Below are 57671 nucleotides of genomic sequence, written 5' to 3' on the forward strand. Positions count from 1 at the left end.
ATTTGACGCTCAGCCAGCTCAGGAAGGTCGATTGGGCCTTCGTTTGTCCATGCGATGTTGTGCAGTAGACCGAAGATGCCGTCCAGCACCGTACCGTGTGGTTGTACTAGGCGGTTAGAGATAAGTTGTAGCTTTAGGAAGCCTTCAGCAATTGATGCTGGCTTCTCGTCAGTAGCAAGAACAACAAGAACAAGTGGCTGTTCAGACGCTGCCGCTTTTTCTGCGAAAGATGCGTTAGCTGCATCGTCGTTTGCTGCGAATGCTTTCGCCAGTTCTGCGCTTTGTGCAGCAGAGATTTCGATAGCTTGGTTGCCTTCAGAGTAACCTGATACTTCTGCCACAGCCGCTACAAGAGTGTCGCTTGGGTTTAGAAGTGGGTTAGGGAAGAACGCTTCAATGATTTTATTGTCGCGATTTTTGGTTGCCGTACCGAAGGCTAGTGAAAAGTAAGCCATGTTGAATCTCCATGTGTTGAGTCTTGATTTTGCTATTCCAAAACAACGACTCGAATAACAAGCGCTGCCGTTAGCAAAGTTAATTTAATTGCGTTCATCATAAAGAGAGCGCCCTCGTTATGAAAGGGCGCATTGGGATAAAGTCTGTAAAATGATATTGCTTGTCTTTTGGGAGATAGTTTTCATTATCCGGATACTATACCTCGCTTTTAAATATGGGCGTGCTTACTGAAGTAACGCGGTGCCATTTCATTTCCACACCTGACACTTATCTCTAGCCCACCCTCTTGTTAGCAGTATCAATAGAGCGAGTCACACTTTCTTTATAAATTCATGTTTATTATCAGAATTGTTCGACTTCTGTTGATTAATCGTTTGTGCCTACAGTTAGGGTAAATACTCAATTTTTCAGACGTGTAATTAAGATAACGATCACTAAAACCCTGCAAGATGTCAGTATATTGCCTGCCATAACGACATTAAAACGATTAATAAAGGATCTTCTATGAATTTTACTAAGTCTTTACTGGTGCTCTCTATCGGTGTAGCGATGGTTGGTTGTGGCTCGGACAGTGACGATATCGCAGTGACATGTGACACTGCCGCTTCTTGTACCAAGTTTACTGTTTTACATACCAACGATAACCATGGTCGCTTCTGGGAAAATAGTAAGGGTGAGTATGGAATGGCGGCTCGTAAGACGTTGATTGATAGTATTCGTGTGGAAGTGACTCAAAACGGTGGTGAGACGATCCTACTGTCCGGTGGTGACATTAATACTGGTGTTCCAGAGTCTGATATGCAGGATGCGGTACCAGATTTTGTTGGCATGAACCTTCTTGGTTACGACGCGATGGCATTAGGTAACCATGAATTCGACAACACTTTGGATGTGCTTGAGATGCAATCTGAGCTAGCTGACTTTCCGATGCTAGCGGCGAATATTTATATCAAAGATGGAGACACAGTTACTGATGAACGCCTTTTCTCTCCATATAAAGTATTCACCATCAACGGCTTAAAAGTTGCTGTTATTGGCCTGACAACCAAAGATACGGCGAAATTAGTTAACCCTGACAACGTCGCGACGATTCACTTTGCCGACCCACAAGTCGAAATCAAAAAAGCCATAAAAGAGATCGAGGCTAATGAAACGGTTGACCTGATTTTTGCTACCACTCATATGGGGCATTACGCTAATGGTCAACACGGCAGTGAAGCGCCTGGTGATGTGCTACTAGCACGCTCTCTGGAAGAAGGTCAGCTAGATGCAATTATTGGCGGGCACTCTCAAAATCCGGTTTGTATGGAAGGCAACGAATATGCTGATTTCAACCCAGGAGATGATTGCAAGCCGGATCAACAAAATGGTACTTATATCATGCAAGCTCATGAGTGGGGCAAGTATGTCGGTAGAGCTGATTTTGAGTTTTATGACGGAAAGCTGCATTTAGCGAAGTACGACCTGATACCTGTGAACTTAAAAGAAAAAGATGAAAATGGTGATTACCAATTTATCCAATCTGAAATTGAACCTAATTCAACAGTAATTGCTACTCTTTCCGCCTATCAGCAACAAGGTCAAGAGTTGTTGGATGTCATCATATCGAAAACCGATGCGAAGCTTGAAGGTGACCGTGATGTTGTACGCGCAGAGCAAACCAACCTTGGTCATTTATTAGGTCACGCTTACCGTACTTACGATTTAGTGGACGCTGACTTCGGTGTGATGAATTCCGGTGGTGTTCGTGACTCAATTGCGGCAGGTGACATCGCTTATCGTGATGTACTTACAGTCCAACCTTTTGGCAATTTTGTAACCAAAGCAACAATGACGGGTGCTGAAGTAAAAGCGTATTTAGACGTTGTTGCGACTAAGACTGCAGGATCAGGTGCTTATGCCCAACTCGACAATATTAGCTTAACGGTTGACTGCGATTTGAATGATGTGACCATTCGAGACATCAACGGCAAAGGCTTTGACTTGGCAGACACCTACACTTTCTCCGTGATCAGTTTCAGTGCTGCTGGTGGTGATGACTACCCAGTAATTGACGTTGAATCTACACAGTTAACGGATGCCTCGGTACTGCGTGAATTCTTTGTTAAGAACCCTGATGTCACTGCAGCGAATTACGCACCAGCGGATGGTGATCTAATCTACATGAGTAAAGGTTTAGAAGTAAAAGGCTGCCCTGCGAACTAATTTATAATTCGTAAACTAAAGCGCCAGAGAAAATAGCCAGCGAATCGCTGGCTATTTTTGTATCAGAATTTCGTGGTTTGGGCGCTAAACGAACAGTGCCTTATGAGCTTGTTCAATACCTTCAATCAGCATCTGCATACCGATAACGGCGAGTATCAAACCCATCATTCGGGTAATTACATTCAATGCACTTGGTCCAACGGCTTTAACGAAGCGCTCGCCGAATACAAACAATACGTAGGTTAAGGCACACAATAGGCCGAAGGCGACGATGGTGATGATGGTTTCGTAGATGCCTTCGGTGCTGGCAAAGTTCATCGCGGTGGCAATGGTGCCCGGTCCGGCTAATATTGGCATTGCCAGTGGCGAGACGGCGATACTGAGCGCCGCATCTTGTTGGGCGTCTGAGTTGACCTTCTCTTTCGCTTTAGAGTGCGTTGAGTCACCTTGCAGCATATGAAAGCCAATCAAGAACACGAGGATCCCGCCAGTGATGCGAAGTGCGTAAAGCGTGATACCAAAGAGGTCGAAGATGAGCTTCCCCGACACAGCAAAGGTACTGACGATGATGAAGGCGATGAACACCGAGCGGAAAGCGATAGATTTGACCGTCTCCCTATCATTGTCACCCGTTAATCCAAGAAAGATTGGTGTGTTGGCGATAGGGTTCATGATGGCAAAAAAGCCCATGAACACGGTAATGGTATGAATGATGAGCTCTTTCATATTATTCCTTTGAAAATATGCAGTTAAATACGACAGCAGAATGTATTTAATCTTAGATACAAATAATTATTAGAAATAGATAGTAGAGCAAGTGTGAATAAAAAACAGCCAGCATAAGGCTGGCTGTTTGGTTTTAGTGATAGGTGTAGAGTTTTAGTCGTTCGTTATTGCTTGATTCTCAACTAACAGGCAGGTTGTGGGGCTCATTTTGCCGTTATGCGTTTTGAGATTCACTCACTGCCACAGCCAATGCAACCGTCGCCCCGACCATTGGGTTGTTGCCCATGCCGATGAAGCCCATCATCGCTACGTGAGCAGGAACAGAAGAGCTACCTGCGAACTGCGCGTCAGCGTGCATTCTGCCCATGGTATCGGTCATGCCGTAAGACGCTGGACCTGCTGCTACGTTATCTGGGTGCAATGTTCGACCTGTACCGCCGCCTGAAGCAACTGAGAAGTATGGCAAACCTTGGCGAGTACGTTCTGCTTTGTAGATACCCGCGACTGGGTGTTGGAAGCGAGTTGGGTTGGTTGAGTTACCCGTAATACTGACATCCACTTCTTCTCTGTGCATGATAGCCACACCTTCACGCACATCATCAGCGCCGTAACACAAGATGTCGCCGCGAGGGCCTTGTGAGAAACGGCGACGTTCAGTTTCAACAAGTTCACCGGTTTGGTAATCGTATTGAGTGCGCACGTAAGTGAAGCCGTTGATGCGCGAGATAAGATAAGCCGCATCTTTGCCTAGGCCATTTAAGATCACTTTCAATGGGTTTTTGCGTGATTTGTTGACGTTTAGCGCAATTTTAATCGCACCTTCTGCTGCAGCAAAAGACTCGTGACCCGCTAGGAAGGCGAAGCAGTGGCTCTCTTCATTGAGAAGACGAGCGGCTAGCGCGCCATGTCCAATACCAACTTGGCGTTGTTCCGCAACACTGCCGGGTTTGGTGAATGCTTGAAGACCTTCACCAATAATATTTGCCGCTTGTTCTGCGCTGGTGGCTTTACGAAATAGCGCCAGTGCTGAGCCAAGGATATAGGCATCGGCAGCGCTTTCAAAAGCGATAGGTTGAGTGTCCATCACTAATGCTTTTGGGTCGACATTATGTGATAAACAGTATTGGTTTGCTTGCTCCAAAGAGTCGAAGTTCATTTCTGCCAATACGCGAGTTACTGATTCATTAAATTGAGTGTTCATCATATCTTTCCTCTAAATTGGCAAAATTACTGTTGGCGTGGGTTAATAGTGGTCACGGCTTCATCGAAGCGGCCATAGGTCCCTGTCGCAAGGTCGGCCGCTTCATTGGCTGACACGCCTTGGTTAATCGCCTTCATCATTTTGCCGAGGTTGAGATATTCGTAGCCAATCACTTCGCTGTGATCATCAAGTGCAAGCTTGGTCACGTAACCTTCTGCAAGCTCTAGGTAACGTACGCCTTTTGCAGCGGTTGAGTAACTGGTACCCACTTGGCTGCGCTGTGTTTGACCTAAGTCTTCTAATGCAGCGCCAATTTCTAGACCGCCTTCAGAGAAAGCTGATTGAGTTCGACCGTAAACAAATTGCAGGAAGATTTCACGCATGGCTACGTTAATAGCGTCACACACTAAGTCAGTATTTAGGGCTTCAAGAATGGTTCTTCCGGTGAGGATTTCTGCTGCCATCGCGGCTGATTGAGTCATGCCTGAACAGCCAATTGTTTCGATTAGTGCTTCTTCGATGATGCCGTTTTTTACGTTCAGCGTTAGTTTTGCTGCACCTTGTTGTGGTGCACAAGTGCCGACGCCATGGCTTAAGCCAGAAATAGCGATGACATCTTTTGGACTAACCATAGCGCCTTCAACTGGAATTGGTGCTGAAGTGTGTAGATCACCCCTTTGAATAGGGCACATTGATTGAATTTCTGAAGAGTAGTGCATAATGTTTTCTCACAGTTAGAGTCGTTGAAGACCTAGGGCGTTGAGAAAACAGGACGTGTTGGAAGAGGTGCGGCTAATTCACTACAGATCTTGAGTATCGATAATCCAAAGGCGTCATGGAGCTTGGTCTTAATAGACTAAGTCCATTTCAAAATGGAGGAATAGCGATACATCCAACAGTATTACCTGTTTTCGATTCTGTAGGAGTCATTAGCACGGTTCAAAAGAACGGGCGGTTGAAGCAAAAGCTTAGGTGGAACCCCATCACCTGATGGCTATAGATTAGATCTTTATCACACTTTCATGCAAGCGAATGTTTAGAGCAATTTCGACTATAAACAAGCTTCATTATATTTCGATAAGTATAAAAAAACGCCAATAACGAACTCTGATTAGAGGCGTCATTGACGTTTTTTAGAAAGCGAGCAGCTAGTTACGCTGCATCTTCTTCTGCGTCTTCAACAGCTTCAAGCTTCTTAGCTTTTTTCGGAGCTGGTTTACGCTTAGCACCTAATGCGTAAAGAACTTCTTCTTTGTTCTTCGCTAGGTACATTGCAAGTTCTTCTTGCTTGCCTTCATCTTCAACTAAATCGCTTTTGCCTAAAAGTTCAAAAAGCTCATCAGCCATATCCAGCATTTTGTCGTATGCGTCGGCTTCGGCTTTAGAGGTAAAAGTCATTTTCTCTTCTCCGTTGCGTTCCACCACGTACTTGACGATAACAGCCATGGTTAATCCTCTAAGTTTGATAAATTTTACTGGCTTTTTATACAGTTTTTGATGCTAAAAGTCCAGTTGGAGCCCTAACTATGCGGCCTCAATCTTGATGTGTAGCCCAGTCTTCACAATAACTCATGAAAGATTTCAGCAGCGGGCTCTGGTATTTGTCTTTGTGTACCAGCATCCAGAAACGTCGTTTCATGTCGAGTGGCACATCAAGCGCTTTTACTCGGCCTGAATCAATCGCTCGTTGTGCTGCCAATCGTGATAAACACGCGAATCCAAGATTGGCGGAAACTGAATTGATGATCGCCTCTGTGGTATTGAGTTCAAAAGATTCATACCAATGTTCGATGCGCGGTGCGACGGCTCGTAGGAAAAACTCACGAGTCCCTGAGCCTGATTCACGTAAAATCCAATGGCTGTCTTCTAAATCGCTTAAAGTTACTTTTTCTTTTGAAACGAGAGGATGTTGATTACTAACAATAATACACATTTCATCGCTGCTAAACTGACTCGAAATGAGTTCTGGGTGTAATGTTTTTCCTTCAATTAGCGCGATATCAAGTTCATAATCCACCAACTTTTGGCAGATTAACGCACTGTTTGAAATGAACAAGCTTTGATCCTGATGTTGAGTTCGTTCGCGAAAGCCTGACAAAATAAACGGTGCGACCTGATTACCAATCGTGTCACTCGCGCCGACCTTTAGATTGCCACTTAAAGGTTGGTCATCACGGAACAAAACATCAATACCAGCAGCACGGTGTAATATCTCATCCGCCAATGGAAGTAACTTATGTCCCTCTTGGTTGAGAATTAATCGGTTGTTGACCCGGTCAAATAGAGAGTGGCCGAGTTGTTTCTCCATTTCGCCTAGTGCCATGCTGACAGCGGCCTTAGACAGAAACAGAGCCTCAGAGGCTGCGGTCAATGTCGAGTGCTGGGTAATAGTGACGAACACTTTGAGTTGTTTAATTGAAATATTAGCCATCAGATTCCTAGTTTTACTCTGCTGGTGAAAATGGATTCTGTTCAGTATTGATGAACACTTGTTATATATAATTGGATATTGTTTAACGAAGCGCAAGCGTATTATGGCTTCAACAAGCTGATGAGTTCACAAGTTTAGTGAATTAAGTTTAAGAGAGGCTGACATGATTCAACGTATTAAATATAGATTAACAGGAGCTCCAACACCCATGGCAGGGTTAGCACTAGCAATCGCAAGCTTAGGCTGGTGCTGGGATGGTGTATTAGTATCACAAGATATCTTACATACACCGGGTTTGGTTCAATGGGTAAGCGCAGCGATTGCTGGATGTTTGCTTCTTGTTTTGGCTGTGAAGTTTTTGATTCACGGACATTTATTGCGTGCAGATCTTGCTCACCCAGTCGTGGGAAGTGTTGTACCAACGTTTGCGATGGGTTGTATGGTTGTTTCTGCTTCTTTGGCACCAATTTCGACCTTCCTCAGCGAAAGTGTTTGGTTGGCATCTGTGGCATTGCACGTGGTGTTCTTGGTGAGCTTCCTATACCACAGAGCAAAACAGTTTGAGATCCACCACATGGTGCCAAGCTGGTTTGTGCCACCAATCGGTATTATTGTTGCGGATGTTTCCTTCTCTGGTAACCCGACTCTAGAGCCTGTGGCAAACGCTGTTTTGGTCTTTGGTCTGTTGATTTATGCGGTAATGTTACCTGTGATGATCTACCGTTTGATCTTCTCTCATGAAGTGCCTGACGCAGCGAAACCTACCATTGCGATTATGGCTGCACCTGCAAGTCTATCTCTAGCAGGATACCTAACGGTTTCAGCAGATCCTTCGCCAGTTATCATCGGTCTATTGTTTGGTATTGCAGTGTTGATGACGTTCATCATTTACGCAGCGTTCTTCAAACTACTTCGTTTACCGTTTAGCCCAGGTTATGCCGCATTTACCTTCCCAATTGTGATTGGTGCAACGGCGTTATTCAAATTGGCAGCTTGGATGCAAACTGTTGGTGTGGAAGCTCACTATGTGGATCAAGTGTTCAACCTAGCGTATCTAGAATTGATTGTGGCAACGTTTGTAGTGGGCTATGTGGCGGTTCGTTATTACATGAATTACAAACCTCATCGTGTTCTAAGCGCGGTAGGCAGTAGATTATAAGAAGCAATAGTTCAAAAGATAAACGGACCTTAAGTTTTCAGTATTTCATAAGCTTATATTCCTAATCCAAACTCGGCACTTATGCTAATCTGGCTTTATATTGTGGCAAGATTAGCGTGAGTGCACTTTGTTTACTGTTTACCATTCCAATAAAGTTGATACTTTAAAAATCCTTCTCGTTCACTTAATCAAAAGTGACCCTTTAGCCAATCCCTTCGAAAAAGAGCAGATCTTGGTTCAGAGCCCAGGTATGTCTCAATGGCTTAAGATGGAACTCGCCAAAGAGTTTGGCGTAGCAGCAAATATCGATTTCCCACTTCCTGCAACCTTCATTTGGGATATGTTTACCCAAGTGCTTCCTGATGTACCAAAACGCAGTGCTTTTAATAAAGAAGCGATGACGTGGAAGCTGATGAGTTTGCTACCCGCTAAGCTTGATCACCCTGATTTTCTTCCTTTACAGCGCTATCTTGAAAACGACGAAGATGATTCGAAGTTGTACCAATTGGCAGAGAAAATTGCCGATATCTTCGATGGGTACTTGGTGTATAGACCTGAGTGGATGGCGATGTGGGAAGCGGGAGAGCCCGTTACAGAATTGATAGATAGTGAAGGGCAGCAAGAGCACCCTTGGCAGCCGACTTTGTGGCAAGCTCTCTATGACCAGACCCTGTCTCAAGGCCAATCTAAATATCACCGTGGCAACTTGTATCACGACTTCATTGAAGCGCTAGCTAATCAACAAGGCCAGTTGCAACATCTGCCTAAGCGCTTATTTGTGTTTGGTATTTCTTCGTTACCTCCTCGCTATATGGATGCGTTGAAAGCTCTTGGTGAGCAGATTGATGTGCACTTGATGTTTACCAACCCTTGTCAGCATTACTGGGGCGATATTCGAGACCGTAAATACTTGGCGAGAGTCGAAGCACAGCGCCGCAAGCAGTTTGCTCTGGTTGATGGTTTACCTCATCTTGAAGGCGAAGCCTCACCATTGAAAGATGGCATTGAAGCCAATATTGAAGACGAACTGCATACCAGCCAAGCGGTCGGTAATAGCTTGCTGGCGTCTATGGGTAAATTAGGCAGAGATAACCTGTTCTTGCTATCTCAATCAGACAGTGAAGAGCACGAATTCTTTATTGATGTTGAGAGAGATAATCTACTTCATCAACTACAAGCCGATATTCTCCAGCTCGAAGAACATCAAGACGACCACATCTTAGATTCCAGCCACCATAAGCAGGTGGTTGAACTGGGTGATCGCTCGTTGACGGTACATGCTTGTCATAGCCCAATGCGTGAGGTTGAAGTCCTTCATGATCAGCTGTTGGCCATGTTTGATGTCGACCCGACACTGAAACCACGCGATATCATCGTGATGGTGTCTGACATTAATGCTTATAGCCCAGCGATTCAGGCGGTATTTGGTAATGCCCCGGGTGAGCGCTATATCCCTTACTCGATCTCAGATAGAACCGCCGACCAAGAAAGTCCAATACTGACCGCCTTTATGCAGCTGGTCGCGCTACCGAGTGCGCGTTGTTTAGCGTCTGAGTTGCTAGAGCTATTAGAAATCCCAGCGATGATGGCACGCTTTGGTATTGACGAGTTTCAATTCGAGCAAGCCAAGCAATGGGTTGAAGAAGCGGGTATCCGTTGGGGTGTTGATGCTTCAACTGCGACAGAATTTGATCTACCTGCGACCGAGCAAAATACCTGGCTATTTGGTATTCAGCGCATGTTACTGGGCTATGCGATGTCGGACTCTGCGGGCTTGTTTGAAACCGAACACTCTCCAATTGCCGCTTACAATGAAGTTCAGGGTATTAACGCTGAACTTGCTGGTAAATTAGCGCACTTTATCGATCGTATTGCCCATTACCGCCAACGCTTAACTGAAACACAATCTATCGATATGTGGCGTGAAAACTTGCTGCAAATGATTGATGACTTCTTTGCAGTGGAGCTAGAAGGTGAGGTGGTGCTTAAGTCGATTCGTGATGCACTTTCGCAACTGAACGAACAGCTTGATGATGCCTTGTACGAACAAGAACTGTCGCCAAGCATTATCTACCAGTACCTCAATAATAAGTTATCTGGCGCCCGTATCAGTCAGCGTTTCTTAGCGGGACAAGTTAACTTTTGTACCTTGATGCCGATGCGTTCTATTCCGTTCAAAACCGTCTGTTTGTTAGGTATGAATGATGGTGTTTACCCTCGTTCAATGCCGCCAGAAGGTTTTGACCTGATGAACGGGCGCACTCGTCCCGGTGACCGTTCTCGTCGTGATGATGACCGCTATCTATTCTTAGAGGCGATGCTGTCGGCGCAAGAATGTTTGTACATCAGCTATGTCGGCCGCTCTATTCAAGATAATACCGAGCGAGTGCCGTCGGTGTTGGTGTCTGAATTGATTGAATACTGCCAGCAGAACTACTGCCTAAGTGAAGACCAAGCACTACCAAGTGACGATTCTGGTATTAATCTGACTCAAGCGATCAGCTTTGAGCACACCATGACACCGTTCAGCCCCGCTGCGTTTACTCAAGGTGACGCGAGCCATGTATTGAGTTATGCCAAAGAGTGGTTACCTGCGGCTAACCGTTCCGGTGAACGTAGTGGTGAATTCAATCGTGCGTTGGATGACTATTTGCTTGGTGCGACTTATCCATTGGAGCTAGATCTGGTTGAGCTGCAGCGTTTCTGGCGCTTACCAGTGCAATACTTCTTTAATCGTCGCCTAAAGGTGGTATTTGAGCCCCCGCTTCCGGTAATGGAAGACGATGAACCGTTCGTGCTTAATGGTTTAGAAAGTTTCCTACTAAAAGACGCTTTGCTTCAAGTATTACTCGATCATCCTGAAGGGGCGGATGAAGCGGTTCGCTTGTTTGTCTCTGAGCAAAAAGCTCAAGGTCGATTACCGGTTGGCGCTTTTGGTGATATCGAATTTGAAACCAACCGCGTTCAAGCAGAAGACTTAGCCAAAGAGATTCGATTTGTGAGCGGCTCGCCGCAGCAAGATCTCGAAGTGAATATCGAGTTTGACGTGTTAGGCGAAGGTAAGCCTGTTCGCTTGATGGGGTGGTTAACTCAAAACTATCAATCAGGTCTGGTGCGTTTCCGTAGCGGAAAAATACGCTCTCAAGATTACTTGGCTGCGTGGATTGATCATCTATCCTGCGCTGTTATGGGGCACGGAAAAACGACCCATATTATTGGTTATGACAGAAAAGAGGGCGTGGTTCACCAAACGCTACAACCTATCGGCGATGCGCAGCAAGCGAAGAGTATATTAGCTGAGTTAGTGCGACTGTTCTATCAAGGTATGACTGCACCACTGCCGTATTTCCCGAAAACCGCCTTGGCCGGCGTTGAAGCGGGCTTTAGCCGTGGTAAATGGGTCGATGACGAAGAAAAGTCGCTCAAGAAAATGGCTGATACCTTTAATGACAGCTTCGCTTTTACGGGCGAGGGCAGAGATACTTACATCTCACGTATTTGGCCTAAGTGGGATGATGAACTGGCTGCTCAATCACGTATGTACTCGACACTTGTGTTGCAGGCGGCAAGGTTTGCAGCAGCCGATATGGAAGATCAGGAGTAGGTGGCTGTGATCGACAAGATCAATAGCGAGTGCGCTGAATTAATGAAAGATAAAAGAGAGTCGCTGCTAAGCATTTTGGATGCTTACTTTCCAGGTGAAGGGAATCAAGGTGAGGGTAAGCAAGGTACAGGAAATAAAGTGGCCGCCAGTAAATCATTATTAGTGTAGGGCGTTCGCTGTACGGCCACAGGTCAGAGGGACCATTATTCTGTGGTTCAAAGTAACGTCGTAAAGTACAAAACTCGTACGCGCTTCTGAACTCGTGGGCGCATAGTAGCGAGGCGATCCGAATTGATCCGTGAGAGAGATCGCACTAACTATTAACAAATTAGCGTAGGACGTAAATTGAATGACGTTTTCCACGCTAGGTCACATTTATAGCAATAGTCACATTTTTAACAGACTCATCTATCAAAAGGCAGTAAGGCATGACGACCACAAGCAGTGTTCAGGTAATCGCTCCAAAAACACTCGATACCATGACGTTTCCACTTCATGGCGCGCGTTTAATTGAAGCATCGGCGGGTACGGGTAAGACATTTACCATTGCTGGCTTGTACTTACGCTTACTGCTGGGGCACGGTACAGCTGCGCCACAAGGCGATCTGACTGAAGCCACACGACACAATGAGCCACTAACCGTAGACCAAATTCTGGTGGTGACCTTTACTGAAGCGGCAACGGCTGAGCTGCGAGATCGTATCCGCGCGCGAATCCATGATGCACGCATTGCGTTTGCACGTGGGCAAAGTGACGACCCTGTGATTGCTCCTTTGTTACAAGCCATTGATGATCATGCTGGCGCGGCTAAAACTCTGCTTAATGCTGAAAGACAAATGGACGAGGCCGCGGTATACACCATTCACGGTTTCTGTCAGCGAATGTTGACCCAAAATGCCTTTGAATCAGGAAGCCGCTTTGATAATGAATTTGTGACCGATGAAAGTCACCTAAAAGCACAAGTGGTTGCCGACTATTGGCGTAAACAGTTCTACCCGCTGCCCATTCAACTCGCGGGCGAAGTGCGAAATATCTGGGGTTCTCCCGCTTCGCTATTAGCAGACGTAAATCGTTATCTGACAGGATCTCCGCTGAAATTAACGGTAGATGCGATGTCGGGCGACCTGCAAACTCTGCACAACCAAAACCTAGGTAAAGTGAAGCAACTTAAAGCGCTGTGGTGTGAATCTGAAGCGGACTTTTTGGCTTTGATCTCTGGCTCGGATGTGAACAAGCGCAGCTACACCAAGAAGTCTTTGCCGACTTGGTTAGAAGCGGTGACTGCATGGGCACAAAGCGACACTCATGATTACCAGTTTCCAGATAAATTAGAGAAGTTCTCACAAGCCACTCTAATTGAAAAAACATCAAAGGGCACCGCGCCTCAGCACGCGGTGTTTGAGGCGATTGAGGACTTCTTAAATTCTCCAGCAGATCTAAAAGCTCCGTTGCTGGCGCATGCGATTACCCATTGTCGAACTATGTTAGCCAAGGCGAAACAACAGAAGCAGTGGCTATCATTTGATGACTTGCTGACTCAGTTGTCGGCGTCGATTGATGTGGATGAGCAATCCTTGCTGGTGGAAAGAATTCGCACGCTTTACCCGGTGGCGATGATCGATGAATTCCAAGATACCGATCCGCTTCAATACAGTATTTTTAGCCGAATCTACCTTGATAGCCCGCAATGCGGTCTGTTTATGATCGGTGACCCGAAACAGGCTATCTACGGTTTCCGTGGCGCGGATATCTTTACTTACATTAAGGCAAGAAACCAAGTTAGTGCTCACTATACGTTAGGCACTAACTGGCGTTCGAGTGCTGACATGGTCAGTGCGGTAAACCAAGTGTTTATGAATTCAGATAGCCCGTTTATCTACGACCAAGACATTCCATTTCTGCCCGTCGCTGCCAGTCCATCGGCTGATAAACGTCAATGGGTAATGAACGGAGAAACTCAGCACGCACTGACCTTTTGGTTGCAAGATGCTGAAGATAAGCCATTACCAAAAGGCGAATATCACAAAGCAATGGCTGAGGCGACCGCGAGTCAAATTCAAACCATTCTTACCGCTTCTCAAAATCAACAAGCCTATTTTGATAACGGCAAAAAACAACATGCCGTGAATGCGGGTGATATTGCTGTTTTGGTTCGAACCGGTAGTGAAGGTCGCCTGATCAAGAACGCGCTATCGGAGCAAGGCATTGCGAGTGTGTATTTATCCAACCGAGACAGTGTGTTTACCAGCTTGGTCGCGCAAGATATTCAACGCCTGCTACAAGCGGTGCTGACACCTGAAAACGATCGTGCATTACGCGCCAGTTTGGCGTCGGAATTGTTTGCTTTGGATGCGGCATCATTAGATGAACTCAACAATGATGAAGTGGTGTGGGAAAACGTCGTTAACGAGTTTAGAGAATATCGTAAGTTGTGGCTTCAGCGCGGCGTGTTGCCAATGCTTCGCAGCGTGATCAGTAAACGACATCTCGCGGAACGCTTACTGGAAGAAGAAAATGGTGAGCGCTCACTCACTGATTTAATGCACATTGGCGAATTGTTGCAACAAGCAAGACAAGAACTCGACAGTGACTATGGCTTGTTGCGTTGGCTGGCAGAAGCGATATCAGATGCACAAAATGGTTTAGGTGGCAGTGACGACGACATTCAACGCCTTGAATCAGAAAGAAACTTGGTTCAAATCGTTACCATTCATAAGTCGAAAGGCTTGGAATATGACCTCGTATTTTTGCCGTTTGTCGCGAGCTACCGTGAAGCGAGCGAAGGCAAGTTCTACGATCATGATTCAGATACTACCGTGCTTGATATTACTGGCAGCAACAGTGCCTTAGCACAAGCCGATAAAGAGCGATTGGCAGAAGATCTACGTTTGATTTACGTAGCGCTGACTCGAGCGGTCTATGGCTGTTTTATTGGTATGGCACCGCTACGTAAAGGGCGTTCAACCAAAGAGCCAACTGGCGTTCACTTGAGTGCTATGGGCTATTTGGTTCAAAACGGACAAGAGCAAGGCATCGCCGAGTTGCATCAAGCTCTATCTGCAATTGAGGGTAAGAATTCAAGCGTACTACTGTCTGAAACTCCGACTGCTCACGAGCACGTTTTTGTACAAACAGAGCAAGTGAGTGACGACTTACAGGCCAATGAACTTAAAGCTTCAATTGACCGAGCTTGGCGTATCACCAGTTACTCGGGGCTTGTAAAGCAAGGCAGTCACGGTGCGAGCCATGATGCGACAATTGAGGTGTCTGGCTTCGATATTGACTCGGCGGATGAACAAGATGAGTCGGAATTGATTGAACCTGAACGTTCTATATTCACGTTCCCTCGAGGCGCTCGTCCGGGGACCTTCTTGCACACCTTGTTTGAGGATGTTGAATTTACCGAGCCTGCGACCAGCGAACACAACACGCAAGTAATCACTCACTTATTAGAGTCAGAACAATACGAACTCGAGTGGCTGCCCGTGCTTCAACAACTGGTCGATACGGTGCTGAACACCGCATTGGATGGTAAGAACTTAAAACTAAGCGAGAAAGACTCAACGCAACGATTAGTCGAGATGGAATTCTTATTGCCGATCGAAGTGTTGGCTGCATCTGAGCTCAATCAAACCATTCAGTATCATGATCCCTTGTCGGCAAAAGCGGGTGACCTAGGTTTTCAAACTGTACAAGGCATGCTGAAAGGCTTCATCGATTTGGTGTTTGAGCATCAAGGTAAATACTATGTGCTCGACTGGAAGTCGAACCACCTAGGTGATGACATTTCCGTCTACCATGGTGAGGCATTGAAATCGGCGATGGCCGACCACCGTTACGATCTGCAATATCAAATCTATGCGTTGGCATTGCATCGCTTCTTACGCAGTCGCGTTGCAGATTACAGTTATGAACAACATTTTGGTGGGATTTATTACTTGTTTTTAAGAGGAATGGACGGCCAATCTCAACAAGGTATTTTCTCGACTAAACCTACATTGGCTTTGCTCGATGAAATGGATCAATTGATTGACGGTAAAGTGATAGACAGACGTTCAGCACAATTGAATGACAATGAAACTGGACAGATGGGGCTTCTATAATGACAACAACGACCACTAATACCGGCATGGAAACTGCGAACTCTGTAAAGCCAGTTTCACTTATCCCTGAACAGCTCATGGATGTACTCAAGTTCCTTGCGGATAAGGGCTCAATTCGTCAATTGGATTATCAGTTTGCCCGTTTTATTACGCAGCAAGCGACGAGTCACCCTCAAGAGATCGGCTTTCTGGCTGGGGTAGTGAGCCATGAATTAGGCAAGGGGCACATTTGTACTCAGCTTATACAGCAGCATACGGCAGCCCCTGAACTAATGGCAGATCTTGCTCAGTTACTTGGTTTGTATGGTGAGACGGCATTGCAACTGAACCAGAAATTGTTAGGTATTGATTGGGCGACGGTTCTGCAATCATCTAACCTAGTTGGCACAACCAATGATTGCGTTAAGCCGCTGATGTTCGATGGGCAACGTGTCTATTTACAGCGTTATTGGAATTACGAAGTTGTGTTGGCTGAGACTCTAAACCGTTTAAGTAAGCCAGTAGAGTTCAATACTGAGCAGAAAAAAGCGCTGACTGAAACGCTCAATCAGCTTTTTGCACGTAGCTATCACTTTCTGTTTAACGCGTTAGCCAAGGCTGAAGCAAGCCATCACACCTCTCAGGTATTACGTCAACAATTGGTGTGTGACCATCTTGATATTGTGAATGAGCAGGCTCTAGATTGGGGAGCAATAGACCAAGCGATTGTACAAGCTAAGCAAGTGACAGACTTAGATGTGTTGGATGGTTTGGTTCCGTTATCAGCATGTTTGAACTGGCAAAAAGTCGCGGCAGCGGTGGCGCTGAGTCGTCGCTTTGCGGTGATTTCCGGTGGGCCGGGTACCGGTAAAACGACCACAGTAACCAAATTACTGTCGGCGATGGTCGAGCAATCGCTCAGTCAAGGTAAAACACCGACGATTAAACTGGTGGCACCGACGGGTAAAGCAGCGGCGCGTTTAACCGAGTCGATTGGCAAAGCGATTGAACAGCTGCCATTAGCGCCTGAAGTAAAAGCCAACATACCAACTGAATCGAGCACGTTACACAGATTACTCGGCGCGATTCCTAACCGTGCTGAGTTTAGGCATAACCGACGCAATCCACTCCACCTTGATATCTTGGTAGTGGATGAAGCTTCTATGGTTGATCTGTCGATGATGTATAAGCTGGTGGATGCACTTCCTGAGCACGCAAGGCTCATCTTATTGGGTGATAAAGACCAACTCGCTTCAGTAGAGGCAGGTGCTGTGCTCGGTGATATCTGTTCATTCAACTCTGCAGGGTACAGCACAGCGCAAGGCAATTTGATTGCAGAGATGACAGGTTTTGATGCGATAACTAAACCAAGACAAGACAAAGCTGGAGCGGTGAATCCGCCTGCGATTGCAGATAGCTTGTGTATGCTGCAGAAGAGTTATCGTTTCGATGCGCGTTCCGGTATCGGGCAGTTGGCAAAAGCAATCAACAACGGCTCTGCGAATCAAGTAGATCAAGTGTTTGGTAAAGGGTTTGGCGATATCGAAAACCACCCTCTGTCGAGTGACAGCTATAACTTGATGCTGCGTACTTTGGTTAACGAGTATGGTGCGTACCTCAATAGAATGAATGTGCCGTTGGAAGAGTTAGAAACTCAAGAAGCGAGAGCGAAATCGGTACTCGATTTGTTCAGCCAATGCCGACTGTTGTGTTCCATTCGTGAAGGGGATTTTGGTGTTAAAGGCCTCAACCACAGAATTGAAAGAGCACTGGCCGCAAGGCGTTTGGTGAGGCCTCATAATGATGAACTGTGGTATCACGGGCGTCCTGTTATGGTGACGCGAAATGATCATGGCTTGGGTTTGTATAATGGTGATATTGGTATCTGTATGCTCGAAGCCGATTCAATTAATCTAGAGTCACATGAGGCAAGTTCGGCACCTCGATTGAAGGTGTATTTTGAGTTGCCAGACGGCAGTGTGAAAGCCGTGCTCCCAAGCCGAGTGCCCGATCATGAAACAGCTTATGCAATGACGATACATAAATCTCAGGGTAGTGAATTTGATCTGACCTTAATGATCTTACCGCCAGACTTCAGCCCTATTTTAACGCGGGAGCTTATCTATACCGGTATTACACGTGCTAAGAAACGACTGATGATGTTCAGCGATACAAATGTGTTGAAGCGTGGGATTAAGGTGAAAACAGAGCGAGTGAGTGGTTTAGGCAGTCGCTTAACGAATTAGTCGTTATGGACGCTAGAGAAGGGCTTGAACTTAGGGCTAGATAAACACAAAGCAACCATCCCTGGTTGCTTTGAACGTTATTAAGACTCTTTGCTTAAAAACGCTCGAGTAAACGATATGTGGTTTATCTTGTACTTTGCTTGGCAATTCAAAATAAACTCTTTTAGATTCTCGCTAACAGGGAACACGCAGTGTACGTCTAGCCCTTCTAAGAATTGGTTATCAGCCATATCCCAAAAACTTTGCAGCGAGTTACAAACAATGGTTCTCATATCAATGTTGCTCTTTTTGCTGTTTATATTAACGAGCAGAGCTAATGTTAGCGTGCTGACCGTCAACGGGTATAGCAATCCGTGCAGTGACCACCTCAATGAGTTCTATATGACTATCGAGATGGCAATTCCAATAAAAACATTTGTTAAGATTATTAAAGCGTCTAAATTCTATACAATTATACGTGTGAGTGAAAGTGCATAGTTAATAAATCTCATATAGAAAACGATTACATTTGCAATTATTTTTCTGTCGAAGTGAGATTGTGCTCCAAAACTTTATTTATACGTTGAGCGCCAAGATTTTTGAGTTTCTCTGATAGTTGTATAACCCTTGTTTTTCCATCGGCAATTCATCAACCGCTATCTCGTAAAAACCCTGTTCACGGAACCAGTGAAGGCTGTGCGTAGTAAGGACGAAGATCTGGTCGATATCACGAGATTTTGATTGGTGGCGCATGTAATCCAGCAGTAATTGCCCACGGTTTCCATCGCGATAGTCAGGGTGAATCGCCACACACGCCATCTCTGCCATGTGATCTTCCGGATACGCGTATAGCGCAGCGCAGCCAATAATCAGACCGTCTTTTTCGATGATCGTAAAACGGTGAATCTCTTGTTCCAATTGTTCTCTTGAGCGACGAACGAGAATGCCTTGTTCTTCCAAAGGGCGAATAAGGTCAAAGATGCCACCAATATCGTCAATCTGAGCTTGTCTTACTTGCTCAGCACTCGCCATAACCACTTGGGTCCCAATACCATCAAAAGAGAACAGTTCTTGGATTAACGCGCCATCTACCTTGTAGCTGATTAGGTGACAACGAGGCACACCAGCACGACAAGCGGAGATAGCTCCTTTCAAGAAGCGCAGTGTTCCTGTGCTCATGTCTTCGGCAGGGTTTTGAGATTCCGTTAATCGTTCTAGAATTTGCTTGGCGTCTTTAGGGAAGAGTTCGGCGAGCACGTTACCGCGTTCATCTGTTACCCCTTGTTCGGAGCAAAAGCCAATTAGCTTGTCGGCCTTTAGACGAATAGCAACTTGGGTCGCAACCTCTTCAGAAAGTAGGTTAAAGCTTTCGCCTGTCACGGAGCTGGCAATAGGACCTAACAGTACAATTGAATCTTGGTCAAGCGTGCGATTGATCCCTTCGATATCGATTCGACGAATACGCCCGCTGTGGCAATAATCCGTACCGTCATCGACGCCAAGCGGCTGAGCGGTAATGAAGTTGCCACTCATCACATTAAGTTGAGTACCTGCCATCGGGGTGTTGTTCAAACTCATCGAAAGTCGAGCTGTGATGGCAAGTTGTAGTTGGCCTGCAGCTTGCATAGCGACGCCCAAAGAATATTCATTAGTGACTCTAATATTCTTGTGATAAGGCGTATGGCAATCTTGCTTGGTGAGCAATTGGTTGATCTGCGGTCTTGCCCCGTGAACGAGAACAATCTTTACTCCAAGGCTGTGGAGCAAGGCTATATCACTAATAATGTTACCAAAGTTCCTGTCGGCAACGGCTTCGCCTCCCAGCATAATGACCATGGTTTTGCCACGGTGAGCATTTACGTAAGGGGTTGATTGTCTGAAACCTTTTACTAGCGCTGTACTTCTTAATTTCACAGAACAAGCCCATTTTGTTTATTTATTCGATAATTTAGCATTTAAATTCAAATGTAAACAACACCTTTTTGGAATAAAGCGCAAACTATTCTTATCTAGGCTTCAATATATAAACTGTCTCAGTGTAGAATGCGCATAGCATCCTTATGAGTAGTCACCGAATGCAACAAGCTCCAGCAACAAAGAACAAAATCGATGAGATAACCAAAGGTCTCTACAGTGAAGCTGATCAGCGCAATCAATCTAAGTTGAAGCGTAAGATCATTGAACGCTGTTTAATGGTTCTAGCCTTGGTAGGTTCGTTTGCTGTGGTTTCTTTGTTTGGCGATGTGCTTTCTCGAGTGCAAGATGCGGCGACGCCCGACAATCTGATATACGGTACTTGGATAGAGCAGGATGTTGCACATTATGCGACGGATGAATTTGTTCTGAATGCTAATGGTGTGTCAGTTCGTGGGTCTGTTGTTTCGACGAGCTTTGACTTTGACGGTAACTACTTTGAATACAAGGCGGGAGATAAAACCTATCGCTTCCGCATGACCAATTCTGACAATACAGAAATGGTGCTCGATTCTGACAGTCACTACAATCCCATCTTCCGCCTTAAAGGCCATATCGATAACTCCGTCCGATAGGTTATCTTATTGTAAACTCTTACAATCTACGATTGTGTTATCTGACTGTTTTTGTCATCCTCGATGCATAGAATTTTTAGGATGACTCTTGTGATTAAAAAATGGCTTCCCCTAGTCGCTGCCTCTTTGCTATTTGGCTGTGCTCAACCCACTGATCTTGCTCAACAACACCTTGATGACGAATTTCCTCGTACCTTGAATAAGGTCGATCAGGTTGAATCCAATAAACCAAGAGACTACACCGCATTTGCAGAGCAAGCTGAGATGGTGGTTTCTAAATCCCCTTCGATGGCTAAAATCTATGATCCGCTTTATCAACAACTTAATGAGTGGGCGATGCTGAGTGGGGATCCAAGCGAGCTAGCGAATTTTGGCGTTCAAACTGCTCAACTAGGCGGTGGTGATAAACAAGGCAATGTTTTGTTCACTGGCTACTTTTCTCCTGTGATGGAACTACGCCACGAAGCGAATGAAGAATACCGTTACCCTGTTTACGGACTTCCTGAGTGTGGTAAAGAGTGTCCAACACGCGAAGAAATTTACAACGGCGCATTAGAAGGTCAAGGCCTTGAGTTAGGTTACTCTTCCAACCGTATCGACCCATTTATGATGGAAGTGCAGGGCAGTGGGTTCGTGCACTTCGGTGATGATGACACGCTGCAGTATTTCGCCTACGCGGGTAAGAACAATAAAGCTTATGTGAGCATTGGCCGTGTTCTGATTGAACGAGGCTTAGTTCCACGCGAAAAAATGTCGCTAAAAGCAATCAAAGAGTGGGTTTTGGCAAATGATCCTGAAGTAGTGAAAGAGCTGCTTGAGCAAAACCCATCTTTCGTGTTTTTTGAAGCGAGAGACGACCTATCTGTGATGGGCAGCGCGGGCATTCCTCTATTACCTATGGCGGCGGTTGCGGGCGATCGCTCTATCTTGCCTATGGGGACGCCGATTCTTGCTGAGGTTCCATTATTGAATGCTGATGGTACTTGGAGCGGTGCTCACCAACTAAGACTGTTACTTGTTTTGGATACGGGCGGCGCGGTTAAGCAAAACCATTTGGACCTTTACCACGGTATGGGCCCACGAGCGGGTACCGAAGCGGGTCATTACAAGCATTTTGGTCGTGTGTGGAAGCTCGGCTTAGATGGCAGCGCAACCGAAGCGCCTTGGGCTTTGCCTCCTGAAAAGGTTGAGTAAGCGACAATAAAATAGGGCATTGAAAGCGAATCGCTAATCCCCTAGACTTTTTATTCAAGAGTGCGTATAAAACGCACTCTTTTCTTTTTCTCAGAAATAAATTGGCGGCAACAATGCGTGAATTGACCACTCCAGCTTCAGAAAACTATGACCAACGATTTGGTGGCACCCGTCGCCTATATGGCAATAGTGAAGTCGATATACTTAGAGCAGCACACGTGTGCGTGATCGGTATTGGCGGTGTAGGTTCATGGGCGGTTGAAGCGCTTGCTCGTACTGGTTTAGGTGAGCTGACTTTGATCGATATGGATGACGTGTGTGTAACTAACATTAACCGTCAGATCCACGCAATGTCCGGTACCGTTGGTAAAAGCAAAATCGAAGTGATGGCAGAGCGCGTTAAGCTGATTAACCCTGAGTGTAAAGTTAACCTGATTGACGACTTTATTGGCCCAGACAATCAGGCTGAATACCTATCGAAAGAGTTCGACTTTGTGTTAGATGCGATTGATAGCATGAAAGCTAAGGCTTCACTGTTGGCATATTGTCGTAGCAACAAAATTAAGGTGATCACCACGGGTGGTGCGGGTGGTCAAATCGATCCTACTCAAATCAAAGTGGCTGATCTGACTAAGACGATTCAAGATCCGCTAGCGAAGAAGCTAAAAGATACCCTTCGTCGTCATCATAACTTCCCTAAGAATCCAGCACGTAAGTTTGGTATCGATTGTGTGTTCTCAACTGAACAGCTGAAATACCCTCAAGCTGACGGCAGTGTCTGTGCTGCGAAAGCGACAGCAGAAGGTCCAAAACGCATGGATTGTGCGACGGGTTTTGGTGCGGCAACGGTTGTAACGGCGACGTTTGGTTTTGTGGCTGTTTCACGTATTGTAGAAAAGCTGATTCAAAAGCACGCTAAGTAACGTCTTTTACTCAATTAACAATCGACTGGATATTAAAATGACCACATTCCCAAGCTCTCCATTCGGCACTGAAATTACCAGTGATGATATCGTCGCGAAGATGCAGACATTCAGCGGCTGGGAAGACCGTTATCGCCAAGTGATTCAATGGGGTAAGAAACTGCCAACGATGCCTGATGAACTGAAAAGTGAGCAGGTTGTAGTATCTGGTTGTGAAAGCCAAGTGTGGTTGGTTTCTCAGAATATCGATGGTGTTTGGCACTTTTGTGCTGATTCTGATGCTCGTATCGTGCGCGGTCTGATTGCATTAGTAATGGCTGCGTATGATGGAAAAACATCAGAGGAGGTTCAAGCGTTCGATATTGATGGTTACTTTGAACAAATCGGTCTAATTACCCACCTTAGCCCATCTCGCGGTAATGGATTAAAAGCGATTGTTGAGCAAATTAAGAACCTCGCTAGCTCGTAATTGTCTCACACCTTTTCATCGTAGCGCTTTAAAGAGATTCCAGATACTTCGTTCCTCAGTTCTGGAATGACGAATTCTAACTGTGTTTCGTCATTCCCTAAAGCGACGAAGGAGCGTAATAGGGAATCTCGTTTGGATAGTATTGCTATTAGAGATTCCAAATACTTCGTTCCTCAGTTCTGGAATGACGATTTCTAACTGTGTTTCGTCATTCCCTAAAGCGACGAAGGAGCGTAATAGGGAATCTCGTTTGGATAGTATTGCTATTAGAGATTCCAAATACTTCGTTCCTCAGTTCTGGAATGACGATTTCTAACTGTGCTTCGTCATTCCCTAAAGCGACGAAGGAGCGTAATAGGGAATCTCGTTTGGATAGTTTGCTATTTGAGGTTCCAGATACTTCGTTCCTTAGCTCTGGAATGACGATTTCTAACTGTGCTTCGTCATTCCCTAAAGCGACGAAGGAGCGTAATAGGGAGTCTCGTTTGGATGGTTTCCTATTTGAGGTTCCAGATACTTCGTTCCTTAGCTCTGGAATGATGACTGCTAATTGAGTCTCGCCATCCCCTAAAGCATATCAACGGCTTTTTCTATCGCCGCTACGAGCTTTTCAACATCATCCATGTTGTTGTAAATACCAAATGAGATTCGAACCGTTCCTTTCACATTAAGTGCATCCATTAATGGGTGAGCACAATGATGCCCTGCACGTACCGCGATCCCTTGCTGATCCAATAGAGTCGCTATATCTTGGTGGTGAACACCATCCATCACAAAAGTAATCACGCTTGCGTTGGGCTGATACCCCAAAACCTGAATGTCATCCAGTTTACTGAGCGCAAGGTAGGTCTCGTGTTGTAGTTGGTGGATATGATTTTCGACATCTTGTTGTACAAAACCACTTAACCATTCTATTGCGGTGCTTAGTGCTATGGCTCCTGCCACATTTGGCGTGCCCGCTTCGAATTTGCCAGGCAGTTCTGAAAAAGTAGTGCCAGAGAAAGAGACGCGCTCGACCATTTTGCCACCACCATGCCAAGGTGGCATCGCTTCTAACAATTCAAGCTTGCCGTAAAGCACACCGATGCCCGCAGGGGCATAGAGCTTGTGTCCAGAGAATACGTAGAAATCAGCGCCTAAAGCAGCAACATCAACTGATTCATGAACGATACCTTGTGCGCCATCGACTACCACAATTGCATTCATCTTATGTGCTTTCTCGATGACGGCTTCAATCGGCTGACGAGAACCCGTTACGTTGGTTATCTGAGCTAATGCAACAATCTTGGTTCGTTCATTTAAAAGCGTATCAAACGCGACTAGGTCAAATTCGCAATCCGATGTCATTGGTACTTTAACGACTTTAGCCCCGGTTTGTTCTGCCACAATTTGCCAAGGCACGATGTTGGCGTGATGTTCCATTTCACTCACTAAGATCTCATCGCCTGGCTGAAGGGTGCTTCTTGCGTAGGTTTGAGCAATTAGGTTGAGCGCCTCGGTTGCACCGCGAGTCCAGATGATCTCTTTTGAAGAGCTTGCTCCAATAAACTGAGCGACCTTATCTCTGGCAGCTTCAAACTGACTGGTCGCGTTCGCTGTTAAGCTATGGCTACCACGGTGAACATTGGCATTTTGTTTGGAGTAATATTGGCTAATGGCATCAATAACTACCTGAGGTTTTTGTGTCGTTGCCGCGCTGTCTAAGTAAATCAATGGTTGTTGATTGATGGTTTGTGATAGCGCAGGAAACTGCTCTCGGATGTGATTGATATCAAGCATCTATTCTTACCTAAAATCTTGGAAATTGGTGCCAGCGTTATGCTTAGCGGTATTGTTATTTTATCGCGACTTGTTGACCGTTGCTGACTAATCTTGATGATTCCAGCTATTTTCTTGCTCTTTGACTTGATCGAACAGCTTTTGGTTAACGGGAACTTCTATCTGATGCTTAAGCGCTGTTTTTATTAGGTGTCCAGTGATGAAGTCGATCTCTGTTTTGCGTTGGTAAAACATATCTTGCTTCATGGATGAGTTGTTTTGAGCTGTGGCTTGGATGACCTGTTTGACGCTTGCTTCTAACTCGTCGAGTGAACAAGTGATCTCTTCGGCCTGCATAACTTGTGTGAGCTCTTCAACGATAGAACTTAAAATACCCTCAAACCTTTGGTCTGCAAGTTCGCCGTTCTTGATTTGTTTCAACCCAGTGAGTGGGTTAATAGCACAATTGATGGCGAGTTTAGTCCAGAGCGCGGTTTTTATTTGTGGGTTCCAACTCACAGCGGGGAGAGCATGATCCAATACATCAACTAAAAACGTGCACTGCTGACCCGTTTGGTTAAAAGCACCCAATTGAGTTTGGCCTATTCCTGTGTGAGATACACTATTACGATCAGGTTTGAATGCTGCTTGGGTCGTGGTTGCCAATACTATCGGGTGAGCATTAATTTGGGTGGCGATGTTGTCGACCGCTCCCATTCCGTTATGCATGAACATGAGAATGGTGTCAGAGTCGAGGTATTGAAGTAACGGAGTGGTGGCTTCTTCTACTTGCCAAGCCTTGACTGTGAAGATCACTAAGTCACTCGTTGATAGCTTTTCGATATTGTTATTACTGAAGGAAAGTGAAGTTTGCTCATCAATTGTTAGGCCAATTGAGGCTTCAGGGGAGCGACTCCACAACGAGACATTATGACCAGCTTGAAGCAATTTAATCGCCCATAAAGAGCCGATAGCTCCAGGTCCAACAATAGTGATGTTCACAGCAATTCCGAGATAAGAAAGTGATGCTGCAAGGATAGCGAGGCATTAAATGAAAGCAATAAAAAATGGCACCCGAGGGTGCCATTTTGGAAACTTTCTTAGAAGTTCGATTAGAACTTGTAAGTTACTGCTACGTAGTGGCCTACGCCAGATGATTCAGCTTGTGTAGATGCATCCCATGGAAGGTTTGCGCCATCTTTAAAGCCGTATACATCGCTGTATAGTTTCAGGCCGTAACCAACTGCAAAGCGATCTGAGTGCCAGTAAAGACCGTTAAACATTGCGCCGCCGTTGCTTACTTGAGAGTACTCATCTTGCATACCGAATTGGTAATCGATGTAACCTTGGTAAGAGATGAATGAACCGTTCTCGAAGAAGTAGAATGGCTTAAACCAGTTAGTCGAAACTTGGAAACCGTTCCAGTCTTTGTTGTTTGAGTCGTATGTACCGTAAAGGTTTAGGCCAACTTTACCAAACCATGGAACCATTACGTCAGAACCAAGACCAACTTTTTGAGTGTTAACGCCAGAGTTACCACCCCATTCCATAAGCGTTGATACGTAAAGCTCTTGAACTGGACCGAAAGAAAGATCTTTACCTGTTAGCCCGTCAAGAGACATACGAGGAGCGAACTTCATGAAGATTTTTTCTTGGCCATTCTTATCACTACCTGGATCAGAAGTTAGGTTGAATACGTCAACGTAACCGTAAAGATCAAAGATTCCAGAGCGACCACCAAATTCCATCTCTAGGTAATCATGAGTAGACTCAGTAACGCCTTTCTCATTGAATGCACCCATAAGGTTGAATTGCATCCATTTGTAATCGTTCTTATGGATGTCGCCGTCAGAATAATCAGCTGCCATTGCTGGAGCAGATGCTGCTGCAAGTAGGCCAAGAGTTAAAAGTGATTTACGCATAATGGAACTCTCTATGTTTGAAATAAGTAACCCGCTAATCCGTGCGTGTTTATGATGTCCGAATGCCGAGCATAATAGCGATTTTGTTCTCAAATAAAAGTGAGACAGAGTGAAAACTACAATTATTAAGGTGAGACTGATCACACTAATGATCTAAATGATGGAACTTTAAGGTGGCAATGCATCTTGATGCACCTCTAATTCTATTGATTTTGTGAAATTCGATTATTTTGTGGATAAATAGGTGAAATACTGCGCTAAGCAAACGATTCTACTAATTAGAGTGACATGCATATCAAAATCAACAGTATTCCTTTCTAAGCGTTTTCTCTTAAAAAATGACTCATTCAAACCACCTCTTAATCTTGTCTTTGATCTATTTTTGACCAACAGCGTAATGAAGTTGGAATCAATTGATGGACAACTCATGTGATGACTGCCTAGGGATTTGAACCTAGCTACTTTTTGAATCACGGAGAATTAAAGACAGTTCACTGCACTAGATTTTGAAATACTTTTTAAAGATTAGTTATTGGACTAATCATTTGTGTGACGAACTGGTCTAACTTTTTTGGAGAGAAGACCAATGAAATATTCACCTATACTCGCTGTAGCAATTTCAGCCCTATTTATTGTTGGGTGTGATGACGACGATGAATCAACAACTCAACTACAAGCTGTACATGCATCGCCAGATGCTCCTTTAGCTAACGTTCTAGTCAATAGTCAGGCTCGTTGGAGCGATGTCGATTATGCTCAAGCATCCGGATACGCCTCCGTAGGTCAAGGACAGACAACTCTTCAAGTCGATGTCCAACTCCCAGGTGACGAAGTGGCCACTGTTATCCCTCAAAGCCAATTCGATTTAAGCGGTGACTTAGATTACACCGTGATGGTTGTAGGCGACGCCGATGGATCCAACAATCCTGTAGAGGCTTTGGTTGTTACTCGCCCTGCTGCAGGAACGGCAACAAGTTCAAGTCTAGATGTGCAAGTAGTACACGCGGCAACAGGAGTTGGCGATGTAAACCTATATGTGACAGGGCCGAGTGATCCATTGGGCGCACCGTTAGGGACTTTAGCTTATAAAGATTTTACTGACGTACTCAATATCCCTGCAGGACAATATCGTGTGAGATTAGAAACCGTGAGCGACAGTGCTATTGCTTTTGACTCTGGAGAAATCACTCTGTCTGGCGGCAGCGAGCTAACGATTGCGGCTGTGCCAAGAGCTGACTCCAATAGCGCTTCCCCAGTAAAATTGATGGTGATGGATGGTAGTGGATCATCGTTAATCTATGACATGGCAGAAACTGCCGAAGTAAGAGTCGGGCATTTGGTCGATGGCGCACCAGCTGTAGATGTATTTGTTAATTCTGCTAAGTTTGCTCCTCTTGATGGTTTAATGTTTAAAGAAATTCGCGGTTTCTTAGATTTAGCAGCAGACAGTTATGATATTGATATATACGAAACGGGAACGACGTCTCCGACATTTATTGATGTTGATGGATTAGCTGTATTTGCTGGCATGGATTACAGCATCTATGCGGTAGGGACAGTAAATCCACTGAATTTGGAACCTTTGCTTGTTCCTGAGAACCGTCGTCCGGTGGCGACCAGTGCGGTATTAAACATTACCCATGCTGCTGCTAACCCAATTGCGGCATCGGTGGACATCTACTTAACAGAAAACGTAGGTATCTCTGGTAGCACTCCGGCGTTAAGTGATGTGAAATTCAAAGATTATGCGAATGGCATTTATGTGGCAGCGGGATCTTACTTTGTGACGATAACGGTAGCGGGACAACCATCGGTTGTGGCGATTGATTCTGCGCCCGCAACCTTAGCTGATGGTGTGGTGTATCAAGTCGTGGCGATTGATGATTCGATGGGTACGGGTTTTAACCTAATTGTCAGTGAAACAACAGACTAGATCTGAAGACAGAACGTAGAAGAGGGTAGATCAATGCTACCCTCTTCTTATTTGTTTTCTTTGACTCTATTCTTGGTTAGTTTTGGCTTTCTCTAATAAATCCGTGAAAAAGTGGCGTAACGAGTAGAGCATGATCAAACTTGGAATCACCATAAGTGCGGTCAGTATAAAGAAGGTTGACCAATCATTGAGGTAATCGACCAATTCACCACTAAATGAAGCCAGTGTTGTTCGACCGAAGTTACCCAAGGACGCGAGTAATGCATATTGGGTTGCAGAGAAGGCCTGCCCGGTTAATAGCGTTAAGAAAGAGACAAAAGCTACTGTTGAAAAGGCGGTCGTGAAGTTATCGACAATAATCGTTGCCAAGAACAAGGTTTCACTTGGGCCTGCCTGAGCGATCCACGCAAACATTAGATTACTGGCTGCCATGGCAACACCGCCAATCATCAGTCCGCGTACAATGCCGAATTTCACATTGAAGACACTGCCTACCAAAGTGAAGAATATGGTTGCGCCCCAACCAATTAACTTCGAATAGTGGCCGATCTGTTCGTTACTAAAACCTATCTCTTTATAGAAGGTGATCGACATACGACCTAAGAAGGCTTCACCTATCTTAAATAGGAATACGAACAGCAGTAGGGTGATGGCAACTTGAACTCCGTTTCGTTTGAAGAAGTCATAAAACGGTTCTAACACGGTAACACTGAACCAAGCCACCACTTTCGAACCGATAACCTTATTGTGGCGTTGCTGAGCTTGTTCTTGCAGGGCTTCGCGTTGTGTGTTTGGCTCTCCGACAAAAAGCGTAAACAGCATTAGTACGACAACGACGCCTGCCATTCCGTAATACACACCATTCCAACCGATTGAGTCTGCGTTAATAAAGGCAAGGTAGCCTGGTAGAGAATACCCCGTCCACCAACCCATCACTGCCATTGCAGAAGCTTGCGGCAGTTTTGATGCTTCGGATTTTGGGAAGGTATCAATACGAAATGCATCAATCGCGATGTCTTGCGTGGCTGAGGCAATGGCAATAGCGAGCGCCAACATTGAAGTAAACGCCAAGTTCTCTGCGGGATTGACGCCTGCGATGAATAAGGTACCGATTAAAACAATGGTTTGGCAGAAAAAGATCCAACTGCGGCGCTGGCCGAGTATTGCGTGAAGCACCGGTAGTTTTACTCGGTCTACCAATGGTGCCCATAGAAAGTTAATCGCATACACGGCAAACACACTACCAAAGTAGCCGATGGCAGCACGCGTTAAACCTGCATCTTTTAGCCAACCAGACATGTTGGATCCAATAAGAACCCATGGGAAGCCACTCGAACAGCCGAGCATAAACACCCAAAGTAGGCGTTTATCTAGGTAGCTGCGGAAAGTCTGCATCCAAGAAAGAGAGGGAGTGCCTGATGACATAGGGCGTCCTTGTGTAGAAAAACGCCCTTAAGAAATAAGGGCGTTAGATTGGATTACTTAAGAAGGGTCACTTTAGTGATGACGATTGGGTCGACTGGGATGTCTGACATGCGGCCCATTCGTTTGGTTGGAATCGTTGCCATCTTTTGAACAACATCAAAACCTTCAGTTACTTTGCCGAATACAGCGTAGCCTGGGTTGCCACCTTTGGCGTTCAAGAAATCATTATCAGAGAAGTTAATGAAGAACTGACGAGTTGCAGAATCTGGCGCATTAGTACGAGCCATCGCGATTGTTGCTGTATCGTTCTTCAAGCCATTGCTGCCTTCATTCTTGATAGGAGCGTAAGTTGCTTGTTGATTCATCTCTTGATCGAAGCCGCCACCTTGCGCCATAAAGCCAGGAATAACACGGTGGAAGATAGTGCCTTCGTAGCTGCCGTCTGCAACGTATTTTAGGAAGTTCTCCGCGCTAACCGGTGCTTGTTCTTGGCTAAGCTCAATAGTGAAGTCGCCTAATGTTGTTTCCACGTTTACTTTAGGACCAGCCCAAACGCTCACACTCACTAGCATTAATGCGATAGAAGATAAAATACGACCCATTAGAAACGTTCCTTCATGTAAGTTTGTAGCTCTTGGTCGTTAGCGATCTCAGTAAGAACCAAGTTGATCACGTCATTAAGAACCATAGAGATGTCGTCGTTTGATGCGCTCAATGTACCAGTGCGCGTTGCAGTACCGTTGAATGTTTTAACTAGCTTGCCTTCAGGCGTTTCAGCGGTAACTTCAAGCGTTACTTTACCGTCCATTTTGTTTTCCATAATGGTGTGCTCTACGGTAACGAGTGCTTCTTGAATCTCTAAAACAATCGAGTTTTCACTGTTTACGCTCGCACGAAAACCTTGAGACTCTAACTGCTGTGCAACAGCATTTTCTAGAGAAATACGCATATTTTGCTTAGCGTGAATTGGCTGAATGTTTGAACGGCCACTATCAACCAATGCAACATATTGAGCGGCACGAACATCTTTACTGGTTAGTGTGTATGTTTTGCCTTGTACAAGGTTGCTTGAGCTTAGTGAAGCTTCCGGCATTACATTGATTTGTTCTTGCTGAGGGGCTGAACATGCTGTCAAAGCCATAATAGAAGCAGCCAAAATCAGTTTTTTCATTCCTTTATCCTTTCTAAATTCACACCAGAAGCTAGGTATCTTAAATTCTTGTGAAGTCGTTTCTGCTTATTTATTAAAATTCGCAGGTTCTCTTGTTGCTTGTAATATCTCAAATTTTTGGTTTAGTTCAAGCGTTTCAACGTTAGCTTCACCAAATAGTCTTGCTAGTTTGACATCGTATCCGAGGTGTCGGTTGCCAATAACAATTAATTTGCCTCCATTGCTAAGAACATGCTTTGCATCACAGAACATTTGCCACGCAATGTGATCCGTAATCGCTTGTTGCTGATGGAATGGAGGATTACACATCACTAAGTAGGTGCTGTTCTTCTTGAAGCCATCTAAACAGTTGTTGGCGATGAACTGGAAGTTGCCTTCTTCACCAAGGTTATCCTTGACGTTTTGGCGCGCCGATTCCACCGCCATAAAGCTTTCATCCACACAGGTGATACGAGCTTGTGGGTTCAATTGCCCTGCTTTTACACTCAATACGCCGTTGCCACAGCCAAGATCGATGATATGACGCAGCTCAGGATCTTGTGGGATGTGCTCTAGCATATAGCGAGCGCCCTGATCGAGTGCTTCCCCTGAGTAAACATTTGGTAAATTTTTCAATCGGATATCTTCACCGTCTACATCCCATTCAACAAAAGGCTCTACCGTTTGAATTGGCTGGCAGTTTGGAGACGAGAATACTAAGCGGTGTTTTTTCTTCGCTAGTGATGTTTTGGTTTCGCCTAGGTACTTTTCGAACAGGTTAAGCGTAGAGGTGTGAATCTCTTTTACCTTGTTGACGCCAATCACTTGGCAGCCTTCAGGCAATGCTTGGCGTAGCTGGCTCAATTGCCAGATTAGGTGACGATTTGTTTTTGGCAGCTGCATGATCACAAGATCGATACCGTGTGGGATATCATCCATCGTGTTCAAGAAGTTCACTCGGTTGCTTTGATTGCGCTGCAAGTTTTTCAGTGCGCCACGGTGAGAGATAAATGAGTCGCTCATCATCGTGACATCATGATCTTTCGAGAACCAAGTCGATAGGGCACCGAAGCTGTCGTTCATGATCAGGATATGCTTGCCAGGTTCAAGGTTCATCTCTTCAACATGACTGATCAGGTATTCGTCGCCCGCATCCCAAGCTTGAAGGGTTTCATTTGAACGTTTCGGGAAACGATGTAAGGTCAAAGTTCTGTCGTGAAGGGTAAGTTCGGTTTTCATTGCTTGAGATACTTATGTAAGAAATAACAAAGATATTGTCTCAAATGCAGGCTGAACAAGATAGAAAAAACTCAACCAAACCTATGCCATTCGCTATGAAATACTCAGACACTCGACCTGTTAGGGTTTATACTCACCCCACGGATAATGCCAATACGTTATTAAGGAATCACAATGATCCAAGAAGTTATCGAAACAAAATTGCACAATGAGTTTTCACCAAGTCATTTAAACGTGGTCAATGAGAGCTATAGGCACAATGTTCCGGCCGGTTCTGAGAGTCATTTCAAAGTGATTGTTGTCAGCGATGTGTTTGAAGGTTTGCGTCTTATTGCTCGTCATCGAGCGGTAAATAAAGCCCTTTCAGAAGAGCTAGCGAACAATATTCATGCATTGTCCATTCACACTTATACAAAAGATGAATGGATGAAGCAGCTCGATAACGTGCCAGATAGCCCGATGTGCATGGGCGGCGGTAAGTAAGAAAGCTTACGAATATAGAAGGGGTGGCTATGCCGCCTTTTTTGTCGTCAAATTCATCTGTTTTTCGTTGTTATATCACTCAAACTGATGGTAAATAGAACGGCTGGAAATACCTACAATGAGTAATGTTTTTATTAACAGTGTTTCAACATAACTCGTAAAATATTAGTTTGTGACAGAGTATTAATCTCTTGTTTAAAACACGATTCAAAAGCCAATTTATCTGTGCGGCTCGTCAAATTTATACATATTTGAGAGTCCATATGCTTCAAATCTCACCAAATAAAGGCCGTATTCAAGTTATTGGTCATGGCATCAAGTTGTCAAAAAATGCTAGAATACGGCACCTGATAAATCTCACATAATCTTTGTGATGAGTTTATTAATGTAATGTTGCGATTTTGGTATCTCAAATTTACCAAAACCGGACACTGTAATGTCGTGTCTAAGGGCGATTTTAAAACGTCCCGAATTTACGCAATTAAAAGAATCTTTTTCCCGATAAAGTAGTGCAAGTGCGTATGATTACAATAAAGAAGGGTTTGGATCTTCCTATCGCAGGAACTCCATCCCAGGTGATTAATGATGGTAAGTCCATCACTAAAGTCGCCTTGCTTGGCGAAGAGTACGTTGGTATGCGTCCTACGATGCATGCTCGCGTTGGTGATGAAGTGAAGAAAGGCCAAGTTCTTTTTGCAGATAAAAAGAACCCAGGTGTTGTATTTACTTCTCCAGCAAGCGGTAAAGTTATTGAAGTGAACCGTGGTGCTAAGCGTGTTCTTCAATCAGTAGTGATTGAAGTAGCAGGCAATGAGCAAATCACGTTCAATAGCTATGAAGCTAACCAACTAGTAGGCCTTGACCGTGATACGGTTAAAGCTCAGTTAGTTGAGTCTGGCGCATGGACCGCTTTGCGAACTCGTCCGTTCAGCAAGGTTCCAGCAGTTGATTCTGAAACTCAGGCTATTTTCGTTACTGCTATGGATACTAATCCGCTAGCAGCTGAGCCAGAATTAATCATTAACGAGCAGTCTGATGCTTTCGTTGCTGGTTTAGATCTTCTTTCAACTCTGACTAACGGTAAAGTGTACGTTTGTAAAAAAGGTACTAGCTTACCTCGTTCAGCTCAGTCTAACGTTGAAGAACATGTTTTTGATGGCCCACACCCTGCAGGTCTTGCAGGCACGCATATGCATTACCTATATCCGGTAAATGCACAAAATGTAGCGTGGAGCATTAACTACCAAGATGTTATCGCATTCGGTAAGCTTTTCCTTACTGGTGAGATTTACTCTGAGCGTGTTGTTTCTCTGGCTGGTCCAGTGGTGAACAACCCACGTCTAGTTCGTACTCAAATTGGTGCTAGCCTTGAAGAGTTGACAGACAGCGAGTTAATGCCAGGCGAAGTTCGTGTGATTTCTGGTTCTGTACTTACGGGTACTGAAGCAACAGGTCCACATGCTTTCCTTGGTCGTTACCATCAGCAAGTTTCTGTTCTACGTGAAGGTCGTGATAAAGAGCTATTCGGCTGGGCTATGCCTGGTAAGAACAAGTTCTCTGTTACTCGTTCATTCCTTGGTCACCTGTTTAAAGGTCAGTTGTTCAACATGACAACGACGACAAACGGTAGTGACCGCTCAATGGTTCCAATTGGTAACTACGAGCGCGTAATGCCTCTAGATATGGAACCTACATTGCTGCTTCGTGATCTATGTGCAGGCGACATTGATAGTGCTCAAGCACTTGGTGCGCTAGAGCTAGACGAAGAAGATGTAGCATTGTGTACCTTTGTATGTCCAGGTAAGTACGAGTACGGTCAACTACTTCGTGAATGCCTAGATACGATTGAGAAGGAAGGGTAATTTTCATGGGCCTTAAAAAGTTTCTTGAAGACATCGAGCATCATTTTGAGCCAGGTGGTAAACACGAGAAGTGGTTTGCGCTTTACGAAGCCGCAGCGACAGTGTTCTACACGCCAGGTCTTATTACAAAGAAAAGCTCGCACGTTCGTGATAGCGTTGATTTAAAACGTATCATGATCATGGTTTGGTTCGCGGTATTCCCAGCAATGTTCTGGGGTATGTACAACGCGGGTGGCCAAGCTATCGCAGCACTTAACCATATGTACGCAGGCGCTGAACTAGCATCTGTTATCAGTGGTAACTGGCACTACTGGCTAACCGAAATGCTCGGAGCCTCCTTAGGAGCCGATGCAGGTGTTGGCAGTAAGATGCTACTTGGTGCGACATACTTCCTACCTATTTACGCAACGGTATTCATCGTTGGTGGTTTCTGGGAAGTTCTGTTCTGTATGGTGCGTAAGCACGAAGTAAACGAAGGTTTCTTTGTTACTTCTATCTTATTCGCGCTTATCGTTCCGCCAACACTTCCTCTATGGCAAGCAGCACTAGGTATTACCTTCGGTGTTGTAGTCGCTAAAGAGATCTTCGGTGGTACGGGTCGTAACTTCCTGAACCCTGCACTTGCTGGCCGTGCGTTCCTATTCTTTGCATACCCTGCACAGATTTCAGGTGACGTAGTTTGGACTGCTGCAGATGGTTTCTCTGGTGCAACTGCTCTTAGCCAATGGGCTCAAGGCGGCGGTAGCGCACTAATGAACGTAACATCTGGTGAAGCAATCACTTGGATGGACGCATTCATTGGTAACATCCCAGGTTCTATCGGTGAAGTATCGACTCTAGCACTTATGATTGGTGCAGCGATGATCGTCTACATGCGTATCGCTTCATGGCGCATCATTGCTGGTGTAATGATCGGTATGATTGCTGTGTCTACGCTGTTTAACGTGATCGGTTCTGATACTAACGCAATGTTCAGCATGCCTTGGCACTGGCACCTAGTTCTAGGTGGCTTCGCATTCGGTATGTTCTTCATGGCGACTGACCCAGTATCAGCTTCATTTACCAACAAAGGTAAGTGGTGGTACGGCATCCTAATCGGCGCAATGTGTGTAATGATTCGTGTAGTTAACCCTGCATACCCAGAAGGCATGATGCTTGCGATTCTATTCGCAAACCTATTTGCTCCTCTGTTTGACCACGTTGTAATCGAGAAGAACATTAAGCGGAGACTAGCACGCTATGGCAAGTAATAACGATAGCATTAAAAAGACGCTGTTTGTTGTTATCGCATTGAGCCTAGTGTGCTCAATCATCGTTTCAACAGCTGCAGTTGTTCTTAAACCTAAGCAACAAGCTAACGCGGTTCTGGATCAGCAAACTAAGATCCTTGAAGTTGCGGGCATTGAACTTGCGGGTAATATCCCTGAACTGTACGCAGAGAACATTGAACCTCGTCTAGTTGATTTCGCTACTGGCGATTTCGTTGACGGCGATGCTGCTGCATACGACCAACGTAAAGCGGCAAAAGATCCAGCTCAGTCAATCAAGCTTTCAGCTGAAGATGACATCGCTAAGATCCTTCGTCGTGCTAACACGGGTACTGTATACCTTGTGAAAGATGGCGCTGAAACTTCTAAAGTTATCATCCCTGTTCACGGTAACGGTCTATGGTCAATGATGTACGCATTCGTTGCGGTAGAAACTGATGGCAACACAGTTTCTGGTATCACTTACTACGAGCAAGGTGAGACTCCTGGACTTGGTGGTGAAGTTGAGAACCCAACTTGGCGCGCTCAATTCGTTGGTAAGAAATTATTCGACGAAAACCACAAACCTGCTATTCAGGTTGTTAAAGGTGGCGCTCCTCAAGGTTCTGAGCACGGTGTAGATGGCCTTTCTGGTGCAACACTGACTAGCGTTGGTGTTCAACATACATTTGACTTCTGGTTAGGTGATATGGGCTTTGGTCCGTTCCTAGCAAAAGTTCGTGACGGAGGTCTGAACTAATGTCTAGTGCAAAAGAAATTAAAAAGAGCATCTTAGCGCCGGTGTTGGACAACAACCCAATCGCGCTACAGGTTCTTGGTGTGTGTTCTGCTCTTGCGGTAACCACTAAGCTAGAAACAGCATTTGTTATGACTATCGCGGTAATGTTCGTTACTGCTCTGTCTAACTTCTTCGTTTCTTTGATCCGTAACCACATTCCTAACAGTGTGCGTATCATCGTTCAGATGGCAATTATCGCATCATTAGTAATCGTGGTAGACCAAGTGCTTAAAGCATACCTATACGATATCTCTAAGCAGCTATCTGTATTCGTAGGCCTAATCATTACTAACTGTATTGTAATGGGTCGTGCTGAAGCATTCGCAATGAAGTCTGCACCAATCCCATCTCTAATCGATGGTCTTGGTAACGGTCTTGGTTACGGTTTCGTTCTTATCACTGTTGGTTTCTTCCGTGAGCTTCTAGGCTCTGGCAAACTATTTGGTATGGAAGTACTACCTCTAGTGAGCAACGGTGGTTGGTATCAGCCAAACGGCTTGATGCTTCTAGCACCTTCTGCATTCTTCCTAATTGGTTTCTTGATTTGGGCAATTCGTGTGTTCAAACCAGAACAAGTAGAAGCGAAGGGGTAAGGTAGTCATGGAACATTATATTAGTCTGCTAGTTAAATCGATTTTCATCGAAAACATGGCGCTTTCTTTCTTCCTAGGTATGTGTACATTCCTAGCGGTATCTAAGAAAGTTAAAACTTCTTTTGGTCTTGGTGTTGCGGTAGTTGTAGTACTTACAATCGCTGTTCCTGTAAACAACCTTGTTTACACACACATCCTGAAAGAAAACGCGCTTGTTGAAGGTGTCGATTTAAGTTTCCTTAACTTCATCGCATTCATCGGTGTTATCGCGGCACTTGTACAAATCCTAGAGATGGTTCTAGACCGTTTCTTCCCACCTTTGTACAACGCACTAGGTATCTTCCTTCCACTGATCACAGTTAACTGTGCAATCTTTGGTGGTGTATCTTTCATGGTAACTCGTGACTACAACTTTGCTGAATCTGTTGTTTACGGCTTCGGTTCTGGTGTGGGGTGGATGTTAGCTATCGTTGCTCTTGCGGGTATCCGTGAGAAGATGAAGTACTCTGACGTACCTCCAGGTCTTCGTGGCCTTGGTATCACGTTCATTACTGTTGGTCTGATGGCGTTAGGCTTTATGTCTTTCTCTGGTGTTCAACTGTAGGGTAAGCACCCAGTAATAAGGAATAACAAATGCAAAGCATTATTCTTGGCGTAGCGATGTTTACCATTATTGTATTGGCTCTAGTACTAGTGATTCTTTTCGCTAAGTCTAAGCTAGTACCATCAGGTGACATCACTATTGCTGTAAACGGCGACCCTGAAAAGGCGATCGTTACTCAACCTGGTAGCAAGCTACTTGGTGCCCTAGCTGGCGCTGGTATCTTCGTATCTTCTGCTTGTGGTGGCGGTGGCTCTTGTGGTCAGTGTCGTGTAAAAGTTAAGTCTGGTGGTGGCGACATCCTTCCAACTGAACTTGATCACATCACAAAAGGTGAAGCTCGCGAAGGCGAACGTCTTGCATGTCAAGTTGCTATGAAAACTGACATGGAGATTGAACTAGACGAAGATATCTTTGGTGTTAAAAAGTGGGAATGTACTGTTATCTCGAATAACAACGAAGCTACTTTCATCAAAGAACTTGCTCTAGCGATCCCTGAAGGTGAAGAAGTTCCGTTCCGCGCGGGTGGTTACATTCAGATTGAAGCTGAACCACATCACGTGAAATACGCAGATTACGATATTCCTGAGGAATACCGTGGTGACTGGGATAAGTTCAACTTGTTCCGTTACGAGTCTATCGTTAAAGAGCATTCGATCCGTGCTTACTCTATGGCTTCATACCCAGAAGAGAAAGGCATCATCAAGCTTAACGTGCGTATCGCAACTCCGCCACCAAACAACCCTGACGTAGCTCCTGGTGTGATGTCTTCATACATCTGGTCTCTTAAAGAAGGCGACAAATGTACTATTTCTGGTCCATTTGGTGAGTTCTTTGCTAAAGACACAGACAATGAAATGGTATTCATCGGTGGTGGTGCAGGTATGGCGCCAATGCGTTCACATATCTTCGACCAACTTAAGCGTCTTAACTCTACTCGTAAGATGTCTTACTGGTACGGTGCACGTTCTAAGCGTGAGATGTTCTACATTGAAGATTTCGATGGCCTAGCGGCTGCAAACGAGAACTTCGTGTGGCACTGTGCTCTGTCTGATCCTCAACCAGAGGACAACTGGGACGGTTACACAGGTTTCATCCACAACGTATTGTACGAAAACTACCTGAAGGATCACGAAGCTCCTGAAGACTGTGAGTACTACATGTGTGGTCCACCAATGATGAACGCGGCTGTTATCGGCATGCTGAAAGATCTTGGTGTAGAAGATGAAAACATCCTACTAGATGACTTCGGTGGTTAATCCATTTAAGTGATTGATATTATGGCTGACTCTCACGAGTCAGCCATTTGTTTTTCTAAGACTATTTTTGACAACATACTGGCTTATATAAGAAAGAGTAAGGCATTCAAAATACCTATTTTTTACTCTTATTTTTCCTTATATAAATCCTCAACATTAGACAGGAGTAAGCAAGTGAGAATTTGGCTTGTTGCATTAACTTCTTTGATTTTTCTTGCGGGCTGTGAGCAGGCAAGAGAGCAAGTGCATTTAAGTGGCCCAACAATGGGTACCAGTTACAACATTAAATACATCAATGGTGATGAATTTCCTGAGTCTAATGAAGTTCATACTGAGATCGATCGTCTACTTGAAGAAGTGAATGATCAAATGTCGACTTACCGTGAAGATTCAGAGCTGAGCCGTTTCAACCAACATAAAGGCGCGGACGCATTCGAAGTCTCTGAACAAACCGCTATCGTTGTGAAAGAAGCGATTCGTTTGAACGGTCTTACTGAAGGAGCGTTGGACGTTACGGTTGGTCCATTAGTTAATCTGTGGGGCTTTGGTCCTGAAGCTCGTCCGGAAGTGGTTCCATCAGATGAAGAGCTTGCTGCTCGTAAAGCTAAAGTTGGTATTCACCACTTGAGCGTTGAAGGCAACAAGCTAACTAAAGACTTGCCTAATTTGTACGTCGACCTGTCAACCATTGCAAAAGGTTGGGGCGTTGATGTTGTTGCTGATTACCTTGATTCAATTGGTATTCACAACTACATGGTAGAAGTAGGCGGTGAAATCCGTTTGAAAGGCCTAAACCGTGAAAGTGTAGGCTGGCGTATTGCCATCGAGAAACCAAGTATTGACGAGCGCAACATTCAAGAGATCATCGAACCTGGTGATATGGCGATCGCAACGTCTGGTGACTACCGCAACTATTTTGAGCGTGATGGTGTTCGTTACTCACACATCATCAACCCAGAAACAGGAAAGCCTCTTCATCATAAAGTGGTTTCTGTGACTGTTTTAAACCCGTCTTCAATGACTGCAGACGGCTTATCTACAGGCCTTATGGTCTTAGGTGAGGAAAAAGGAATGGAAGTCGCAAACCAACATAACATCCCAGTGTTCATGGTGGTAAAAACAGCAGATGGCTTTAAAGAAATTGCTTCTGAAGCATTTAAGCCATACTTAGGTAAATAAGGTAAGCGAGATAATTATGAATACATTTCTGATTACATTTGGTGTTTTTCTTGCAGTAATCGCAGCGATGTCAATTGGCTACATTATCCAAAAGAAAGTTGTGAAAGGTAGCTGTGGCGGTTTGGGTGCTGTTGGTATTGATAAAGTATGTAACTGCCCTGAACCTTGTGACGCGCGTAAGAAGCGTGAAGCACGTGAAGCTTACCGTGAAGAGAAGCTGGCTGAGCGTCAACAAAAAGAAGCGGCTTGGAGTAAAGACCGTATCGCTTAATTGGTGACAGTCATAAGGGGTAGAGTTATCTATGCCCTTAAATTGAAAAGCTCAAGATTATCGTCTTGAGCTTTTTTGGTTTTGAGGCTTAGTCATTTATCTTGGCAGATTAACGATGGAAACAAAAGCGAATGACTATTGTTCGATTTGCATGCTGTTGCGCGCAAACACTAACTGGTTTCTACCTTGCTCTTTTGCCGTATAAAGAAGCTCATCAGCGGCTTTGATCTGTTCATCTAACTTCGCGTCTAAATCGGTTACGCCGATACTGATACTGACCTTGATTTTTTGAGAGTCATGCTCAACTACATGGCTTTCAATGGCTTCTCTCATGGACTCTAAGTTGTCAACGAAGCTCTCAAACGAGCCGCACGACTGAATACAAAACTCTTCGCCGCCGAAGCGCACAGCGACATCGTCTTTGAAATGATCTTTGATGATTTTCCCTACATCGATCAGCACGGCATCACCACCATCGTGGCCAAAGGTATCATTCACTTTCTTAAAGAAGTCGATATCCATCATCGCGATGTTTCGTTGATCGCAGCCCTTACAAGGATGATTGAATAGGTAGCGACGATTCCATAAGCCAGTAAGAGCATCCTCGTTAGCATGTCGAAATAGCTCGTTTGTCGCTTCTTTCATATCAAGCAGTTGATGGATACGGCAGAAAAATTCTTCTTGGTTAAAAGGTTTGTAAAGGAAGTCGTTAGCCCCCGCTTTAAGGAATCGAGCTGTCATGGTGCGGTCATCGCTGCCCGATAACCCTAGAATAGCCAACTGGTTTCTGTCGTGATCGCGTCGAATCTCACGGATCATCGCTATACCGTCTTTCTTCGGCATATCATGGTCTGTAACAACGAATGTAATATCAGGGTCGTTATGAAGAAGCTTTAATGCTTGTTCGCCATCTTCGGCTTGGATTGTTTGGATATATTGGTGTTCTAGAAGTTGAACTATGTAACGGCGAACGACCGTTGAATCATCGACAACCAATGCTTTGTGGTAGCGATTATTCGAAATTCTTTGAACTAGAGGGAGTAGGTAGCTTACTGATGACATACTGTCTTTAAGTATGTAATCGATAACGCCTTTGGCTAGGACTTGCTCTCGTAGTTGATTGTCGAACATCCCGGTCAGGACAATTATTTTCTGTTGATAGCCTAAGACGAGATCAATGATCTCACCGTCTTGCCCGTCAGGTAAGCAGTAATCCAATACGGCACACAAGAAATCCGTCTCTTGTTCCAAGATGTTTTTTGCTTCTGCAATCGATTCAGCAACTGCTACCTCATAACCGCTATTTTTAAGCTGTTGGTACAGGTAGTTGCGGAATGCTCGGCTATCTTCCACTACTAGTATTTTTTCACTCACAAGCGATCCCTACTTATAGACTAAATACTCGTTAACAATAGTATCAGAAGAGCTCATGGCTATTGAAGCGAAACCTCTTTAGCTGGACTCGAGATCGTTTTAAATCTGATAATAATTGGATTATACTGTTTATAGATACAGTTGTAAGGTCGAGTAATTCCTAGATGTGTAGCGCGGGTGAAGAGAAAGTAAGAAAAATAATTCATGTTGATATGGATTGTTTTTACGCGGCTGTAGAAATGCGTGATAACCCTGCTTACCGAAATCGCCCGTTAGCTGTTGGTGGGCATGAAAAGCAACGCGGTGTTTTGAGTACCTGTAATTACGAAGCCCGCAAGTTTGGTGTTCGCTCTGCAATGCCGACCGGAAAAGCCCTACAGCTTTGTCCTAATCTATTGGTTGTGCCGGGAAGAATGTCGGTCTATGTCGAGATATCTAAAAAGATCCGCGAAATCTTCTCTCGATACACATCAATCATTGAACCTCTTTCCTTGGATGAAGCTTTCCTTGATGTCACCGATTCTAAGCAGTGCCATGGTTCGGCCACTCTGATTGCCGAGTCGATTCGCCGTGATATCTGGAATGAGCTTAACCTGACCGCTTCCGCAGGAATTGCGCCGATTAAATTCTTGGCGAAAGTGGCCTCAGATCTGAATAAGCCAAATGGTCAGTTTGTTATCCCTCCACAGGACGTGCAATCAGTGATTGATGAGCTACCACTTGAAAAGATTCCCGGTGTCGGCAAGGTGAGCATTGAAAAGCTGCATCAAGCGGGTTTCTTTACTTGTAAGGATATCAAAGAGTCTGATTATCGAGACTTGCTACTCAAGTTTGGCCGTCAAGGCGCATCACTCTGGAAGCGCAGTCATGGCATTGATGATAGAGAAGTTATCATCGAGCGCGAGCGAAAATCGGTAGGCGTAGAGCGCACCTTCACCCAAAACATTTCAACCTACGCAGAATGTTGGCAGGTAATCGAAGACAAGCTGTTTCCTGAACTTGAAACTCGCTTAGAAAAAGCCAGCCCAAGTAAAGCGATCATCAAGCAGGGTATTAAGCTCAAATTCGCCGACTTTCAACAAACCACGATTGAACACATCCATGCCTCTCTCGATCGTGAACACTTCAAAGAACTGCTCAGTGAAATACTGAAAAGACAACAGGGGCGAGAAATACGCCTGCTTGGTTTAAGCGTAATGCTGCAACCTAAAGACCAAATGCGTCAGCTGAGTTTCTTTTAGGGAAAGGCGCTGAGAATTTAGGCTCAGAGGTGTTACTGGAAGTGTTGGTGTTTGAATACCGACTAGACTTTACAGCCTAGCCGGTTTACCTAAGTATAGAAATTAGCTTACCTAGGAAGCTGTTTAACTCGCGCTAAGGTATCACTGAATGGTTGCTGCTCTAGCTTACCGTAACCGACCATTTTGCTGGCTTTGAGTTTGGTTGAAAGCGGGGTGGCGATTCCACATAAGAAGCGAGTAATTGCCTCGTCGGTAATCAGTTGTTGGCTAGCCGAAATAAACTCATGTATCCATGTCATCACCGTCTCATCATCGACAGGGTCAACATCAACGGTTGGTAAGATTGCCACTTTTCCTCTACATACAGAGCAATGACCGCAGTTTGTTGGTGCTTTATCATCGGCAAAGTAACTTGCAAGGCGTGAGCTTAGGCAAGTATCTGCTTCAAAGAAGTTCAGCATTTGGTTAAGGCGGTTTATCTCACTGTGCTCTTTTGCTTTAAACAACTCAGTAAGGCGCTCTGACAGTTGCATCATATCTTCAGAGGTATTGTGGATCGCGTAGACATCGGTGATCTGCTTGCTTTCCAGTTCAATCCAACCTTGTTCATTGAAGTAGTCGATAGCCGCAATCACACGCTGACGATCGGCTTGGAAGTGTGTCCAAAGCGCATCGAAGTCGACTTGGCACCACACTCTAGCTTGAGGAGAGCATTGGAAAATAGCTTCGACAAATTGACGGCGTTCATTTTGGAACTGTTCGGTGATTTGTTGTTTTGGACGAATGAACTTAAATTTGTAGTCTGCGAAGTAGCTGTACTTAGGCTCAATCACGCCTTCAATTTCGAGATACACCAACAGTGTTTTTAGCGGTAACTGACGAATATTGGATTCACGTGATAGTTGATTAAGCATGATCTCCCATTGATTCGAGCCAGAAGCGCCAATGTTTTGATTTTCGTAGATCTCTTTTAATACCGCTTGGATCGATATGTTGTCTGGCGTATCACCAAAAACGAAGTTCTCGAGTGTGCTCAAACCATGTTTGTTAGCGAGTAGAATACATTCAGACGCTTGCCCATCTCGGCCAGCTCTGCCGATCTCTTGTGAGTAGTTCTCTATCGATTTTGGTAAGTCAAAGTGAATAACTCGGCGAATATTGGACTTATCCACGCCCATACCAAACGCAATGGTTGCCACGATACAGCTCACGTCATCATTCATGAATTGGTGCTGAATTGCATCTCGGTTTTCAGGCTTAAGACCCGCATGGTAAGCCACGGCATTAACGCCAGCGTTACGAAGTTGCTGAGCAACCATCTCTGCTGTTTGTTGAAGGGTGACATAAACAATAGTCGGAGCGAGAGAAGCTTGGTTAACCACATTGCACAAGGTTTCTAGCTTACTGGTTTGTTCGCAAGGTTGAATCGACAGATCGAGATTTTGACGATAGAAACCCGTAACCACAACGCGCTCTTCATCAATTTCAAACTTTGACTTCATGTCTTGGATAACCGATGTGGTCGCAGTGGCTGTCAGTAGCAGAACCTGAGGAATATTGAGCTGCTTTTGGTATTGAGGAAGCTTCAGGTAATCGGGTCTGAAGTTGTGTCCCCATTCTGAAATACAGTGCGCTTCATCTACCACCAATAACGAGATCGGCACTTGAGAGATAAACTGGCGAAAGCGTTCGTTCTTCAAGCGCTCAACGGAGATCATGAGGATCTTGGTGTCACCGTAACGTACCGACTGCATAACCTGTTGTGTGGTTTGTCTGTCTTGGCTTGATTCGATTGCAGCTGCACTAATGCCTTTACTGTGCAGGAAAGCGAGTTGGTCTTTCATCAAGGCTAGCAGCGGCGATATCACCAAGGTTAAGTGCGGTAACTCTAATGCTGGTAATTGATAGCACAGCGATTTACCTGAGCCTGTCGGGAATATCGCGGCAGTCGAGTGACCAGATAGAACGTTATCAATGACTTGCTTTTGCCCATTACGCAGTGAGTCGAATCCGAATACTTGTTTTAGCTTCTGCTCAATCATTTATGTTCTACCTGAGTTATTAAGTGTCGTATTGATGCTAAAGCGGGCGCCTATTCATGATAGCGTCGCTTGATGAATCAAATGTCTTGCACCTGATTGTACCTAATTCTATTCTGTAGCTCCTATAGAAAAGCACCCCAATAGTATGAATAAGTCTGAGCTTCGCCAAATAATCATAGAGCAACTCGAATCCCGATTACGTATCGCACAATCTGCGACTCAGCGTGCGATTGACGCTGCGACAGATGAAGAGACAGTGCCTGAGCATAAGTACGATACATTGGCGCTAGAAGCTTCGTATCTTGCCCATGGTCAAGCGGTGAGAGTACAAGAGTGTGAAGACGACATTCAGTGTTATCGTAACTTAGTGTTGCGTGATAGTGAGAAGATTACGGTGAGTAGTTATGTTGTGGTCATTGACGAGCATGATCAATATAAACATTTCTTTATGGGGCCGAGAGTCGGCGGACTTTCTGTCACGTGGAATGACAAGGAAGTAGCTATTGTGACGGCGAATGCACCTTTCGGTCAGGCTCTAATGGGTAAAGAAGTTGGTGATGAGATTGAGTTTAAGGTCGCAGATAAACAGTTTTGCTACGAAGTTATCTCTATCGACTAACTGGTTGATTAGTAGATATTAAACGTTTCTCTGACAAAGAAGCATATACCAAGGGTATAGTAATCTGTCAGATTGATGAGAGGATGTTATGAAAAACAATGTATTAATTGCATCACTAACAGCGGTTATCGCTGTTGTGAGCCTGCCAACGTTTGCAGCGCAGTGTCGAGTCGATTTGAAGAATGAATTACGAATCGATGACCAAAAAGTCGAAATCCATCAAGTGAATGGTGATACGGCCGTTTTTGATGATAACAACGATCTCTATATCCATGGTGAGAAGGTTGAGCTTGATGCCGACCAACAAGCGGCGATTGAGAAATACCGCGAAAACATGAGTGATTACTTACCTCGAGCGAAACAAATGGCGAACGATAGCTTAGCGCTAGCTAATGACGTGATTGATGATATCGCGGCTAGCCTAGATTCACCTGAGTCATTTGATAATGTAAAAGAATCAATGAAAACCTACTTTGCAGAACTGGAAGCACGTTATTACAAAGATGGCGAGTTAGTGTTACCTGCAGATAGCTTTGATTCGATGGCCAATGGCTGGTCTGAAGATTTCGAGAAGGCGAAAGAAATCTTTAACCAAGAATTTATCTCTAGTGCTTTTAATGCGATGTCAGAAAAGATGAAACAAGATGGTGGCCTAAACCTGACTGAATTGGCTGACAGCATGGCTGAATTAAAGCTGAAAGTTGAAGAGCGAATGAAAGAACACTCTCAACAAGTACAAGAAGAAGCGAATGAGTTCTGTGATTCACTTGATGAGATGGCAGAACAAGAGCAAGAACTGCATGAAATCATTCCGAACCTAAAAGACTATCAAGTCTTCACGATCTAATCTGGATCGACTGATGAATCACAAGAGCACCGTTTGGTGCTCTTTTTGTATGTGCTTATGGATGTAGGTGTTTATGGATCTATGGGTTCAGCCGCACGAGCATTTAACTCGATATACTTTCTTCGTTTTTCTAGGTCTACATCTTGACTGGTTGTCATTTGGTGAACGATAACACCAGTGGTTTGTTAATTTTGTGGTTATAAATAGCGCATTGATTGTAAAAATAAGATAATTATTCATTTATTGGTTGTGCCTATCATTGCTTTTTATTACTGTACTTCTCAACTAGTTCACTGATTTTTAATGCGGGCGATATGGACCAACAATCTTCCTCTTCAAGAGAGCACTTTAGCTCTCGTTTAGGCTTTATTTTAGCCGCGGCTGGTGCAGCGGTTGGCTTGGGTAATATTTGGGGTTTCCCGACTCAAGTTGCCAGCAATGGTGGTGGCGCTTTCCTTTTAGTCTATTTGATCATGATCTTCGTGGTTGCTTTCCCTATGCTGGTGGTTGAGATGGCTATCGGCCGTCACGGCCAAGCAAACCCAGTTGATAGTATGCGATCTTTGACGACAAACCCTTTGGGTAAGAAAGTCGGTGAGTTTGTCGGTTGGATTGGACTGAGTGTACCAAGCGCTGTGTTGGCGTTTTACAGTATCGTTGGTGGTTGGTTGATCTGCTTCCTAATTGGTGCGGTCGCGGATCTGATTGGTCTAGAGACTGTTGCTGATTGGTTTAAAGGCTTCAGTGTTGAGCGCAACGTATTTGGCACCGTCGCATTTTATGTACTGACTATCTTGATTGTGCAGGGCGGTGTTAAGCAAGGCATCGAGAAATGGTCGACTCGCTTGATGCCTGCGCTGTTTGTTTTATTTGGCTTATTGTTTGTTTACATCATGACGCAATCTGGCGCGATGGAAGGCCTAAAACATTACCTAGTTCCGGACTTTGAGAAAGTGTGGGATAGAAAACTGATTCTGGCGGCAATGGGGCAGGGCTTCTTCTCACTCACTATTGGTGGTTGCTCGATGTTGGTTTATGGCTCTTACTTAAGCAAGAAAGAGAACCTACCAAAAATGGCGATGAACGTAACTCTGGTGGATACCGCAGTGGCTTTTATTGCTGGCCTAGTGGTGATGCCTGCAATGTTTGTTGCGATGCAAAAAGGCGTTCAAATCTATGCGGAAGACGGCTCATTATTAAGTTCTGACACGCTAGTATTCACGGTTCTGCCGTTGATGTTTGATAGTTTAGGTGTGCTTGGTCAGATCTTTGCGATTGTGTTCTTCTTACTACTAACGATTGCTGCACTGACTTCGTCGATTTCGATGCTTGAAGGCCCTGTAGCGCTAGTGAGTGAGCGTTTCAATACTAGACGAACGCCAACAAGCTGGGTGATTGGTGGTGCTATCGCGCTGTTTAGTGTGGTGATTGTTTACAACTTTGCTGCGATGTTTGGCATGGTAGCGATGATTGCAACTCAGTACCTTCAACCCGTCGCTGCACTGATGTTCTGCGTGTTTGGTGGTTGGGTATGGAGCCGAGCTTCAAAAGTGAAAGAACTTGAGCAAGGTTGTCCTGATTTCCAATTGGGCTGGTTTGGCAAGGTTTGGCCGATGTATGTGAAGTTTGTGTGCCCAATTTTGGTCGCAACGGTTATCTGGGCTTCTTTTGGTTAACGCTGAGCCCTATCTGGAGTCTCTGAAACTAATACCAATCACAGTAAGTAAGTGATCAAAAATAGTGTAGGAAAAAGGCTTGAGAACAAGGCGGAATTTTTCGATAAGTAGTTATTCTACAATCAAAAATTCCAACGCAGTTATCGAGCATTTTAACAAGCTAGGGTGAACAGTTATTTACTACGATTGGTATCAACCCTCAGAACTTGAAATATTAAGCACAAAGCCACTCATAAAGAGTGGCTTTGTTGTTTTTATATAAAGCTTAGTGGCACGAAATATAAAGCTATAGCGGCGCGAACAAGATAGAAAAAAGGCGCTGAACATAATATTCAGCGCCTTTGCATTGTTCGTTAAGCAATCGTGATTACTTAATTTCCATACCTTGAGCTTGTAAGTCTGCATGGTAAGAAGAACGTACAAACGGGCCACACGCTGCGTGAGTGAAGCCTAGCTCTAGAGCAATCTCTTTCAGCTCATCGAACTCAGAAGGCGGCACGTAGCGTTCTACTGGTAAGTGGTGACGGCTTGGTGCTAGGTATTGGCCTAGTGTCAGCATCGTCACACCATGTTCACGAAGGTCTTTCAGTACTTGAACGATCTCTTCTTTTGTCTCACCAAGACCCATCATCACACCCGATTTTGTTGGGATATCAGGGTGCTGCTCTTTGAATTTCTTCAGTAGATCAAGAGACCACTTGTAGTTCGCACCTGGACGCGCTTTACGGTATAGACGTGGCGCTGTCTCTAGGTTGTGGTTGAAAACATCTGGCGGGTTGTCTTTCATTAGATCAAGTGCAACGTCCATACGACCGCGGAAGTCTGGAACCAGTGTTTCGATACGAATATTTGGGTTTAGTTCGCGAATCTCACGGTTACAGTCAGCAAAGTGCTGAGCACCGCCGTCACGCAAGTCATCACGGTCAACTGAAGTGATTACAACGTACTTCAGTTTCATGTCTTTAATCGTCTTAGCCAGTTTCTTCGGCTCTTCAGCTTCAGGAGCAACAGGGCGACCATGGGCAACATCACAGAACGGGCAGCGACGAGTACAGATAGCGCCAAGAATCATAAACGTTGCCGTACCGTGGTTGAAACACTCGGCTAGGTTAGGGCAAGACGCTTCTTCACAAACTGAGTGCAGGTTGTTTTTACGCATTGCTGATTTGATTTCTTGAATACGATGGCTGTCTGAAGGAAGTTTAATCTTCATCCATTCAGGCTTACGTAGAACTTCTTTCTGTTCAGCAGGCATATTCTTTACGGGAATTAATGCCATTTTGTCAGCGTCACGATATTTAACGCCTTTTTCCATTTGGATTGGTTTGCTCATGATTTTATGCTTCTGCTGTAATGTTACTGGTGGCTTGAATGTCTACTTGGTCATAGCCGAGTAGCTCTACGAGCTCTTGTATTAACTGTTGCTCAACGTTTTCTAGTTCACTTGGTCCGCCGAGTTGGCTTACCTGCGCCATTTCCATACCTTGGTAACCACATGGGTTAATACGTAGGAATGGAGACAGGTCCATATCGACGTTGAGTGCTAGCCCGTGGAACGAGCAGCCACGTCGAATACGTAATCCGAGTGAACAGATTTTCTTGCCATCGACATAAACACCAGGAGCGTCAGGTCGGGCAGCTGAATCTATATTGTAAGCTTTCAGAGTATTGATTACGAGGTTCTCGATATGAGTAACCAAATCACGCACTCCGAATTTCTTGCGGCGGATGTTAATCAGAAAGTAAGCCACTAATTGGCCTGGGCCGTGATAAGTCACTTGGCCACCGCGATCGCTTTGTATTACAGGGATATCACCGGCATTTAATACATGCTCAGCTTTGCCTGCTTGTCCTTGAGTGAAGACAGGGTTGTGTTCAACCAACCAAACTTGGTCTACGTCTTCTTCCGTGCGTTCGTCTGTGAACTTATGCATGGCTTTCCATACAGGTTCGTAATCCTGACGGCCTAATTTTTTTACGATTAGCTTATTTTGCAAAGCTGCACTCCCTCAAGGATTAATAAAGTGAACGCATTATAAACGCGAAACATGATTCTAACTACAGACGGACTGCAAGGTTTTTCAACTTTCTTTGTATTTATTGAAAATTAAGTTGAATGAATTTGAGCTAGATAGGGTGCTTTAAACAAAAACAGCGGCAATAAGCCGCTGTTTTTCATGTGTAATCGGAGATTACTACAGAACCATACGAACGATTTCGATCTCGCCCAGTTCTTTATAAAGAGTTTCTACTTGTTCAATTGAAGTCGCAGTAATATTGATAGAAACAGAGTGGTAGTTACCTTTCGCACTCGGTTTTAGCGTTGGGCTGTAGTCACCAGGAGCATGACGCTGGATCACTTCTAGTACTAGCTCAGTCAGTTCTGGCTTAGCGTGGCCCATTACTTTGTAAGTGAATGAACAAGGGAACTCTAAGAGGTCTTTTAGTTTTGCATCAGAATTGATGTTCATGATTAGCTCCAAAAGGCTAGACTCTCGCAAATTGGCGAAATGTCGATAAAAAGCGTGTTCGGTCAACAGACACGAGTAATAAGGCGGAATATTACGTGTAAATATCACCGAACTCAAGATCAACAAAAGCCGCACATGGCGGCTTTTGGTTCGCTAATGAGTAAATCATGAACTTACTCATTAGGTTAGCTATACAATAAGCTTAGGTTTTACCTAGAACAAACCTTTGGCTTGTTTAGAATAAACCCTTGAACAGAAGAACTAGGTAGTCCCATAGGCGGCTGAATAGGCTGCCTTGGTCTACATCTTCAAGTGCTAGTAGTGGGTATTCAGCAACGTCTTCACCATCAACTTGGTAGAATAGTTTACCAACTACATCGCCTTTGCTGATTGGCGCTTCTAGTTCTTTCTCAAGAACGAAGCTTGCCTTCAGGTTCTTAGCTTGACCACGAGGTAGCGTCACGAACGTATCTTCGTTTACACCTAGTGCAACTGTGTCCTTGCTACCCATCCAGATCTTCTCTTCTACGAAGGTTTCACCGGCTGTGTGTGGTGCCACTGTTTCAAAGAAGCGGAAGCCGTAGCTAAGCAGTTTTTTGCTTTCTGTTTTACGAGCATTCGCATTCTTGGTGCCCATAACTACAGCAACTAGGCGCATTTTGCCTTCTGTCGCTGAACTTACTAGGCTGTAACCTGCATTGCTTGTGTGGCCCGTTTTGATGCCATCAACGTTCATGCTCTTATCCCATAACAGACCGTTACGGTTGTATTGGGTGATGCCGTTGTATGTGAATTTCTTCTGTGAGTAGATACGGTACTCGTCTGGCACGTCGCGAATTAGCGCCTGACCAAGTAGTGCCATATCGTAAGGCGTTGAGTATAGGTTCGGGTTGTCTAGACCGTGCACGTTAGCAAAGTGCGTGTCTTTCATGCCGATAGAGCTTGCCCAAGCGTTCATTAGGTCAACGAATGCATCTTCAGAGCCAGCGATGTGTTCAGCCATAGCAACACATGCATCGTTACCCGATTGAATGATGATACCGCGGTTCAGTTCTTCAACTTTAACCGTAGTGCCAACTTCAACGAACATCTTAGATGAATCTGGGAAGTTTTTAGCCCAAGCATTTTCACTGATTACAACATCGTCGTTTAGGTTGATGTTGCCACGATCGAGCTCTTGGCCGATCACGTAGCTCGTCATCATCTTGGTTAAACTTGCTGGAGAAAGCTGAGTATTCATCTCTTTCTCTGCTAGTACTTTGCCTGAATGGTAATCCATCAGAACAAAACCTTTAGCGGCGATTTGAGGTGCATCAGGAACAACAATAGGAGCGGCGAATGACGATGTAGCTATCGTTGCAGAAAGAGCAACAGAAGTAGCAAAAATCGATTTAACAAGTTTATTAGATTTAATCATTTTGAATGCAATTATTTGGTGAACTATTCATATATTAACAGAATCACTCTGTCACACCAGAGCGCTGATTACCAGAAGTAACTGTTAGATTAATTAGCGAGTTAGGGTGTGTTTTTTTATATAAGCTGACGGGTAACCCATTAGCTTAACTTGTTCTAATTTCTCTTGAGTCAGAGCATAGTCATGAAATGGCCCAATCATCAGACGGTAGTTGTCATCATTTGGCTGCAAGAACGTTGCTACTTCTAGCTTTTCGGCTAGATCTTTCGCTAACTTCTCGGTTCTATCTTCATGTGGAGATGTCGCGACTTGAATAATAAATTGCGGTAAAGCTGCCTTTTTATTTGCATCGGTTGGCATAGCCACAGTAATGACTTCAATCTCAACATTTGCTGTGCCGGTTCTCAACACATCGAGCTTGTAAGCTGCCGCATAACTAAGGTCAATGATTCGGCCTTCATGGAATGGGCCCCGGTCATTGATACGCACAATCGTCGTTTTGTTATTGTCAGTATTCGTCACTTTTACATAGCTTGGAATTGGCAATGTTTTGTGAGCTGCCGACATTGAATACATGTCGTAGATCTCGCCATTAGACGTTAAGTGACCATGAAATTTTTTACCGTACCAGGAGGCTTTGCCTTTCTCAGTAAACCCTTCGGTCTTCTTTACGATCTTGTAGTCTTCGCCACGCAAAGTGTAATCCGTGTTACCACCTAAACTATAAGGTTCATACTGAGGGTGAGCATCCTCGAGATGCTCTACTGAGATAGGTGCATCTGGTGCTATATCTGAATCAATATCGTAGCGGCCTGTTGGCTGTTTTGAAGAACAACCATTGATTAAAATCGCTAGCCCCAAGATAGAGACTATTTTTTTGATTGGCAGCTCTTCAACCAAGGATGCTTTTTTTGGAAATGTTGTAATAGACATCGATTAGGTCGCCTTTGAGAATGCTTTTCTGTGTGTATGGATCGACATTAAAATACCAAAACCAGCCATAAGGGTAACCATTGAAGTACCGCCATAACTGACTAGAGGAAGAGGAACACCAACCACAGGTAGAATGCCACTTACCATGCCAATGTTTACAAAAATATAAACGAAGAAGCTCAGGACAATACTGCCGCCCATCATTCGACCGAATGCGGTTTGAGCTTGGCTCGCAAGCACTAAGCCACGTCCAATAATGAACAAGTAGATAGCAAGCAAGAACAATATACCAATCATGCCCCACTCTTCGGCGATGACCGCAAAAATGAAGTCGGTATGACGCTCAGGGATGAACTCTAGTTGAGATTGAGTGCCTTGCAGCCAACCTTTTCCAGATATACCACCCGAACCTATCGCAATCTTACTTTGAATGATGTGGTAACCCGCACCGAGTGGATCTGATTCAGGATCAAAAAGGGTTCTAACACGTACTTTTTGATATTCACGCATCAAGAAGAACCATAGGATTGGGATAAATGCCCCTAACGCGATTGCAGCGCTAGCAATGATTTTCCAACTGATACCTGCCAGGAATATCACGAAGATACCAGATGCGGCGATAAGGATAGATGTGCCTAGGTCAGGTTGCTTTGCGATTAGAATCGTCGGTACAAACACCATCACTAGCGAGATCGCTAATGTTTGGAAGGTGGGCGGAAGTGAGCGCTTACCGATAAATCGAGCCAACATCAAAGGTACCGCGAGCTTTAACAGCTCTGAGGGTTGGAATCGAACAAAGCCGAAGTTTAACCAACGCTGGGCACCTTTAGAGGCTTCACCAAAGAACAACACGCCTAATAGTAAGATGACACCACCTGCAAACAGCAATGGTGCCAAGGTCTCATAAGTGCGAGGAGAGATTTGCGCTAGGAAGATCATCACACCTAAAGACAGAGCCATACGCATCGCCTGGCGATCCATCATCGCAAGGCTTTGTCCGCTTGCGCTGTACATGATCAGTAGGGCAAAGCCCATTAAAACCAGAATGCCAAGCAATAGCGGCAGGTCGATATGCAGCCTTTCGAATAGGGCTCTATTTCGTCCAGTTGAAGGATCAAGTTTCATTATTTAATTGGCTCACTTTGATAATCTTCTGCAAGGATAATATGGTCTAAAATCCTTCTTACTACTGGGCCGCCGTTAGAAGAACCGCCACCTGCGTTCTCTAGAACGATAGTTACGACGGCTTCAGGATCTTCAAAAGGCGCGTAACCCGTAAAGAGGGCGTGATCGCGTAAGTGCTCTGCGATTTCATCCGCGTTGTACTCTTCATCTTCTTTTAAGCCGAATACCTGCGCGGTACCCGATTTACCAGCGGTTTGGTAAGGCATCTTCTGGAATGAACGTCTTGCCGTACCTTTCTTACCGTGGTTAGCCAGCCTCATACCTTCCTGAGCGATATCCCAATACTTCTTCTTAACCCCGGTTAGCGGTGGGTAAGTTTCAATGTCCGACATGATTTGTTCATCGAATGGACGACCGTTATCAATGGTTGAACGAAGTAGGTGAGGTGCGGTTACTTCACCTTCATTGACCAAAACTGATGTGGCTTTTGCAATCTGCATTGGTGTTGCAGTCCAGTAGCCTTGGCCAATACCAACTGGGATGGTGTCACCTTGGTACCAAGGCACACGGTGTCTTGCCATTTTCCAATCACGAGTTGGCATATTGGCTTTACTTTCTTCATAAATATCGATGCCAGTATAATCACCAAAACCGAACATCATCATCCATTTGGATATGCGATCAATGCCGAGATCATAAGCAATTTGGTAAAAGAAAGTATCCACTGACTCTTCAATCGCTTTCTCTATATCAACGACGCCGTGTCCCCAACGTAACCAGTCACGGAATGGTCTTGTTTTTGAATTAGGGATCTTCCAATAACCTGGGTCATTACGCGTTGTATTGGGTGTAATCACACCTTCTTGCAGAGCCGCAACAGCAATGAATGGCTTGATCGTCGATGCTGGTGGATAAATACCTAGCGTTGCACGGTTAACCAAAGGGCGGTCTTTGTCTTGAAGTAGGGCGTTATAACCTTTAGACGAAATACCATGTACGAATGCATTTGGGTCGTAGCTTGGGCTAGATACCATCGCTAACACGCCATTGTCTTTCGGGTCGAGAACGATAGCTGAACCGCGGCGGCCATCAAGTAACTTATGTACGTATAGTTGTAGCTTGATATCCAAGTTGAGCACGATATCTTTACCTGGAACCGAAGGTACAAACTTAAGAGTACGGATCACTCGTCCACGGCTGTTAACTTCGACTTCTTGATAGCCAGCGGTACCGTGCAGCATGTCTTCGTAGTAGCGCTCAATACCAAGTTTACCGATGTCACGAGTGGCTTGGTAATTGGCGTCTTTCTCTTCGCGAACCAAGCGCTGCATATCACGGTCATTGATGCGCGATACGTAGCCAATCACGTGAGTTAACACATCACCATAAGGGTAGAAACGTTTTAGCGTACCTGTAACTTCAACACCTGGGAACTTATGCTGATTTACAGAGAAGATCGCAACTTGTTCTTCGGTAAGCTGATTCAGGATAGGTACTGACTTGAAGCGTCGTGAATTGCGACGATCACGATCAAATCGTTCAATACGCTCTGGCGGGATCTCGATTAATTCTTGTAGACGGACGAGCGTGTCATCCATATCTTTGATTTTTTCTGGTGTGATTTCTAGGTTGAAAACCGGGCGATTTTCTGCAAGAAGCACACCATTACGATCGTAAATCAAACCACGGTTGGGGGCGATTGGAACGACCTTGATGCGGTTATCGTTAGAGCGGGTTTTATAGTCTTGATATTGATTGACCTGAATGTTGTACAGGTTAACAACCAACATCGATATCATGACTATGATCCCCGCAAACGCAACAAAAGCACGATTAGTAAATAGTCGTGCTTCTGCTTTGTAATCACGGATTTGGCTACGTTTACGTAACATTAACGCTTATTCTCGATGATAAGGGTGGTTAGCAGTGATGCTCCAAGCTCGATACAAGCTTTCAGCCATGATAACGCGTACTAATGGGTGAGGGAGAGTAAGCGCAGACAGAGACCAACTTTGGTCTGCAGCCGCTTTACATGCAGGTGCTAATCCTTCAGGCCCGCCGATAAGGATAGAAACGTCGCGTCCATCCAACTTCCAACTTTCCAATTGCTCTGCTAGTTGTGGGGTGTCCCACTTTTTACCTGGGATATCAAGCGTGACAATGCGGTTGCCTTTCGGAACCGCTGCCAACATCGCTTCGCCTTCTTTTTGAAGAATGCGTGCAATATCCGCATTTTTACCGCGCTTTCCCGCAGTGATTTCAATGAGCTCTAATGGCATATCATGAGGGAAGCGGCGTTTGTATTCTTTAAAGCCTTCTTCAACCCACTTCGGCATTTTTGTGCCAACTGCGATTAACTGGATCTTCAAAGCTTAGCCCCAAAGTTTTTCTAGTTGGTACAGTTCACGGTGTTCTTCTTGCATAACGTGAAGCATGCTTGTGCCCATATCTAGAACAACCCATTCACCTTCTTGCTGGCCGTCCATGCCTAGTGGCTGCATGCCTGCTTTACGTACTTCATCAGCAACATGCTGTGCAATAGAAGCAACATGGCGCTTAGAGGTGCCAGTACAAACAATCATGTAATCAGTAACGCTTGATTTGCCTTCTACATCGATAGTCACAATCGATTCTGCTTTCATGTCGTCGGCTTTGTCTGCAAGAAAATCTTTTAGTTCTTCACGTAACACGGGGTGTTCCTTTAATCTGAATTTAGCTTTTTAGGGGCTGTCGACCCTAGAATATACCACGCTTTTATGCGTGAAATGGTATTGAAGCTGAAGGGATACAAAACTCTACGCTTAACTGATGAATTAGTGGCCAAGGCGACTGCTCATATTGAGTTTTTGTCATCAATTCAGCCTGAGTGAGCAACGCGAGCAAAGAGTGTAATTGAGAAATTGAAACTCTTGTTAGCGCGGCGTTATAAAGAGGCTTTTTAGATTGCCAGATACGGTGTTTCTCGAAAACCTGACCAATCG

Annotated in this window: 51 protein-coding genes, 1 pseudogene and 1 riboswitch (1 of these 53 cut by a window edge); of the genes and pseudogenes, 25 read left to right on the forward strand and 27 right to left on the reverse strand. The window is 44.8% G+C overall.

Annotated elements, in window-relative coordinates:
- Window positions 1-455 (reverse strand): annotated as a pseudogene (locus IQQ51_RS26645) (2,3,4,5-tetrahydropyridine-2,6-dicarboxylate N-succinyltransferase); the annotation flags it as partial.
- Window positions 456-960: 505 nt separating this feature from the next.
- Between IQQ51_RS26645 and ushA the strand changes: the two are divergent.
- On the forward strand, window positions 961-2661 hold the full coding sequence (gene ushA, locus IQQ51_RS04560; protein WP_193840490.1) for a bifunctional UDP-sugar hydrolase/5'-nucleotidase UshA: 1701 nt from the start codon (window positions 961-963) through the stop codon (window positions 2659-2661).
- A gap of 84 nt (window positions 2662-2745) precedes the next feature.
- Here the strand turns inward: ushA and IQQ51_RS04565 are convergent, their stop codons facing one another.
- The 5 genes from IQQ51_RS04565 to IQQ51_RS04585 form a co-directional block, all read right to left on the reverse strand.
- On the reverse strand, window positions 2746-3387 hold the full coding sequence (locus tag IQQ51_RS04565; RefSeq protein ID WP_048614308.1) for a MarC family protein: 642 nt from the start codon (window positions 3385-3387) through the stop codon (window positions 2746-2748).
- A gap of 214 nt (window positions 3388-3601) precedes the next feature.
- Window positions 3602-4591, reverse strand: coding sequence for a GGGtGRT protein (locus tag IQQ51_RS04570; RefSeq protein WP_065676367.1), 990 nt, complete (start codon window positions 4589-4591; stop codon window positions 3602-3604).
- A gap of 23 nt (window positions 4592-4614) precedes the next feature.
- A complete protein-coding gene (locus tag IQQ51_RS04575) occupies window positions 4615-5307 on the reverse strand; it encodes an iron-sulfur cluster assembly scaffold protein (protein ID WP_017079913.1) in 693 nt (230 codons plus the stop codon).
- 194 nt (window positions 5308-5501) lie between these two features.
- A riboswitch (Fluoride riboswitch) is annotated at window positions 5502-5585 on the reverse strand.
- 155 nt (window positions 5586-5740) lie between these two features.
- Window positions 5741-6034 carry a YebG family protein gene (locus tag IQQ51_RS04580; protein WP_008223840.1) on the reverse strand — a complete coding sequence of 98 codons (294 nt, stop codon included), beginning with the start codon at window positions 6032-6034 and terminating at the stop codon, window positions 5741-5743.
- Window positions 6035-6122: 88 nt separating this feature from the next.
- Window positions 6123-7019, reverse strand: coding sequence for a LysR family transcriptional regulator (locus IQQ51_RS04585; RefSeq protein ID WP_048608012.1), 897 nt, complete (start codon window positions 7017-7019; stop codon window positions 6123-6125).
- 163 nt (window positions 7020-7182) lie between these two features.
- Here IQQ51_RS04585 and IQQ51_RS04590 point away from each other — a divergent pair, with 163 nt between their 5' ends.
- The 5 genes from IQQ51_RS04590 to recD all read left to right on the forward strand — a co-directional run bounded on the left by IQQ51_RS04590 (window position 7183) and on the right by recD (window position 18110).
- Complete coding sequence (locus IQQ51_RS04590) at window positions 7183-8178, forward strand: TDT family transporter (RefSeq protein ID WP_050633773.1); 996 nt, start codon at window positions 7183-7185, stop codon at window positions 8176-8178.
- A 127-nt stretch (window positions 8179-8305) separates the two neighbouring features.
- Window positions 8306-11782: an exodeoxyribonuclease V subunit gamma gene (recC, locus tag IQQ51_RS04595; RefSeq protein WP_193840491.1), complete on the forward strand. Its 3477-nt coding sequence runs from the start codon at window positions 8306-8308 to the stop codon at window positions 11780-11782.
- A gap of 6 nt (window positions 11783-11788) precedes the next feature.
- Entirely contained in the window at window positions 11789-11950 is a 162-nt protein-coding gene (locus tag IQQ51_RS04600; RefSeq protein ID WP_193840511.1) for a hypothetical protein, read from the forward strand.
- 260 nt (window positions 11951-12210) lie between these two features.
- Window positions 12211-15885: an exodeoxyribonuclease V subunit beta gene (recB, locus tag IQQ51_RS04605; RefSeq protein WP_193840492.1), complete on the forward strand. Its 3675-nt coding sequence runs from the start codon at window positions 12211-12213 to the stop codon at window positions 15883-15885.
- Entirely contained in the window at window positions 15885-18110 is a 2226-nt protein-coding gene (recD, locus tag IQQ51_RS04610; protein ID WP_193840493.1) for an exodeoxyribonuclease V subunit alpha, read from the forward strand. Before recB ends, recD begins: the two co-directional genes overlap by 1 nt.
- Before the next feature lie 80 nt (window positions 18111-18190).
- Here recD and IQQ51_RS04615 read toward each other — a convergent pair whose 3' ends face one another.
- On the reverse strand, window positions 18191-18382 hold the full coding sequence (locus tag IQQ51_RS04615) for a hypothetical protein (protein ID WP_004735192.1): 192 nt from the start codon (window positions 18380-18382) through the stop codon (window positions 18191-18193).
- A 283-nt stretch (window positions 18383-18665) separates the two neighbouring features.
- Window positions 18666-20003 (reverse strand): amino-acid N-acetyltransferase, encoded by a 1338-nt coding sequence (gene argA / locus IQQ51_RS04620; RefSeq protein ID WP_193840494.1) that lies wholly within the window; start codon window positions 20001-20003, stop codon window positions 18666-18668.
- Between the two features lie 161 nt (window positions 20004-20164).
- On the opposite strand from argA, the gene IQQ51_RS04625 reads away from it, so the two are divergent.
- From IQQ51_RS04625 to IQQ51_RS04645, 5 genes are all read left to right on the forward strand, one after another.
- A complete protein-coding gene (locus IQQ51_RS04625) occupies window positions 20165-20638 on the forward strand; it encodes a DUF2850 domain-containing protein (protein WP_048615251.1) in 474 nt (157 codons plus the stop codon).
- Between the two features lie 81 nt (window positions 20639-20719).
- A complete protein-coding gene (gene mltA, locus IQQ51_RS04630) occupies window positions 20720-21832 on the forward strand; it encodes a murein transglycosylase A (RefSeq protein ID WP_193840495.1) in 1113 nt (370 codons plus the stop codon).
- Window positions 21833-21945: 113 nt separating this feature from the next.
- Entirely contained in the window at window positions 21946-22755 is an 810-nt protein-coding gene (tcdA, locus tag IQQ51_RS04635; protein WP_017059899.1) for a tRNA cyclic N6-threonylcarbamoyladenosine(37) synthase TcdA, read from the forward strand.
- 37 nt (window positions 22756-22792) lie between these two features.
- Window positions 22793-23224 carry a cysteine desulfurase sulfur acceptor subunit CsdE gene (gene csdE / locus IQQ51_RS04640; protein WP_059021301.1) on the forward strand — a complete coding sequence of 144 codons (432 nt, stop codon included), beginning with the start codon at window positions 22793-22795 and terminating at the stop codon, window positions 23222-23224.
- A gap of 368 nt (window positions 23225-23592) precedes the next feature.
- Entirely contained in the window at window positions 23593-23778 is a 186-nt protein-coding gene (locus tag IQQ51_RS04645; protein ID WP_193840496.1) for a hypothetical protein, read from the forward strand.
- A 13-nt stretch (window positions 23779-23791) separates the two neighbouring features.
- Here IQQ51_RS04645 and csdA read toward each other — a convergent pair whose 3' ends face one another.
- The 3 genes from csdA to IQQ51_RS04660 form a co-directional block, all read right to left on the reverse strand.
- Window positions 23792-25003 (reverse strand): cysteine desulfurase CsdA, encoded by a 1212-nt coding sequence (gene csdA, locus IQQ51_RS04650; protein WP_193840497.1) that lies wholly within the window; start codon window positions 25001-25003, stop codon window positions 23792-23794.
- 87 nt (window positions 25004-25090) lie between these two features.
- The gene (panE, locus tag IQQ51_RS04655; protein ID WP_193840498.1) at window positions 25091-25984 is read right to left on the reverse strand and encodes a 2-dehydropantoate 2-reductase; all 894 of its coding nucleotides are present in this window, start codon (window positions 25982-25984) and stop codon (window positions 25091-25093) included.
- 110 nt (window positions 25985-26094) lie between these two features.
- Window positions 26095-26904 carry an outer membrane protein OmpK gene (locus tag IQQ51_RS04660; RefSeq protein ID WP_193840499.1) on the reverse strand — a complete coding sequence of 270 codons (810 nt, stop codon included), beginning with the start codon at window positions 26902-26904 and terminating at the stop codon, window positions 26095-26097.
- 586 nt (window positions 26905-27490) lie between these two features.
- Here IQQ51_RS04660 and IQQ51_RS04665 point away from each other — a divergent pair.
- The gene (locus tag IQQ51_RS04665; protein ID WP_193840500.1) at window positions 27491-28837 is read left to right on the forward strand and encodes a DUF4397 domain-containing protein; all 1347 of its coding nucleotides are present in this window, start codon (window positions 27491-27493) and stop codon (window positions 28835-28837) included.
- Window positions 28838-28903: 66 nt separating this feature from the next.
- Here IQQ51_RS04665 and IQQ51_RS04670 read toward each other — a convergent pair whose 3' ends face one another.
- The 4 genes from IQQ51_RS04670 to IQQ51_RS04685 all read right to left on the reverse strand — a co-directional run bounded on the left by IQQ51_RS04670 (window position 28904) and on the right by IQQ51_RS04685 (window position 32651).
- The gene (locus tag IQQ51_RS04670; RefSeq protein ID WP_193840501.1) at window positions 28904-30262 is read right to left on the reverse strand and encodes an AmpG family muropeptide MFS transporter; all 1359 of its coding nucleotides are present in this window, start codon (window positions 30260-30262) and stop codon (window positions 28904-28906) included.
- Between the two features lie 53 nt (window positions 30263-30315).
- The gene (locus IQQ51_RS04675) at window positions 30316-30864 is read right to left on the reverse strand and encodes a peptidylprolyl isomerase (protein ID WP_193840502.1); all 549 of its coding nucleotides are present in this window, start codon (window positions 30862-30864) and stop codon (window positions 30316-30318) included.
- Entirely contained in the window at window positions 30864-31433 is a 570-nt protein-coding gene (locus tag IQQ51_RS04680; protein WP_193840503.1) for a YajG family lipoprotein, read from the reverse strand. The genes IQQ51_RS04675 and IQQ51_RS04680 overlap by 1 nt, the downstream gene beginning before the upstream one ends.
- Before the next feature lie 66 nt (window positions 31434-31499).
- Complete coding sequence (locus IQQ51_RS04685) at window positions 31500-32651, reverse strand: methyltransferase (protein ID WP_048607983.1); 1152 nt, start codon at window positions 32649-32651, stop codon at window positions 31500-31502.
- A gap of 174 nt (window positions 32652-32825) precedes the next feature.
- Between IQQ51_RS04685 and bolA the strand changes: the two genes are divergently transcribed.
- The 9 genes from bolA (at window position 32826) to nqrM (ending at window position 40945) form a co-directional block, all read left to right on the forward strand.
- Window positions 32826-33134: a transcriptional regulator BolA gene (bolA, locus tag IQQ51_RS04690; RefSeq protein ID WP_193840504.1), complete on the forward strand. Its 309-nt coding sequence runs from the start codon at window positions 32826-32828 to the stop codon at window positions 33132-33134.
- Between the two features lie 521 nt (window positions 33135-33655).
- On the forward strand, window positions 33656-34996 hold the full coding sequence (locus IQQ51_RS04695; protein ID WP_032549021.1) for a Na(+)-translocating NADH-quinone reductase subunit A: 1341 nt from the start codon (window positions 33656-33658) through the stop codon (window positions 34994-34996).
- Window positions 34997-35001: 5 nt separating this feature from the next.
- Entirely contained in the window at window positions 35002-36246 is a 1245-nt protein-coding gene (locus tag IQQ51_RS04700) for an NADH:ubiquinone reductase (Na(+)-transporting) subunit B (RefSeq protein WP_017067139.1), read from the forward strand.
- Entirely contained in the window at window positions 36236-37003 is a 768-nt protein-coding gene (locus IQQ51_RS04705; protein WP_019823841.1) for a Na(+)-translocating NADH-quinone reductase subunit C, read from the forward strand. Before IQQ51_RS04700 ends, IQQ51_RS04705 begins: the two co-directional genes overlap by 11 nt.
- Window positions 37003-37635: an NADH:ubiquinone reductase (Na(+)-transporting) subunit D gene (locus IQQ51_RS04710; RefSeq protein ID WP_008223083.1), complete on the forward strand. Its 633-nt coding sequence runs from the start codon at window positions 37003-37005 to the stop codon at window positions 37633-37635. The genes IQQ51_RS04705 and IQQ51_RS04710 overlap by 1 nt, the downstream gene beginning before the upstream one ends.
- A gap of 7 nt (window positions 37636-37642) precedes the next feature.
- Window positions 37643-38239, forward strand: a complete 597-nt coding sequence (nqrE, locus tag IQQ51_RS04715; protein ID WP_009848375.1) for an NADH:ubiquinone reductase (Na(+)-transporting) subunit E — start codon at window positions 37643-37645, stop codon at window positions 38237-38239.
- A 29-nt stretch (window positions 38240-38268) separates the two neighbouring features.
- Window positions 38269-39495 carry an NADH:ubiquinone reductase (Na(+)-transporting) subunit F gene (gene nqrF, locus IQQ51_RS04720; RefSeq protein WP_017631923.1) on the forward strand — a complete coding sequence of 409 codons (1227 nt, stop codon included), beginning with the start codon at window positions 38269-38271 and terminating at the stop codon, window positions 39493-39495.
- A gap of 174 nt (window positions 39496-39669) precedes the next feature.
- The gene (locus tag IQQ51_RS04725; protein ID WP_048607978.1) at window positions 39670-40674 is read left to right on the forward strand and encodes an FAD:protein FMN transferase; all 1005 of its coding nucleotides are present in this window, start codon (window positions 39670-39672) and stop codon (window positions 40672-40674) included.
- A gap of 16 nt (window positions 40675-40690) precedes the next feature.
- Complete coding sequence (gene nqrM, locus IQQ51_RS04730) at window positions 40691-40945, forward strand: (Na+)-NQR maturation NqrM (protein WP_009848378.1); 255 nt, start codon at window positions 40691-40693, stop codon at window positions 40943-40945.
- 135 nt (window positions 40946-41080) lie between these two features.
- On the opposite strand, the gene IQQ51_RS04735 is transcribed toward nqrM, so the two are convergent.
- Window positions 41081-42319, reverse strand: coding sequence for a response regulator (locus IQQ51_RS04735; protein ID WP_193840505.1), 1239 nt, complete (start codon window positions 42317-42319; stop codon window positions 41081-41083).
- 164 nt (window positions 42320-42483) lie between these two features.
- Here IQQ51_RS04735 and dinB point away from each other — a divergent pair, with 164 nt between their 5' ends.
- Window positions 42484-43560 carry a DNA polymerase IV gene (dinB, locus tag IQQ51_RS04740; RefSeq protein WP_048607974.1) on the forward strand — a complete coding sequence of 359 codons (1077 nt, stop codon included), beginning with the start codon at window positions 42484-42486 and terminating at the stop codon, window positions 43558-43560.
- Window positions 43561-43667: 107 nt separating this feature from the next.
- Here the strand turns inward: dinB and IQQ51_RS04745 are convergent, their stop codons facing one another.
- Window positions 43668-45602, reverse strand: coding sequence for a RecQ family ATP-dependent DNA helicase (locus IQQ51_RS04745; protein WP_193840506.1), 1935 nt, complete (start codon window positions 45600-45602; stop codon window positions 43668-43670).
- Between the two features lie 145 nt (window positions 45603-45747).
- On the opposite strand from IQQ51_RS04745, the gene IQQ51_RS04750 reads away from it, so the two are divergent.
- The 3 genes from IQQ51_RS04750 (at window position 45748) to IQQ51_RS04760 (ending at window position 48744) form a co-directional block, all read left to right on the forward strand.
- The gene (locus IQQ51_RS04750; protein ID WP_048614240.1) at window positions 45748-46221 is read left to right on the forward strand and encodes a GreA/GreB family elongation factor; all 474 of its coding nucleotides are present in this window, start codon (window positions 45748-45750) and stop codon (window positions 46219-46221) included.
- A gap of 88 nt (window positions 46222-46309) precedes the next feature.
- Complete coding sequence (locus IQQ51_RS04755; RefSeq protein ID WP_193840507.1) at window positions 46310-47068, forward strand: YggN family protein; 759 nt, start codon at window positions 46310-46312, stop codon at window positions 47066-47068.
- A gap of 314 nt (window positions 47069-47382) precedes the next feature.
- Window positions 47383-48744 (forward strand): sodium-dependent transporter, encoded by a 1362-nt coding sequence (locus IQQ51_RS04760; RefSeq protein WP_050619915.1) that lies wholly within the window; start codon window positions 47383-47385, stop codon window positions 48742-48744.
- 367 nt (window positions 48745-49111) lie between these two features.
- On the opposite strand, the gene lipA is transcribed toward IQQ51_RS04760, so the two are convergent.
- From lipA to holA, 10 genes are all read right to left on the reverse strand, one after another.
- Window positions 49112-50077: a lipoyl synthase gene (gene lipA / locus IQQ51_RS04765; protein ID WP_017059920.1), complete on the reverse strand. Its 966-nt coding sequence runs from the start codon at window positions 50075-50077 to the stop codon at window positions 49112-49114.
- 4 nt (window positions 50078-50081) lie between these two features.
- The gene (lipB, locus tag IQQ51_RS04770; protein ID WP_004737632.1) at window positions 50082-50741 is read right to left on the reverse strand and encodes a lipoyl(octanoyl) transferase LipB; all 660 of its coding nucleotides are present in this window, start codon (window positions 50739-50741) and stop codon (window positions 50082-50084) included.
- A gap of 198 nt (window positions 50742-50939) precedes the next feature.
- Window positions 50940-51218 (reverse strand): DUF493 family protein YbeD, encoded by a 279-nt coding sequence (gene ybeD / locus IQQ51_RS04775; RefSeq protein ID WP_026084358.1) that lies wholly within the window; start codon window positions 51216-51218, stop codon window positions 50940-50942.
- A 232-nt stretch (window positions 51219-51450) separates the two neighbouring features.
- A complete protein-coding gene (locus IQQ51_RS04780) occupies window positions 51451-52632 on the reverse strand; it encodes a serine hydrolase (protein ID WP_193840508.1) in 1182 nt (393 codons plus the stop codon).
- A gap of 93 nt (window positions 52633-52725) precedes the next feature.
- On the reverse strand, window positions 52726-53565 hold the full coding sequence (locus tag IQQ51_RS04785; protein WP_019820805.1) for a septal ring lytic transglycosylase RlpA family protein: 840 nt from the start codon (window positions 53563-53565) through the stop codon (window positions 52726-52728).
- A 3-nt stretch (window positions 53566-53568) separates the two neighbouring features.
- Window positions 53569-54690 carry a rod shape-determining protein RodA gene (gene rodA / locus IQQ51_RS04790; protein WP_048607962.1) on the reverse strand — a complete coding sequence of 374 codons (1122 nt, stop codon included), beginning with the start codon at window positions 54688-54690 and terminating at the stop codon, window positions 53569-53571.
- Window positions 54690-56582 carry a penicillin-binding protein 2 gene (mrdA, locus tag IQQ51_RS04795; protein ID WP_193840509.1) on the reverse strand — a complete coding sequence of 631 codons (1893 nt, stop codon included), beginning with the start codon at window positions 56580-56582 and terminating at the stop codon, window positions 54690-54692. Before mrdA ends, rodA begins: the two co-directional genes overlap by 1 nt.
- Window positions 56583-56588: 6 nt before the next feature.
- Window positions 56589-57059, reverse strand: coding sequence for a 23S rRNA (pseudouridine(1915)-N(3))-methyltransferase RlmH (rlmH, locus tag IQQ51_RS04800; protein WP_004735246.1), 471 nt, complete (start codon window positions 57057-57059; stop codon window positions 56589-56591).
- A 3-nt stretch (window positions 57060-57062) separates the two neighbouring features.
- Window positions 57063-57380, reverse strand: coding sequence for a ribosome silencing factor (gene rsfS, locus IQQ51_RS04805; protein ID WP_004735247.1), 318 nt, complete (start codon window positions 57378-57380; stop codon window positions 57063-57065).
- Window positions 57381-57444: 64 nt separating this feature from the next.
- Window positions 57445-57671 carry the end of a DNA polymerase III subunit delta gene (gene holA / locus IQQ51_RS04810; RefSeq protein ID WP_050644379.1) on the reverse strand. The gene runs 799 nt beyond the window's last position, so the window shows 227 of its 1026 coding nt (coding positions 800-1026); the start codon falls outside the window, past its right edge; it ends in the stop codon at window positions 57445-57447.

This window comes from Vibrio sp. OPT18 (assembly GCF_015163615.1).
Taxonomy (GTDB): domain Bacteria; phylum Pseudomonadota; class Gammaproteobacteria; order Enterobacterales; family Vibrionaceae; genus Vibrio; species Vibrio coralliirubri.

Coding starts and splice junctions, on each gene's coding strand:
- IQQ51_RS04625 (WP_048615251.1), top strand. CDS start 20,165: ATGCAACAAGCTCCAGCAACAAAGAACAAAATCGATGAGATAACCAAA.
- IQQ51_RS04685 (WP_048607983.1), bottom strand. CDS start 32,651: ATGAAAACCGAACTTACCCTTCACGACAGAACTTTGACCTTACATCGT.
- IQQ51_RS04700 (WP_017067139.1), top strand. CDS start 35,002: ATGGGCCTTAAAAAGTTTCTTGAAGACATCGAGCATCATTTTGAGCCA.
- nqrM (WP_009848378.1), top strand. CDS start 40,691: ATGAATACATTTCTGATTACATTTGGTGTTTTTCTTGCAGTAATCGCA.
- IQQ51_RS04565 (WP_048614308.1), bottom strand. CDS start 3,387: ATGAAAGAGCTCATCATTCATACCATTACCGTGTTCATGGGCTTTTTT.
- IQQ51_RS04680 (WP_193840503.1), bottom strand. CDS start 31,433: ATGAAAAAACTGATTTTGGCTGCTTCTATTATGGCTTTGACAGCATGT.
- IQQ51_RS04590 (WP_050633773.1), top strand. CDS start 7,183: ATGATTCAACGTATTAAATATAGATTAACAGGAGCTCCAACACCCATG.
- tcdA (WP_017059899.1), top strand. CDS start 21,946: ATGCGTGAATTGACCACTCCAGCTTCAGAAAACTATGACCAACGATTT.
- IQQ51_RS04570 (WP_065676367.1), bottom strand. CDS start 4,591: ATGATGAACACTCAATTTAATGAATCAGTAACTCGCGTATTGGCAGAA.
- IQQ51_RS04580 (WP_008223840.1), bottom strand. CDS start 6,034: ATGGCTGTTATCGTCAAGTACGTGGTGGAACGCAACGGAGAAGAGAAA.
- IQQ51_RS04585 (WP_048608012.1), bottom strand. CDS start 7,019: ATGGCTAATATTTCAATTAAACAACTCAAAGTGTTCGTCACTATTACC.
- IQQ51_RS04760 (WP_050619915.1), top strand. CDS start 47,383: ATGGACCAACAATCTTCCTCTTCAAGAGAGCACTTTAGCTCTCGTTTA.
- IQQ51_RS04575 (WP_017079913.1), bottom strand. CDS start 5,307: ATGCACTACTCTTCAGAAATTCAATCAATGTGCCCTATTCAAAGGGGT.
- IQQ51_RS04785 (WP_019820805.1), bottom strand. CDS start 53,565: ATGTCTATTACAACATTTCCAAAAAAAGCATCCTTGGTTGAAGAGCTG.
- recD (WP_193840493.1), top strand. CDS start 15,885: ATGACAACAACGACCACTAATACCGGCATGGAAACTGCGAACTCTGTA.
- csdE (WP_059021301.1), top strand. CDS start 22,793: ATGACCACATTCCCAAGCTCTCCATTCGGCACTGAAATTACCAGTGAT.
- recB (WP_193840492.1), top strand. CDS start 12,211: ATGACGACCACAAGCAGTGTTCAGGTAATCGCTCCAAAAACACTCGAT.
- rodA (WP_048607962.1), bottom strand. CDS start 54,690: ATGAAACTTGATCCTTCAACTGGACGAAATAGAGCCCTATTCGAAAGG.
- IQQ51_RS04705 (WP_019823841.1), top strand. CDS start 36,236: ATGGCAAGTAATAACGATAGCATTAAAAAGACGCTGTTTGTTGTTATC.
- mrdA (WP_193840509.1), bottom strand. CDS start 56,582: ATGTTACGTAAACGTAGCCAAATCCGTGATTACAAAGCAGAAGCACGA.
- IQQ51_RS04665 (WP_193840500.1), top strand. CDS start 27,491: ATGAAATATTCACCTATACTCGCTGTAGCAATTTCAGCCCTATTTATT.
- IQQ51_RS04780 (WP_193840508.1), bottom strand. CDS start 52,632: ATGATTAAATCTAATAAACTTGTTAAATCGATTTTTGCTACTTCTGTT.
- IQQ51_RS04710 (WP_008223083.1), top strand. CDS start 37,003: ATGTCTAGTGCAAAAGAAATTAAAAAGAGCATCTTAGCGCCGGTGTTG.
- IQQ51_RS04660 (WP_193840499.1), bottom strand. CDS start 26,904: ATGCGTAAATCACTTTTAACTCTTGGCCTACTTGCAGCAGCATCTGCT.
- csdA (WP_193840497.1), bottom strand. CDS start 25,003: ATGCTTGATATCAATCACATCCGAGAGCAGTTTCCTGCGCTATCACAA.
- mltA (WP_193840495.1), top strand. CDS start 20,720: ATGACTCTTGTGATTAAAAAATGGCTTCCCCTAGTCGCTGCCTCTTTG.
- dinB (WP_048607974.1), top strand. CDS start 42,484: ATGTGTAGCGCGGGTGAAGAGAAAGTAAGAAAAATAATTCATGTTGAT.
- nqrE (WP_009848375.1), top strand. CDS start 37,643: ATGGAACATTATATTAGTCTGCTAGTTAAATCGATTTTCATCGAAAAC.
- IQQ51_RS04615 (WP_004735192.1), bottom strand. CDS start 18,382: ATGAGAACCATTGTTTGTAACTCGCTGCAAAGTTTTTGGGATATGGCT.
- IQQ51_RS04695 (WP_032549021.1), top strand. CDS start 33,656: ATGATTACAATAAAGAAGGGTTTGGATCTTCCTATCGCAGGAACTCCA.
- lipA (WP_017059920.1), bottom strand. CDS start 50,077: ATGAGCAAACCAATCCAAATGGAAAAAGGCGTTAAATATCGTGACGCT.
- nqrF (WP_017631923.1), top strand. CDS start 38,269: ATGCAAAGCATTATTCTTGGCGTAGCGATGTTTACCATTATTGTATTG.
- IQQ51_RS04675 (WP_193840502.1), bottom strand. CDS start 30,864: ATGGGTCGTATTTTATCTTCTATCGCATTAATGCTAGTGAGTGTGAGC.
- IQQ51_RS04750 (WP_048614240.1), top strand. CDS start 45,748: ATGAATAAGTCTGAGCTTCGCCAAATAATCATAGAGCAACTCGAATCC.
- IQQ51_RS04670 (WP_193840501.1), bottom strand. CDS start 30,262: ATGTCATCAGGCACTCCCTCTCTTTCTTGGATGCAGACTTTCCGCAGC.
- bolA (WP_193840504.1), top strand. CDS start 32,826: ATGATCCAAGAAGTTATCGAAACAAAATTGCACAATGAGTTTTCACCA.
- IQQ51_RS04745 (WP_193840506.1), bottom strand. CDS start 45,602: ATGATTGAGCAGAAGCTAAAACAAGTATTCGGATTCGACTCACTGCGT.
- IQQ51_RS04755 (WP_193840507.1), top strand. CDS start 46,310: ATGAAAAACAATGTATTAATTGCATCACTAACAGCGGTTATCGCTGTT.
- ushA (WP_193840490.1), top strand. CDS start 961: ATGAATTTTACTAAGTCTTTACTGGTGCTCTCTATCGGTGTAGCGATG.